Genomic DNA, 57,671 nt, shown 5'->3' with positions numbered 1-57,671 from the left:
GTGTGCTCGCCCACCACGAGCGCGCCGGCGAGATCCTCCGGGGTGTCCACGTCGGTGCGCAGACCGGGCCAGGGCCCGGCATGTGCGACGGCGCCCCCGGCCCGGTGCGCCGCAGCCGAATCGACACCGAACGCCGGGCGCAGCGGCGTGCCCGCGGGCGCGTACAGCGCGGCGGTGCCGGTTCCCGCGTGATCCGGCACGAACGCGCGGCGGCCGTCCGCCGCGGCGAGGAACGCGCCCAGCTCACCGGCGGTGATGCCGGGCAGGTCCGCCTGCAGCGCGAGCACGGCCACGGCACCGTCGTACCGGGCGACCGCGGCGGCCGCCCCCGCGGCGAGTGCGGCGTTGAGCCCGCCCGGCCGCGGCTCGTCGAGGGCGTACGCCCCCGCCTCGGCGGCGGCCGCGCGGACCACGGGATCGGGCGACACGACGTGGACGGCGGCGACCGCGGGCACGGCGCGCGCCGCGGCCAGCGTGTCGCGGAGCATCGCCAGGACGAGCCCGGGAACCGCCTCCCGCCGGCCCCCGCCGGGCGCGGCGAACCGGGTCTTCGCGGTGTCGAGGGACTTCACGGCGGTCACCACCACCACGGCAGGGGGCGCGTCGGCGCCGCGGAGTGCGGTCATGACCACCAATCTAGGCGTGTGGAACCGACGGTGCCGCGCTTGGTCGGGCGATACGCTCTCCTGCGATGCCCACGTCCGCCGGTGTGGGTGCTGGCGCGATGCGAGGAGTTGGGGTGCGATGGTCGACGTTGCGGTGATGGGAGCGGGCTCGTTCGGCACCGCGATGGCGAAGGTGTTCGCGGAGGCGACTCGGCCGGAACCGCACCGGGTCACGATGTGGTGCCGCCGGCAGGAGGTCGCCGACCAGATCAACACCACGCGCATCAACGCCCAGTACCTGCCCGAGGGCGTGCTCCCCGAGAACCTCTCCGCCACCCACGATCCCGCGGAGGCGATGCGCGGCGCGGGGCTCGTGGTGCTGGCCGTGCCGTCGCAGACGCTGCGTGCGAACCTCCAGGACTGGGGTCACCTCATCCCACCGGACATCACCGTGGTCAACCTGGCCAAGGGCATCGAGATCGGCACGCTGGACCGGATGAGCGAGGTGGTCGTCGACGCCGCGGGCATCGACCGCGACCGCCTGGCCGTGCTGACGGGGCCGAACTTCGCCAAGGAGATCGCCAAGCGCCAGCCCACGCTCGCCGTGGTCGCCTCCGACAACGCCGAGCGCGCCTCCCGCACGCAGTACCTGGCACGCACGGACTACTTCCGCCCCTACACCAGCGACGACGTCGTGGGCTGCGAGATCGGCGGCGCCACCAAGAATGTCATCGCTCTGGTCTGCGGCATCGCCTCCGGCATCAACCTGGGCGAGAACTCCCGGGCCGCGATCATCACGCGCGGCCTCGCGGAGACGCTGCGCCTGGGCACGGCCCTCGGGGCGCAGCCGCTGACCCTGGCCGGCCTGGCCGGCGTCGGCGACCTGGTGGCCACGTGCAGTTCGCCCCAGTCGCGCAACTTCAGCTTCGGTGCGCGCCTGGGCCAGGGCATGACCGTCGAGCAGGCGCAGGCCGCCGCGCACGGGCAGGTGGCCGAGGGCGCCAAGTCGTGCATCTCCATCGCCGATCTGGCCCGCCGGGTGGGGGTCGAAATGCCGCTCACGGAGGCCGTGCGGGCCGTCTGCTACGACGGGGTCCCCGTCTCCCGGGCGATGGACGACCTCCTCAACCGCGATGTCGGGGGCGAGTGGCGTCCCCGGGGCGAGGAGTAGCCGTGCCTTCCGGGGCGATCGCGCGAGCCGGTGATCGCGTGGCCCTCGGCACGGCCGCCACGTAAGGTGGGCGACCGTGACGGAGCGAATCAGGGTGGCAGTGGTGTTCGGCGGGCGCAGCAGTGAGCATGCGGTCTCGTGCGTGTCGGCGGGCAGCATCCTCGCGCACCTCGATCCCGAGCGCTACCAGGTGATCCCCGTCGGTATCACCCGTGCCGGCGCGTGGGTGCTCTCCGACGGCGACGCGCAGGCCCTGCGGTTCTCCGATCGCGCGCTCCCGAGCGTGGCGGACGGTCCCACCGACCTGGCGCTGTTGCCCGGCGCGGAGCTCGTCTCGGTGCACGCCGATAGCGCGGGTGAGCTCCTGGGCACCGTCGATGTCGTCTTCCCCGTGCTGCACGGCCCCTACGGCGAGGACGGCACCCTGCAGGGGCTGCTGGAGATGGTCGGCGTGCCCTATGTGGGCGCCGGCGTCCTCGCCTCCGCGGCGGGCATGGACAAGGAGTTCGCGAAGAAGCTGCTCGCGGCCGACGGACTGCCGGTCGGCGACTTCCACGTGCTCCGTCAGCGCGAGACCGAGGTCCCCTCGGACGTGCTGCACCGCCTGGGACTGCCGCTCTTCGTCAAGCCCGCGCGCGGCGGGTCGTCGATCGGCATCACCCGGGTCACCGATCTGACCGAGCTGCCCGCCGCGATTGCCGAGGCCCGGAAGTGGGATCCGAAGGTGATCATCGAGGCCGCGGTGATCGGCCGTGAGGTGGAGATCGGGGTGCTCGAACGGCCGGACGGCAGCGCCGCAGCGTCCGCCATCGCGGAGATCGAAATGGCGGCCGACGCCGAGCACTCGTTCTACGACTTCGAGACCAAGTACCTCGACGACCGCGCGCAGTACACGGTGCCCGCGAACCTCCCGGAGGAGCAGGCGGCGGTGATCCGCGACCTCGCGGTGCGCGCCTTCCACGCCTTCGACTGCCAGGGCCTGTCCCGCGTCGACTTCTTCCAGACCGCCGACGGCCCGGTCATCAACGAGGTCAACACGATGCCGGGCTTCACCTCGACGTCGATGTACCCGCGGATGTGGGCCGAGTCGGGCGTGGACTACGCCGAGCTGCTGACCGTGCTCATCGATACCGCGCTCGCCCGCGGCACGGGCCTGCGCTGAGGCTCACCGGCCGACGGCACGTCCCCCGGTCACTTCCCGAGATCGAGTGACGCCTGCCCCAGGTGCGCGCGGATCGCGTCCGAGGTCGCCTGCACGGCCGAGGTCCCGGCACCGTCGGGCACCCAGAGCGTGACATACGGGCGGTGGTCGACGGCGGTCCAGTAGGCGCCCCCATCGGGGGCGGGCGCGCCCGCGGGGACGGCCTGCAGCCACTGCACACCGTTGATGATCTGCAGTTTCGCCGTCGGGGTCAGCTCTGCGGGCCGGTCCGTGCCGCAGCGCAGCTCGACGGCGCCCGCCGTGTCCTTGGTCCAGCGGGCGAATCCGCTGGGATCCGTGGCGTCGGTGCGCCGGAAGCCGTCGAGATCGGCCGGGAGCGCGCCGAGCAGCGCGCCGCACGCCGCGTCGCCCGACGACGGTGCCGCGATCGACTTCAGGTGCCCGGCCTCCGCGGCGTCGCGGGCGTCGCCCTGCTTGTTCTGCGCCAGGATCAGGAAGGTGATGAAGCAGGCCAGGACCGCCACCGGCAGGGCCACGGCGGTGGCGAGGAAGGCCGGGCTCCTGCGCGTACGTGGGGTCGGGTCCTGCGCGCCCTCGGTGGTCGTGTCGTCTGCATCGCTCACGTCCGATACCGTAGCCGCGATGACATTTCAGGAGCCGGCGAGCCCTGCGCAGTCCCCGGCGCGCACCGCTGCGGCGCTGGGGGAGGACGGCGTGATCGCGCTGGCCGTGGCCGGTGTGCAGCCGGATCCCCGCGTGCTGGTGGGCCCGGGTGACGATGCCGCCGTCGTGACCGCCGCCGACGGCCGGACCGTGGTCTCGTCCGATGCGATCGTCGAGGGACGGCATTTCCGGTTCGAACTGACCACACCGGAGCACGTGGGGCGGCGCGCGATGGCGCAGAACGCCGCGGACATCGCGGCGATGGGCGCGGTGTGCACCGCGTTCACCGTGACCCTGGGGTGCCCGCCCGACACCGGCGCGGACGTGATCGCGGGCATCGCGCGCGGCACCACGCGCGGGGCGGCGGACGCCGGCGGCGCCGTCGCCGGGGGAGACGTGGTGCGCACCGATCAGGTGCTGCTCGCCGTGACCGTGCTCGGCGATCTGCAGGGCCGCGCGCCCGTACTGCTCTCGGGCGCCCGCCCGGGCGATCTGGTCGCGGTGTGCGGCACGCTCGGCCACTCCGCCGCGGGACTCGAGGTGCTGCTGGCGGGCATCGGCGGCCACGAGGGCCTCGCGGAGACCTACCGCTGCCCGGCGCCGCCGCTCGCCGCCGGTCCGCAGGCGGCCGCGGCCGGGGCCACCGCCCTCACGGACGTCTCCGACGGCCTGCTGCGCGACGCGCGGGCCCTCGCCACGGCCTCGGGCGTCGCGATCGAGCTCGACGGTGCGCGCCTGGCCCCCGATCCGGAGCTGCTGGCGTGCGCCCGCGCGCTGGACGCCGACGCGGATCGGTGGGTTCGCACCGGCGGCGAGGACCACGCCCTGCTCGCGACCTTCCCCGCGGGGACGGCCCTGCCGGACGGCTGGCGCGCGATCGGTACCGCGCTCGCGCCCGGGGCGCTGCCCGCGGGCACCGTCACCGTCGACGGCGACGCTGGACCCGTCGTGGGCGGCTGGAACACCTTCACCGAGAGCAGCGAGGAGAACGGGCGATGACGGCGCGACCCCTGACGGACACCGTCGAGGCCGGATGGGCGCAGGCCCTGGCCCCGGTCACGGAGGAGATCGCCGCGATGGGCGAGTTCCTGCGGGCGGAGAACGCGGAGGGGCACGGCTACCTGCCCGCCGGCGCGAACGTGCTGCGAGCCTTCCGGCAGCCCTTCGCGGACGTCCGGGTGCTCATCGTCGGCCAGGACCCGTACCCCACTCCGGGGCACGCGGTCGGGCTGTCCTTCTCGGTGGATCCGTCGGTGCGGCCGATCCCCCGGAGCCTGCAGAACATCTACCGCGAGTACTGCGAGGACCTGGATCTGCCGATGCCCGCGAACGGCGACCTCTCACCGTGGTCGCGGCAGGGCGTGCTGCTGCTGAACCGGGTGCTGACGGTGCGCCCGGGCGAGGCCGCCTCGCACCGCGGCAAGGGCTGGGAGAAGGTCACCGAGTGCGCGATCGACGCGCTGGTCGCGCGGGACGCACCGCTGGTCGTGATCCTCTGGGGCCGCGACGCGGCATCGCTCGGGCCGCGGCTGGGCGATGTGCCGCGGATCGAGTCGGCGCATCCGTCTCCGCTGTCCGCCTCGCGCGGCTTCTTCGGCTCGCGCCCCTTCTCGCGGGCGAACGAGGCGTTGGCCGGACTGGGTGCCGAGCCGATCGATTGGCGGCTGCCGCACCTCGCCGCGGCGCTCTGATCGGAGACGCCGAAGGCCCGCCACCTGCGACGGTGACGGGCCTCGGACGGAAAAAGCGCTACTCGCGTACTACCCGCGAACGACCTTGCCGGCCTTGATGCACGAGGTGCACACGTTCAGGCGACGGGTCTGGCCGGGCGCGACCTGGGCGCGCACGGTCTGGATGTTCGGGTTCCACCGGCGGTTGGTACGCCGATGCGAGTGCGAGACCGACTTACCGAAGCCGGGGCCCTTGTCGCAGACGTCGCAGACGGCAGCCATAGTCGTGTACTCCTCGCAATAGTTGAAAACCTGTGCTTCGCCCCGCCGGCCCTGAACATGTGGAACACACGCCCGGACGCGAGGCAACCCTGCAAGCATAGCCGAGGGCGTCGACGGAGCCAAACCGCTCTGCGGGCCCGTACCGGTCGGGCCCGCCCACTAGGCTTGCGGTCGTGACGGGACCGATGGTGGCGGACGGGCGCGTGGTGGTCGCGTGGCTCCAGCGCGCGGTCCTCGGCCTGGAACGCGCCGTGGACGAGATCAATGCGCTGAACGTGTTCCCCGTCGCCGATGCCGACACGGGGACGAACATGCTGGTCACCCTCCGTGCCGCGGCGCGCGCGGCGGAGGAGGCGGACCGCACGGAGGGGCCGCACGCGGTGGCCCGGGCCACGGTGGCCGGCGCGGTCGCCGGCGCCCGCGGCAACTCGGGCGTCATCGTCTCCCAGATCATGCGCGGGCTGGCGGGGCAGCTCGGCCCCGACGCGGACCTCACGGCGGAGGGGTTCGCGACCGGCCTGCGCCGGGGCACCGACCTCGTGACGACGGCCGTCGCCGACCCGATCGAGGGCACCATCCTCTCCGTCCTGCGGGCGGGGGCCGACGGTGCCGGGGCCGCCCTGGCGGGCGGGGCGGACCTGGCCGGCTGCGCGCGGGGCGCCGCGGACGCCGCGTTCGACGCGCTGCTGCGCACCCGCGATCAGCTGGCCGACAACGCCGCCGCGGGGGTCGTCGACGCCGGCGGCCGGGGGCTACTGGTGCTGCTCGACGCGCTCGTCGAGGTGACGGCCGGCGCCGCGCCCGAGCGCCCGCGGTTCAACCGGCGGACCGCACCGCACGTGCACGTCGGCGAGGGCGACGGGCACGCGCATCACCACGGCGAGGATCCGCCGCGCGGCCCGCACGCGGACTACGAGGTGATGTACCTGCTGCCCGACGCGACCGAGGCCACGGCGAATCGATTGCGGGCGGAACTGCAGGCCTTCGGCGACTCCGTCGTCGTGGTCGCGGCGGCGGATCCGGATCCGGTGGCCACCTGGTCGGTCCACACGCACACCACCGAGCCCGGCGCCGCGATCCAGACCGGCCTGCGGCACGGCAAGCTGCGCAGCATCGCCGTCAACGTCCTCCAGGAGGCGGGACAGGCCGAGACGCCGCTGCAGGCGCTGTTGGACGCGCCCCGGGCCATCGTCGCCCTCGTCTCCGGCGACGGTGCGGCGGAGCTGTTCGCGGGCGCGGGGGCCGAGGTGATCCGCTGCGATCAGGGCATGACGCACGCGGAGTTGCTCGCCGCGCTGCACCGCTTCGAGGGCCGCGAGGTCCTGCTCATGCCCAACGGCGCCCTGCCGACGCCGGAACTGCTGGCGGTCGCCGCCCGGTCCCGCGAGTCGGGGGTGCTCGTCACGCTGCTGCCCACCTCGTCGATGGTGCAGGCGATCGCGGCGCTCGCGGTGCACGAGCCCGCGGGACACGCCGCCGATGACACCTACTCGATGGCGGAGGCGGCGGCCGGGGCGCGCTGCGGCGCCGTCGTGGCGGTCACCGAGGACGCCCTGACGATCCTCGGTCCCTGCGGTCCCGGCGACTACCTGGGCATGGTCGGCGGCGAGGTGGTGGTGCTCGAGGAGGATCAGTACTCCGCCGGAGAGGCGCTCGCGGAGCTGCTGCTCGCAACGGGCGGCGACATGGTCACGGTGCTGCTCGGCGATGCGGGCGACGGCGACTTCCCCGATCGGGTGAGCGCGGCGCTGCGTCCGGACCGGCCCGAGGTCGAGGTGGTGGGCTACCGCGGCGGGCAGACCGCCAGCGTGATGGAGATCGGCGTCGAATGACCGCTGCGCGCGACCTGACCCTGCAGACGCCGCTGGCGCAGGCGCTCGATCCCGAGATCGCCGAGCTGGTCACCGCGGAGCTCGGCTTGGACACGGTCGGGGATCTGCTGCGGCACTTCCCGTTCCGGTACGAGGGCGGGGCCGTCGAGGACGACGGTACGCGGCGCTCCGAGCCCCGGATCGGCGACGACGTGGTGGTCATCGGCACCGTCACCGCCATCACGCCGCCCCGGGCGCATCACCGCGGCAAGAAGATGTTCAAGGTGCAGGTGGTCAACAAGGTCCGCGCCTACGACGTGACCTTCTTCAACTACCTGCCCAAGCCGATCCAGCCCGACCGCCAGCTGCTGCTGATCGGCAGGCTCGGCGAGTTCAACGGCAAGCTGCAGCTGACGCACCCGGAGTGGCTCGTGCTGCCGGACACGACGATCACCTCGGCGGAGGCGCTCGCCGCCAACGAGGCGGGCTCGACCAAGGCCGGTTCCAAGCGGCTCAAGTTCGCGGACCTGAGCCTGTTGATGCAGCCGACCGTGCCGATCTACCACGGCACCAAGAACATGCCCACGTGGCTGATCCTCTCGCTCGTCGACGCGGTGCTCAAGAGGCTCGCACCCGTGCCGGAGTCGCTGCCGACGGCGTTCCTCGCGCAGCACGGTCTGATGAGCCTGGACGACGCGGTGCGCGCGGCGCACAAGCCCGACGGGCGCGCGCAGTCGGAGGAGGCGAAGCGCCGGCTCGCGTTCGACGAGGCCGTCGCGATCGAGACGGCCCTGGCCCGCCGGGCGCACGACGTGGGCACCGTCGCCTCCCCGCCGCTGCACGCGCCCGACGGTCCGCTCCAGGTCGGGCTGCGCGAGCGACTGCCCTTCTCGCTCACCGACGGTCAGGAGGAGGTGCTCGCCGAGATCCTCGCGGACCTGGCGCGTGACCATCCGATGACCCGACTGCTGCAGGGCGAGGTGGGCTCGGGCAAGACGCTCGTGGCGTTGTTGGCGATGCTCGCCGCCGTCGACGCGGGGTATCAGGCGGTGCTGCTGGCGCCGACGGAGGTGCTCGCCACGCAGCACCTGCTCTCGATCTCGAAGATGCTGGGCGACCTCGCCGAGGCGGGACAGCTGGGCGCGGCCGACGCCGCCACCACGGTGACGCTCCTGACGGGATCCATGACGGTCAAGCAGCGGCGGGCGGCGCTGCTGCGCATCGTGACCGGCGAGGCGGGGATCGTCATCGGCACCCACGCGCTGTTGGAGGACACGGTCGAGTTCTTCCGGCTCGGCCTGGTGGTGGTCGACGAGCAGCACCGGTTCGGCGTGGAGCAGCGGGACCGGTTGCGGCGCAGGGGCACCGGAACCTCCGACGCGGACACGCCCGACGAGACGATGCCGCACCTGCTGGTGATGACGGCGACGCCGATCCCGCGCACCGTCGCGCTGGCGCAGTTCGGCGACATGGCCACCTCCGTGCTGCGCGAGCTGCCGCGCGGGCGGCAGCCGATCCAGACCTCCGTGGTCCCGGCGGACCGGGAGGCGTGGGTCGCTCGGGCGTGGGCCCGCGTCGACGAGGAGGTCCGCGCCGGGCGTCAGGTCTACGTGGTGTGTCCCCGCATCGGCGACGACGCGACAGGGGAACAGGCCAAGGCCGGTTTCACCGACGAGGACTACGATTTCGACCGCGTCGCCGAACCCGCCCCGAAGTCCGGCGGTCGGGGCGCCTCCCGCGCCGAGCCCGCCGAGGACGAGGACGCGAAGCAGAAGACCGTGTCGGCGATCGAGATGTACGACGAATTGGCCGCCGGGCCGCTCGGCGAGCACCGGATCGCGCTGCTGCACGGACGGTTGCCCGCCGAGGAGAAGGCCGAGATCATGGCCGCCTTCGCCGTGGGCGAGATCGACATCCTGGTGGCAACCACCGTGATCGAGGTCGGCGTCGATGTGGCGAACGCGACCACGATGGTGGTCCGCGACGCCGATCGGTTCGGCATCAGCCAGCTGCACCAGCTGCGCGGCCGGGTGGGCCGCGGCGGCCTGCCCGGGCTGTGCCTGCTCATCACCGCCAGCGGATCCGAGCGCACGCTGGGGCGGCTGAACGCGGTGGCCGACACCGTCGACGGCTTCGCCCTCGCCCAGCTCGACCTGGAGTACCGCGGCTTCGGCGACATCCTCGGCGTCGACCAGTCCGGGCTCGCGCGGCGCCTGAGCTTCCTGGACCTCGCGACCGACGGGGACGTGCTCGCCGCGGCGCGGGACCTCGCCTACGAGATCGTGGGCGAGGATCCGGAACTGGAGCGCCATCCCGCGCTGCGGGCGATGAACGAGGTGGTCCTCGGCGGCGAGCGCGGCGACTACCTCGACAAGGCCTAGCCGCCGCGCCGCCCGGGTCAGCGGGACGCGACGATCGAGGTGAGCTGCCGGCCCCAGAAGTCGATGACCTGTTCGCGCCGCTCGGCGTCGTCGGAGAGCAGGTCGGCGAGACCGAGTCCGCGGGCCAGATCGAGCGTCGCCTGCACCGCCCGGCGGGCCTCGTCGTCGTCGCGGTCCACCTCGAGCAGGCGCATGGCGAGGGCGAACACCTCGCGGGAGTGCCGGTTCTCGAAGGGCAGCATCCGTTCGCGCAGCGCCTCGTCGCTGGCCGCCGCGGTCCACACGTGCAGCGCCGCCTTGAACAGGTCATCGGTGTAGTACTCGACGATCAGGCGCGCCACGGCGTACGGCCGCTCGGGGCCCTCCGGGACCGCCGCGCCCGCCGCCGCGACGTGCGCGAGGCGCTGCTCGCCCATGTACTCGAGGGCGGCGCTGATCAGGTCCTCCCTGGTGGGGAAGTGGTGCTGCGCCGCGCCGCGCGACACGCCCGCCCGCCGGGCGACGCTACCGACGGTGGTCGCGACCCAGCCGCGGGTGGCCAGGGACGCGATCGTGGTCTCCAACAGCCGCTGCCGGGTCTCCCGGCTGCGGGACTGTTGGGGTGCCCGGATGGGCGGACGAAGGGGTGCCATTGGGGATAAGCCTATGCCGACGGTGCCGGTTCGGCCCAGCTCGGCGCGCGCTTCTGCAGGAACGCGGTGATCCCCTCGACCGATTCCGCCGACCCGAACAGCCGCGCCGACTGCTCGCCGAGCGACTCGGCCCGCTCGTCGAACGAGCGCAGGACGTCGTGCCACAGGATCTGCTTCGTCTCCCGCAGGCCCTGCGGGCTGCACAACTGCAGCTCGGCCAGCTGGTCCGCGACGGCCGCCGCGGGATCGTCGACGGCGGCGGTGATCAGCCCGTACTCGGCGGCCTGCGCACCGTCGAAGCTCCGGCCCGTGAGCAGGAGGGCGGACGCGACCCGGGAGGGCAGATGCGGCAGCAGCACCAGCGAGACCATCGCCGGCGCCACCCCGATGCGGGTCTCCGTCACGGCGAACGAGGCCGCCGGGCCGGCGAACACGAAATCACAGGACCCGATGAGGCCGAAGCCGCCGGCGCGCACGTGCCCGTCGACCTGGGCGATCACCGGCTTCGGGCACTCGACGATGCCGCGCATGGCGCCGATCATCGCCAGCGTGCGCGACCTCGGATCCGTCCCGGCCCCGTTCGCCGCCGCCTCCTTGAGATCCGCACCGGCGCAGAAGGTCGTGCCGGTGTGGGTGAGCACCACCGCGCGCGCGGCGTCGTCGGCGGCCGCCCGCTGGAGCCCCGCACGCAGATCGGCGAGCAGGCGCTGCGAGATCGCGTTGCGGTTGTGCGGGCTGTCGATCGTGAGATACGCGGCGCCGCCGTGCGTCTCATAGTGGACCAAGGAGTCGGTCACCGGGGCTCCTAGTAGCTCTTGGGCAGGCCGAGGCTGTGCTCGGAGATGAAGTTGAGCACCATCTCGCGGCTGACCGGCGCGATGCGGAACAGCCTCGACGCCACCAGCATCTGCGCCAGGCCGTACTCGGTGGTCAGGCCGTTGCCGCCGAGCGAGTGGATCGCCCGGTCGACGGCCTTCGCGCCCGCCTCGCCGCCCGCGAACTTCGCCATGTTCGCGGCCTCCGCCGCGGCGAACTCCTGCCCGGCGTCGTAGAGCGTCGCGGCCTTCTGCAGCATGAGCTTCGCGAGCTCCGTCTCGACCTTGAGCTCGGCGAGCGGATGGGCGATCGCCTGATGCGCGCCGATCGGGACCTTGAAGACGGTGCGCTGCTTGGCGTAGTCCACCGCGCGGTCGATCGCGTAGCGGGCCGAGCCCACCGAGCCGGCGGCGGCCATGATGCGCTCGGGGTTGAGCCCCGCGAAGAGCTGGGCGATCGCAGCGTCGGGCTCGCCGACGAGCGCCTCGGCGGGCAGCCGCACGTCGTCGAAGAACAGCGTCCACTGGGACTCCGGCAGGCCCACCTCCATGGGGATCTTCGTCCTCTGCAGGCCGGGGGAGTCGGTGGGCATGAGGAACAGCGCGGGGCGCAGTTTGCCGGTCTTGGCGTCCTCGCTGCGCGAGACCACGAGGATCACGTCGGCCAGCTCGATGCCGGAGATGAAGGTCTTCTGGCCCGAGATGATCCAGTCGTCGCCGTCCCGCCGGGCGGTGGTCGTGATCCGGTGGCTGTTGCTGCCCGCATCCGGCTCGGTGATCGCGAAGGCCGCGATGGTCTCGCCCGAGGCGATGCCGGGCAGCCAGCGCTGTTTCTGCTCCTCGGTGCCGAACCGGGAGATGATGGTGCCGTTGATCGCCGGGGACACCACCAGCATGAGCAGTGAGGACCCGACCGCGGCGAGCTCCTCGCCGACGATGCCCAGTTCGTACATGCCGGCGCCGCCGCCGCCGTACTGCTCGGCGATGTTCACGCCGATTAGGCCGAGATCGCCCGCGGCCCTCCACAGTTCGATGGGGCCCTCGCCGGCGGCGATCTTCTCGCGCATGTACTCGGGGCCGAACCGCCGGCCCAGCTCCGAGACGGTCGTGCGGAGCGCCTGGCGCTCCTCGGACTCGATGACGTCCATGGAGATGCTGGTGGTGCTCATTTACGTGTTGTCTCCTGAATCTTCCAGCACGGCGACGACGGCGCCGGCATCGATGTTCTGGCCCACCTCGACGGCGATGGTGGTGATGACGCCATCGGCGGGCGCCGAGATGGCGTGCTCCATCTTCATCGCCTCCATCCACAGCACGGGCTGCCCGACGGTGACGGAATCGCCCTCCTGCGCGCCGATCCGGGTGATCACGCCGGGCATGGGCGCGAGCAGCGAACCCGCCGCCGCGGCGGCGTCCGCCGAGGGCAGGGGGTCGACGAGCGTCAGCGTCGCCGCGCCGCGCGCGGTCTCCACCTCGACGACGGTGCGGTCCCCCGGATACGCCGTCACGGCGACGGTGCGCCGGATCCCGTCGCGCTCGACCGCGACCCGCGCGCGGTCACCGTCGTCGGTGACGGTCGCGACCTGCCCGCCGTCGGCGCGGAACTCCCGCTCGTCCGTGGTGCGGAACTCCGGCACGAGACTGCGCGCACCGACATTGCGCCACCCCGGCGCGACGTGCGGCAGCGGGCCGGCGGCGGCGCCCCGTCGGTCCAGGACGGCGCCGGCCGCGCTCGCGGCCTGCGCCAGCTCCGTCTCGTCCAGCAGCGGCGCCGCGAGGCGCTCGAGCCGCTCCCCGGTGAGGAAGTCGGCGGCGAAGTCGCCGGCCTTGAAGTCCGCGTCCGCGAGGATCCGGACCAGCAGGTCGCGGTTCGTGGTGAGGCCGTGGATCGTCGCCTTCCGCAGCGCCGCCTCCGTGATGGCGAGCGCCTGCGCGCGGGTGGGGGCGTAGCCGATCACCTTGGCGAGCATCGGGTCGTAGAAGACCTCGACGACGCTGCCCGTGGGCGCGAGCGCGCTGTCGAGGCGGATGCCGGGCCGGTCCGGGCCGGAGAACTCGCTGATCGTGCCGGGCACCTCGAAGCGGTGCACGACGCCCGCGGCGGGGCGCCAGTCGTTGGCGGGGTCCTCGGCGTAGAGCCGTGCCTCGATCGCCCACCCGCGGGTCGCGGGCGGCTCGGCGGACGGCAGTGGCAGGCCCGCGGCCACGTCGAACTGCAGTCCCACGAGGTCGAGGCCGGTGGTGGCCTCGGTGACCGGATGCTCCACCTGCAGGCGGGTGTTCACCTCGAGGAAGAAGAACTCGCCGGCATCGGTGGCGAGGAACTCGACGGTGCCCGCGCCCGTGTAGCCGATGGCCCTCGCCGCGCTGGTGGCCGCGTCGTACAGGGCGGCGCGCATGGCCGGGTGCCGCTCCACGAGGGGCGACGGGGCCTCCTCGAGCACCTTCTGGTGGCGGCGCTGGATGGAGCACTCGCGCTCGCCCACGGCCCACACGGTGCCCTGGGAGTCCGCCATCACCTGGACCTCGATGTGCCGGCCGCGCTCGAGGTAGCGCTCGCAGAAGACGGTGCCGTCGCCGAAGGCCGATTTCGCCTCGCGCTCCGCGGTCTCCAGGTTCTCCTCCAGCTCGGCGCGGGTGCGGACCACGCGCATGCCGCGGCCGCCGCCGCCCGCGGAGGCCTTCACCAGGACCGGGAAGTCGTCGTCGGAGACCTGGTCCGGCGTGAGATTGGTGAGCATCGGGACGCCGGCCGCGGCGAGGCGGGCCTTGGCCGCGACCTTGGAACCCATCGCGGTGATGGCCTCGGGGGAGGGGCCGATCCAGACGATGCCCGCCGCCCGGACCGCGGCGGCGAACTCGGCGTTCTCGGAGAGGAAGCCGTAGCCGGGGTGGATCGCCTGTGCGCCGGTGGCCTTCGCCGCGGCGATGATCTGCTCGCCCTGCAGGTACGTGTCGGCGGGGGACTCGCCGGGCAGGCGCACCGCCTCGTCGGCCTCGGCGACGTGCGGCGCGCTCGCGTCCGGGTCGGAGTAGACGGCCACGGCGCGCAGGCCGCGGGCGTGGGCCGCGGCGATGACGCGGCGGGCGATCTCGCCGCGGTTCGCGACGAGGACGGAATCGAAAACAGTATCGGTCATTTCACTCACATCCGGAAGACGCCGAAGGCGTCGGTGCCGTTGACGGGGCCGTTGTGGATGGCGGAGAGCGCCATGCCGAGCACGGTGCGGGTGTCGCGCGGGTCGATGATGCCGTCGTCGTAGAGCATCCCGGACATGAAGGCCGGCAGCGACTCCTTGTCGATCTGCGTCTCGATGGCGGTGCGCATGCCGTCGACGAACGCGGGGTCCATCGCCTGACCACGAGCCGCGGCGGAGGCGGCGGCGACCTCGGTGACCACGTCGGCGAGCTGCTTGGCGCCCATGACGGCCGAGCGGGCGCTGGGCCAGGAGAACAGGAACCGCGGGTCGAACGCGCGGCCGGCCATGCCGTAGTGCCCGGCGCCGTAGGACGCGCCGGCGATCAGCGAGAGGTGCGGCACCTCCGAGTTCGAGACGGCGTTGATCATCATCGAGCCGTGCTTGATCATGCCGCCGCGCTCGTACTCGGCGCCCACCATGTAGCCGGTGGTGTTGTGGATGAACAGCAGTGGCGTGTCGTAGCGGTTCGCCAGCTGGATGAACTGCGTCGCCTTCTGCGCCTCCTCGGAGAACAGGACGCCGCGGGCGTTGGCGAGGATGCCGATGGGGTAGCCGTGCAGGTTCGCCCAGCCGGTGGTGAGCGAGCCGCCGTAGAGCGGCTTGAACTCGTCGTAGTCGGAGTCGTCGACGATGTGGGCGATGATCTCGCGCGGGTCGAAGGGGATCTTCAGATCGCCCGGCACGATGTCGAGCAGGCCCTCGGCGTCGTAGCGCGGCGGCTTGACCAGGCTCGACGGTGCCGGGCCCTGCTTGCGCCAGTTGAGCCGCTTGACGATGGAGCGGGCGATGCGGGCGGCGTCCAGTTCGTCGCTCGCCAGGTAGTCGCCGAGGCCGGAGGTCCGCGAGTGCATCTCGGCGCCGCCGAGGGTCTCGTCGTCGGAGATCTCGCCGGTCGCGGCCTTCACCAGCGGCGGGCCGGCGAGGAAGACCTTGGAGCGCTCCTTGATCATCACGACGTGGTCGCTCATACCGGGGATGTACGCGCCGCCCGCGGTGGAGTTGCCGTAGACCACCGAGATGGTGGGGATGCCGGCCTTGGACAGCTGGGTGAGGTTGCGGAACATCGCGCCGCCGGGGACGAAGACCTCCTTCTGGGTGGGGAGATCGGCGCCGCCGGACTCGACCAGCGACACCACCGGCAGGCGGTTCTCGCGGGCGATGTCGTTGAGGCGCAGCGACTTGCGCAGGGTCCAGGGGTTGGAGGTGCCGCCCTTGACGGTGGGATCGTTGGCCACGACCATCACCTCGACACCCTCGACGACGCCGATGCCGCCGACCAGGGAAGCGCCGACCTGGAAGTCGCTGCCCCAGGCCGCGAGCGGCATGAGCTCGAGGAAGGGCGAGGCCGGATCGAGCACGCTGTCGATGCGCTCGCGGGCGGTGAGCTTGCCGCGCGCCCGGTGTCGCTCGACGTACTTCTCGCCGCCTCCGGCGAGGGCCTTGTCGAACTCAGCGGTGAGGTCGGCCAGCTTGCCGAGCATGACCTCGCGATACGCACCGGAGTCTGGTGCTGGTGTGCTGCGGAGCACCGTCATGGGTGTGTTCCTCTGCTTTCGTGGGTGCGTGGCGGACGACCCGATGGGGGGATCACTTGTAGCCGAGTCGATTGGCTGCGAGCGTGGTCAGGATCTGGGTGGTGCCGCCGCCGATGCCGAGGATGCGGACGTCGCGGTAGTGCCGCGAGACCTCGTACTCGGCCATGTAGCCGTGGCCGCCGAACAGCTGCACGGCCTCGTTCGCGACCCACTCGGCCGTCTCGACGGCGGTGTTCTTCGCGAAACACGCCTGGGGGACGAGCTCGGCCGCCGCGGCCGGACCGCCGGATTCGAGTGCGTCGGTGTAGAGATCGGCGACATGCCGGCTGTAGACCCGGGCGACCTCGGTGCGCCTGCGCATCTCGGTGACGGTGTTCTGCACCGCCTGCCGCGTGATCAGCGGCTGCCCGAAGGTCTCGCGAGTGCGCACCCAGTCGAGGGTGAGGTCGAGGCAGCGCTGCGCGTGCGAATAGGCCTGCACCGCGAGGGCGAGCCGCTCGGTGACGAAGGCGGCGCCGATCATGAGGAAGCCGCTGTTCTCGGGGCCGATGAGGTTCTCGGCGGGCACGCGGACGTCGGTGAAGGACAGCTCGGCGGTGTCGGAGGCGAGCCAGCCCATCTTCTTCAGGGGCGCGCTGACCTCGAATCCGTCCAGGCCCTTGGGGATGACGAGGAGGCTGATTCCGCTCGCGCCCTCGCCGCCGGTGCGGACCGCGGTCACGACCCAGTCGGCGCGCACGCCCGAGGTGATGAAGGTCTTGGCGCCGTTGACGAGGTAGTAGGACCCGTCCCCGTCGTCGAAGCGCCGGGCGGTGGTCGTCAGGTGCCCGAGGTCGGAGCCGCCGCCGGGCTCGGTGAGCGCCAGCGAGCTGATCTTCTCGCCCGCCAGGACCGGCGCGACCCATCTCCGCTTCTGCTCCTCGGTGCCGGCGAGGATGATGTGCGGCACCGAGATCCCGCAGGTGAACAGCGAGGCGAACAGGCCGCCGGAGCCGCCGGCCTCGTGCATCGCCTCGCACACGATGAGCGCGTCGCGGGGATCGCCCCCGCCGCCGCCCACCGACTCGGGGAAGGACACGCCGAGCAGGCCCAACGCGCCGGCCTTCTCGTGGAGCTCCCGGGGGAGCAGGCCGCTGGCCTCCCATTCGTCGAGGTGGGGCAGGATCTCGCGCTGCGTGAACGCGGTCACCGTGTCGCGGAGCGCGATCCGCTCCTCGGACTCCCAGAGGCCGGTCATGCGTTGATCTCCTCGGTGTGGGCGGTCGCGGGCAGCAGGGTGACGGGCAGGTCGACGTAGCGGCCACGGAGCCACTCGCCGACGCCTTTGGCCTGCGGGTCGAAGCGGAAGCCGTGCGCGACGCCCTTGCCGAGGAGGTCCTCGACGACGAAGTTCACGGCCCGCAGATTGGGGAGCTCGTAGCGCCGGACGGGCAGGTCCGCCGCCTCCGGGAGCAGTTCGCGCAGTGCGGCTTCCGTCAGGTGCGTGCGGAGCCAGTCGTAGGCGTCGTCGGACTCCGCCCAGACGCCCACGTTCGCGCTGCCGCCCTTGTCGCCGCTGCGGGCGCCGAACACGGTGCCCAGCGGTACGCGGACGGTGGCGGCACCGTCGGGCGACGGTGCCGTGCCCGGCTGCGAGGGGTCCGCGGGCAGGACCTGCGTCGCCCCCGGCGGCGCGATGTCGACGACGGTGCCGTCGGGGCGGTGGGAGCGGTGCGGCACATCGCCGTTCGGGACGTATACCGCCTGGTACACGCCGTAGGGGCCGCCGCTCGACGGCGGGGCCATCGGAGAGGCGCCGGGGTAGGTGGCGAGCGCGAGCTCGACGGCGGCGGAGCTGAAGGCGCGGCCCACGCGGTTCGGGTCGGCGTCCCAGGCGATCGCGGTGAGCGTGGCCGACGCCGCGGCCTCCGTCGACGCGTCCGGGTGGTCGGTGCGGGCGAGGCGGAACTGCAGCTCGGACGGCGCGGGCTGGAGCGAGGCGCGCAGCTGCGCCTCGAGGAGGGCGGCTTTGCGTTCGATGTCGAGTCCGGTGAGCAGGAAGGCGATCTCGTTGCGGAACCCGCCCAGGGTGGTGGTGGCCACCTTGGTCGTGGCCGACGGTGCCTCGCCTCGGACGCCGGAGACGGTGACCCGGTCTGCGCCGTCCTGGGCCAGGGTCATCGAGTCCAGGCGCAGCGTCACATCGGGATTGGCGTAGCGCTGCCCCGTGACCTCGTAGAGCAGCTGTGCGGTGACGGTGCCCACCTCGACCACGCCGCCGGTGCCGGGCTGTTTGGTGATGGCGAAGGAGCCGTCCGCCTCGATCTCGGCGACGGGGAAGCCGGGGTGCAGCAACCGCTCGATCGGGTGCCGGTCGAAGAAGGCGTAGTTGCCACCGGTGGCCTGGGTGCCGCATTCGATGATGTGGCCCGCGGCGACCGCGCCGGCGAGGGCGTCGAAGTCCGTGCGCTGCCAGCCGAATTCGGCGATCGCCGGGCCGAGGATCACGGAGGCGTCCGTGACGCGGCCGGTGATCACGATGTCGGCGCCGGCGGCCAGGCAGTCGGCGATGCCGAAGGCGCCGAGGTAGGCGTTGGCTGTGACCGCGTTCGGCACGCCGAGCTCGGCGGACCGGGCGATCAGGTCGTCACCGTCGACCCACCCGACCTTGAGATGGCGGACCGACTCCTCAGCGCTCTCCATCGCCTTCTCGACGGCGGCGGCGAGGCCGCCCGGGTTGAGCCCGCCGGCGTTGACGACGACCTTGGTGCCGCGTTCGGCGAGGGTACGCAGGTGTGGGGTCAGTTGACGCAGGAAGGTCTTGGCGTAGCCGAGGTCGGCGTCCCTGAGGCGGTCGCGCCCGAGGATCAGCATGGTGAGCTCGGCCAGGTAGTCGCCGGTGATGTAGTCGACCCGGGGGCCGGCGAGCATCTCGCCGAGTGCGGTGGCGCGGTCGCCGTAGAACCCGGAGACGTTGGCGATGCGGACGGAACGGGTCATGCGCGTCCCTCCTGCGGCGCGCGGCCGGTGCCGGGCGCACCGGCGAAGCACTGCGCGATGGTGAGCCAGTGGGCGGCGTCCGCACCGGTGGCGACGAGGTCGGTGTCGGCGACGTTGATGCGCTGGGTCGCGAGGCGACAGAAGTCCTCCAGCGACCCGGTCACGCGCTGCTGCGCGTCGCCGGGACCGAAGCAGGCCTCCGAGCCGTCGGCCGCGACGAGGAAGACGTCGAAGGGCTCGGCGGGCGGGGTCTCGCCGTTGACCGTGTACGCGAAATCGCGGGTCTTGTAGGCGATCTTGGCCACGTGCGGCAGCGCCTCGGGCGTGTTCAGGTCGACGCCCGCGGCGTCGGCGATATCGAGTCCGTGCGCCCAGGTCTCCATGAGGCGGGCGTTCGCCATGGTGGCGGGCCGCATGGGCGGGCCGAACCAGGGGAGCGGGGTACCCGGGTCCGCCGCCCGGAGCGCGACCGCGAGCGCGGCGCGGGCCCGGTCCCAGCGGGCGCGCAGCTCCGGATCGGCGGCGAGCTCGGCGGCGCCGGCATCGACGAAGCCCATCGGGTCCTTCAGGGCCTCCTGCAGGAGTGCGGTGAAGGCCTCCGGGTCGGTGGCGGCGACCAGGGAGACCTCGTCGGTCCAGGCCAGGTGAGCGACCTGATGGGCGACCGTCCAGCTCTCCGCGGGGGTGGGGATCGACCAGTCGGGGAGCGAATCCGCGATGGCGGCGACGGCGGCCGAGGTGGTCTCGAGCGCGTCGAACACAGGGACTGAAGTGGGCACGCCCACACTCTGTCAGCCCCGAGGCAAAAAAACAAGCAGCAATGCTTGTTTAAGGTTCGCAGCTCGCGACGGCCCGCTCGACGACGGCGGCGGAGGCGCGATCCACGGACAGGCCGTACTCGCGCGCGACGAAGGCGAACTGGCGGGCGTACTGGCAGTGGAAGCGCGCGTTCGCCGGCATCCAGCGACCCGGGGGAGAGTCGCGCTTGTTCTCGTTGGCCGGCCCGTCCACCGCGACGAGGTTGCGCGGGTCGTTGGCGAACGCGGTGCGCTTGCCGTCGTCCCACGACCAGGCGCCCATGTCCCACGCGTAGGCGAGCGCGACGATGTGGTCGATCTGCACCTTGGCGGAGGTCTTCGAGCCGCGCGTGAAACGCATCGTCGTGCCGCTGTACGGGTCGACGAGGGTGCCGGTGGCCACGGCGTTCGGGCAGGCCGACGTGCGCACGAAGGTCTTGTCGGCGAGGTCTCGGTTGAGCACGTCGTTGCGGGTGTCGCAGCCGTTGTGTCCGAGCGGCGCGGACTGCTCATCGGTCCACGCCTCGCCGAAGGCGGCCCGACGGTACGCCTGCGGCGCCCGCTCGCGTGCGGCGACGATCCGGACGCCCGCCAGCGGCGCACCGTCGGACATCTGGACGGACGGCGCCGCCGGACCGGGTGCGGGCTCGGCTCCGGACCGGTCCCGATACACCCCGACCGCCACGAACACGGCGGTGGCCGTGACGAGGACCAGCCCGATCCAGGACTGCCTGGACAGGCGACGGGTGGCTCTCCGGCGGGACACGAGCGGAACCTAGCACCCCGCACCGACACCCGAGCGGGGTCGCGTCGACCCGTCCTCCGACCGGATGAATTCCGGCCGAGCGGTGCACCGCTGAGCTCCCGGCGATCGAGGATGGTCGCGGCCCCGTCGCGGTGCGGCGAGTGGGGCGGGAACGGGCGAGCGACAAGGGGGATGGTGGCGTGGAGGTACGCGCGCGGCTCGGCGCGGTAGGGGCCGCAGTGGTCATCGGGGCGGCGGCACTCGCGGGCTGCGCGGCACCCGGGGCGGGCACGGCGGCGGGCGGCTCGTCGTCGGCGCGCCCCGCAGGAGCAGCCGCGATCACGCTGTCCTTCATCGGGGACAACATCCTGGGGACCGACGACCGGTTCGATGCGGGCACGAGCCTGCCCGCGCGGTGGGCGGCGGCCGGTCACGACCCCGCGTACTTCTTCCGGAACGTCGCGCCGATTCTGCGGGCGGACGACCTCACCGTGGCCAATGTCGAGGTCGTGCTGAGCGAGCGCGGCCAGAAGGTCGACAAGGGGACCGGCGAGTTCTACCACTTCCGGGGCTCCCCGGCGCTCGCCGAATCGCTGCGGGCGGGCGGGATCGAGGCTGCGACGGTGGCCAACAATCACACGGGCGACTACGGGCCCGATGCGTACGGCGACACGCTGGCGGCCCTGCGTGGCGTCGGCACCGCCCCGTTCGGCGACGCGTTCGGTGCGGAGAACGACCACATCGCCGAGGTCAAGGGCGTGAAGGTCGGCCTGTTCGGCATGATGACCTGGCTCGACAGCCCGGAGAACAGGTCCTCGATCGAGGGCCACGTCCGCCGGCTGCGCGAGCGCGGGGCACAGATCGTCATCCCGTTCATGCACTGGGGAATCGAATCCCAACACGTGCCCTACGCGGTCCAGACCGCCCTCGCGCAGCACGCGATCGACGCGGGCGCGGACATCGTCATCGGCAGTCATCCCCATGTCCTGCAATCGATGGCGCAGTACAAGGGCAGGCTGATCGTCTACTCCTTGGGCAACTTCAGCTTCGGGGGCAACAACAACCCGGCCGACAAGCGCTCGATGATCGTGCAGACGAGGGTCACCGTCGCCGGCCCGACGGTGACGGGCGTGGACTACCGGATCGTGCCGACCCGCGTCTCCAGCACCGCCGACTACAACGACTTCGTGCCGACACCGTACGGGCCTGCGGAAACGAGCGAGGTGCTGGCGTTCATGAACTCGATCTCGCCCACGCTGCACGGGACGATCGGCGCTGCGTTCGTCCCGGTTCCCGCGTCGTGACGGCGAGCACGGAGGTGTCGGCGCGGCCACGTATTCTCGACTCATGAGCACGCCCACCGCCTCCGATGCCGCCACCGACGCCGAGCTGCAGTCCGCGACCGCCGCGGTGGAGGCGGTGGCGCGAGCGGCCCGCGCCGCGTCGAAGCAGCTGATCACGCTGACCACCGAGCAGAAGAACGCCGCGCTGCATGCGGCGGCCGATGCCCTGCTGGCGAACAAGGACCGGATCCTCGCCGCGAACGCGGAGGACGTCGATCGCGCCCGCGCCGCCGGTACGGAGGAGTCCCTCATCGACCGGCTCGCCCTGAACGAGGCCCGGATCGACGGCATCGCGTCCGGCCTGCGGCAGGTCGCAGGGCTGCCGGACCCGATCGGGAACGTGCTGCGCGGCTCCACGCTGCCCAACGGCCTGGAGCTGCGCCAGGTCGCCGTGCCCCTCGGCGTGGTGGGCATCGTCTACGAGGCGCGGCCGAATGTCACCGTCGACGCCTTCGGGCTCACGCTCAAGTCCGGGAACGCGGTGCTGCTGCGCGGCTCGAGCTCGGCGGCCTCGTCGAACGCGGCCCTGGTCGAGGTCCTGCGCGAGTCGCTGGCGGCGTCGGGCATCACCCCGGATGCCGTCGCGCTGCTCTCGGCCGACTCCCGCGCCAGCGTCACCGCGCTGATCCGCGCTCGCGGCCTCGTCGACGTGGTGATCCCGCGCGGCGGCGCCGGGCTGATCGCGGCGGTGGTGCGCGATGCGACCGTGCCCACCATCGAGACGGGCACGGGCAACTGCCACGTGTACGTGCACGCCGACGCGGACCTGGACATGGCGGAGCGGATCGTCGTCAACGCCAAGACCCGCCGGCCCAGCGTCTGCAACACGGCCGAGACCGTCCTGGTGGACGCGGCGCTGAAGGACTCGTTCCTGCCCCGCCTGCTCGGCACCTTCCAGGCGGAGGGGGTGATCGTGCACGGCGACGAGACGGGGATGATCCCCGCGACCGAGACCGACTGGGCGGACGAGTACCTCAGCCTCGACATCGCGGTGAAGGTCGTGGACGGGCTGGATCAGGCGATCGAGCACATCGACCGTTACGGCACGGGGCACACCGAGGCCATCGTCACCGACGACCTGTCCGCGGCCCGCGCGTTCACCACGCGCGTCGACGCCGCGGCGGTGATGGTCAACGCCTCCACGGCGTTCACCGACGGCGAGCAGTTCGGCTTCGGCGCCGAGATCGGCATCTCCACCCAGAAGCTGCACGCCCGCGGCCCGATGGGCCTGCCGGAGCTCACCTCCACCAAGTGGATCGCCTGGGGCGACGGGCACGTCCGGCCTCGGTGACCGAAGCCGCCGGAATCGGGCACGCGCGGGGGTAGGTTGTCGCCATGGCAATCAACGAATCCCTCGAATTCGACATCGATGCACCGGTCACGCTGGTGCTCGACACCCTGGCTGACGTCGACGCGTTGCCGGACTGGTCCTCCGCGCACAGCAATGTCAAGATCGTCGAGCGCGACGCGAACGGCCGCCCCAGCGTGGTGGACGCGTCCGTCGGCCTGCTGATGTTCAGCGACAACCTCACCTTCGACTACGTCTTCACCGACGTGAGCTGCAAGTGGGACACCCGCAACGAGGGCACCGCCGTGCGCAGCCAGGGCGGCCTCTACGAGCTCTCGCCCAAGGGCGACGACCAGACGCACGTCAAGGTCACCATGTACCTCGACCCCAAGGTCAAGGCGCCCGGCTTCGTGGTCAAGAAGGGCATCAAGCTGGCCATGGACATCATCAAGAACGGCCTGACCAAAGAGGTCCTCAAGCGCAAGGCCGCCGCCTGACCGTTCGACCGGGCCACGGCCCCGTCGGGCGCGGCCCGACGCTACATTGTTGCAATGGCAATCAATGAACAGGTCGAGTTCGAGATCGACGCGCCGGCGGCGCTCGCCTACGCGACGCTGCTGGACGTCGAGTCCCTGCCCGAGTGGTCCAGCTCCCACAAGAGCGTGACGGTCACCGAGCGCGATGCGGCCGGCAACCCCAGCCGCGTCGAGGTCGAGGCGGCCATGGTGGGCGTGAGCGACCGCATGCGCTTCCGGTACGAGTTCACGCCGGAGACCACGGTCGCGTGGCAGTCCGAGGGCGAGGGCATGGCGGTCCGCTCCCAGGGCGGGTACTACCAGCTCACGCCCCTCGGCGAGGACAGGGTGCACGTCCTCTGCGACATGAACATCGACCTCAAGATCAAGCTGCCCGGCTTCGTCGTGCGCAAGGGTGTGAAGATGAGTGCAGAGATCGCGTCGAAGGGCTTCACGAAGGAGGTCCTCAAACGGAAGGCTGCACGCTGAGCACCAACACCACGATCACGGCCCCGACGGCGCTGTTCACCGGCGTCGACGACGTCGCCGCGGCACTGCGCGAGACCGGCTACATCCCGTCCGTCGCCACCGCGACGGCCGTGTTCCTCGCCGACAAGCTCGGCAAGCCGCTCCTCGTCGAGGGGCCGGCCGGCGTCGGCAAGACCGAGCTGGCCCGCGCCTGCGCCCAGGCCCGCGAGGCGCGGTTCGTGCGCCTGCAGTGCTACGAGGGCATCGACGAGGCGCGCGCCCTCTACGAGTGGAACCACGCCAAGCAGATCCTGCGCATCCAGTCGGGCGGCACCGACGGCGACTGGGACGACACCAAGCAGGACGTCTTCTCCGAGGAGTTCCTCCTCCCGCGCCCCCTCCTGCAGGCCGTGCGGGAGAGCGGACCGTCGGTCCTGCTGATCGACGAGGCCGACAAGGCCGACCTCGAGTTCGAGGGCCTGTTGCTGGAGGTCCTCTCCGACTACGCGGTGACGGTGCCCGAGCTCGGCACCATCACGGCGGTGCGCAAGCCGCTGGTCTTCCTGACCTCCAACGCCACCCGCGAGCTGTCGGAGGCGCTCAAACGGCGCTGCCTGTACCTGCACATCGACTTCCCGGACGCCGAGCTCGAGCTGTCGATCATCCGCAGCCGCGTCCCGGACCTCTCGGTCGAGGTCGCGCAGCAGCTGCTGCGCGTGATCTCGACCCTGCGCGGGCTGGACCTGAAGAAGAAGCCCTCGGTCTCCGAGACCCTGGACTGGTGCCGCACCCTGCTCGCCCTCGGCGTCACCGGCACCGCGAACGGCTCGATCGACAAGGCGGCACTCCGCTCGACGCTCGGCGTGGTGCTCAAGCACCAGGTGGACATCGAGACCGCCGCCGCGGCGCTGGGCCTGTAGATGACCACCGCGCAGGCCGGCACCCCGCTCGACAAGCATCTGCACGCCTTCGTGCGGACGCTGCGCGAGCGCGGGATGTCCATCGGCCCGGGCGAGGCGATCACCGCCGCCGAGGTGTTGACGGTGCTCGACCTCACCGACCGCGGGCAGCTCCGCGAGGGCCTCGCCGCCGTGCTGCTGCGCGAGCAGATGCACCGCAAGACCTTCGACGTCATCTTCGACCTGTACTTCCCGGTGCGCGGCGGCTTCGGGGCCGCGTCCGACGGTGCCGCGGGCGCGTCCGGCACGGGCGGGCAGGGCTGCTCCGGCGTGCCGGGGGAGTCCGACCCGCTGACGATGCCGGCCGCCGATACCCCGCCCGATCCGGACGCGGTGCGCGAGGCGCTGCGCCAGGAGGCGATCGCCGCGCTCGTCGCGGGCGGCGACCACGACGGCATCGCCAGCCAGATCGTCGAGCAGCTCGGCGAGTACAACTCAGCGACCGGCACCGCCTTCTCCTCCTACCAGGCGCTCAAGGCCCTGAACCCGCAGACGCTCATCGCCGCCATCGCGAACGGCCTCCTCGCCGCCGCCGGCGAGGAGGGCGCCGCGCCCGGCAGCTTCGAGTACGAGTCCGCCCGCCGCGTCGCGCGCTCGCGCGTGGCGGGCCTGACGGAACGCGTGCAGGAGCTCACGTCCGTCGCGATGGCCGCCCGACGGGGCCCCGAGGCCGTCGCGCAGTACGCCGCGCCGCAGCTGCCGGAGAACGTCGCCTTCTTCGCCGCCACCCGCACCGAGTTGCACCGCATGGAGCAGACCGTCCGGCCGCTCGCCCGGCAACTGTCCACGCGGCTGCTGGTGCGCCGGCGCCGGGCGCGGCGCGGCCCCATCGACCTGCGCCGCACCCTGCGCAAGTCGATGTCGACGGGCGGCGTGCCGATCGATCTGGCGCACCGTCGACCCCGCCCGACCAAACCCGAGCTCGTGCTGCTGTGCGACCTGTCCGGCTCCGTCGCGGGCTTCTCCAACTTCACCCTGCTGCTCACGCACGCGCTGCGCGCAGAGTTCTCCAAGATCCGGGTGTTCGGCTTCGTCGACTCGGTGGACGAGATCACCGACTACATCGACCCGTCGCGCACGCTGACGGTCGACACCGTGGTCGACATGTTCGACCGCGTGATCCGCGAGACCAAGGTCGCGCGGTTCGGCGGCTCCGACTACGGCAACGTCCTGCGCACCTTCGTCCGCGACTTCCCCGACGCGGTGACGCACCGCGGGACGCTGCTGATCCTCGGCGACGCCCGCTCCAATCACACCGATCCCGCGCTCGCGGAGCTTGACGAGCTCGTCGCGAAGGCGCGGCACGCGTTCTGGCTCAACCCCGAGCGGAGGGCGGCGTGGGGCACGGGCGACTCGGTCGCGGACAAGTACGGCCGCCTGATCGACATGTACGAGTGCCGCACCGCAGGGCAGTTGGCCGAGGTCGTCGGGCGCCTGTTGCCCGTGTGAGTACGCGGGCACGAGCGGTGGCCGCATAGGATGGTCCGTTATGCGTGAGTCCAGCACCGCCGCACGCCGCCGCGTGGGCGTCATGGGTGGCACCTTCGATCCGATCCACCACGGCCACCTCGTGGCCGCCAGCGAGGTGGCCGATCGGTTCGATCTCGACGAGGTGGTGTTCGTGCCCACCGGCCGGCCGTGGCAGAAGAACGAGGTCACGCCCGCGGAGGATCGCTACCTGATGACGGTGATCGCGACCGCGTCGAACCCGCGGTTCTCCGTGAGCCGCGTGGACATCGACCGCGGCGGCGACACCTACACCGTGGACACCCTGCGCGATCTGCAGGGCCGGAACCCGGACGCCGATCTGTACTTCATCACCGGCGCCGACGCCCTCGCCTCGATCCTCAGCTGGCAGGACTGGGAGGAACTGTTCGGCCTCGCGACCTTCATCGGGGTCTCCCGGCCCGGCTACCAGCTGGCGGCGGATCACCTGTCGGACGTGCCGAAGGATAGATTGTTCCTCGTGGAGGTGCCCGCGCTGGCCATCTCGTCCACCGAGTGCCGCGCGCGGGCCGACGCCGGGCGCCCCGTCTGGTACCTCGTGCCCGACGGCGTGGTCCAGTACATCGCCAAGCGCGCCCTCTACCAGAGCCGCCCGGCGCAGGAGAAGACCGTGAACCCAGGAGGATCATGACCGCATCCGATCAAGCCCGCACCCTCGCCGCCATCGCGGCCCGTGCGGCCGACGACAAGCTCGCGAGCGACATCGTCGTCCTCGACGTGTCCGAACAGCTCGTGCTGACCGAGGCCTTCGTCATCGCGTCGGCGAGCAACGAGCGCCAGGTCAGCGCGATCGTCGAGGAGATCGAGGATCAGCTGCGCGAGGCGGGCGTGAAGCCGGCCCGCCGCGAGGGCGCCCGCGAGGGTCGCTGGGCGCTGCTGGACTTCCTCGACATCGTGGTGCACGTCTTCCACCAGGAGGAGCGCGAGTACTACGCGCTCGAGAAGCTGTGGAAGGACTGCCCGCACATCGAGGTCGAGGGCCTCGGGCAGCACGCCGACGAGTCTGCGGCCCAGAGCGGCACCAGGGCCGACGAGGACGCCTGATGCACGTCGAGGACGGGCTCGACTCGTCCGTCGAGCGCCTCACTCCGACGGTGCGCCGCCTGCTCCTGCTCCGCCACGGCCAGACCGCGTTCAACGCGGAGGGGCGCATGCAGGGCCACCTGGACACCGACCTCACCGACCTGGGGCGGCGACAGGCCCGCGCGGCGGCCGCGGCCCTCGCGGACCGGGACCCGATCGCGATCATCAGCTCGGACCTGCGCCGCGCCCGCGACACCGCGGACGCCGTGGCGGCGGCGACGGGCGGCACCGTCGAATCCGATGTCCGGCTGCGGGAGACCATGCTGGGGGAGTGGCAGGGCCTGACGCACCACGAGGTGGACACGTACATGCCCGGAGCGCGCCGACGGTGGCGCGACGCCCCCGAGTGGGCGCCGCCCGGCGGCGAGGCCCGGGTGGACGTGGCGGCGCGGTCGTATCCGCTGGTGACGGAGCTGATCGAGCGGCTCCCGGAGTGGGGCTCGAACGAACGTCCGGTGATCCTGGTCGCGCACGGCGGCCTGATCGCGGCCCTCACGGCCCGGCTGCTGGACCTGCCCGTCGATCACTGGCCGGTCCTCGGCGGCCTCGGTAATTGCAGCTGGGTGCAGCTCTCGGCGCACGGCGACGCCACCCGGTGGCGGCTCGACGTGTGGAACGCCTCGTCGGACGTCGACGCGGCGCCCCAGTTGGTTCCCGAGGTCCAGTGAGCGATCCATCGACCGGCACGCTCCTGGTGCTCAGCGATTCGCTGGGCTTCTACGGACCCGAGGGAGCCCTGCCGACCTCCGACCCGCGGATCTGGCCCAATCTGGTCGCCGCGGAGCTGGGGCTGCGCTGCGAGCTGTTCGCCCGCGTCGGCTGGACCACGCGCGACGGCTGGTGGTGCGTGACCCAGGATCCGCGCGTGTGGGCCGCGGTGCCGACCGTCGAGGCCGCGGTCCTGGCGCTCGGCGGCATGGACTCGCTGCCCTCGCCGCTCCCGACCGCGGTCCGCGAGCAGATCCGCTACCTGCGGCCGGCGTCGCTGCGCGCCCGCGCGCGCGAGGGCTACGCGACGATCCAGAAGGTGTTCTCGCCGGTCGGCTGGCCGATGGCGCTGCCGCCGAAGGTCACCGTCGACTACCTGGACAAGACCTACCGGTCCCTGCACGCCCTGCGGCCCGACGCGCCGATGGCGGTGCTCGCGCCGCCCACGCACCGGGCGCTCGCCTACTCCTTCGCGCATCCCGGGTGGTCGCGCACGGAGGGTGCCGTGCGCGCGTGGTCCGACGGTGCCGGCGTGCCGATGGTCCCCTTGCGTGACCTGTGCGAGTGGTCGTTCGACCTGGGGATCAATAACATCGACGGGATCCACTGGTCGTTCGAGATGCACGAGCAGGTGGCGCGGCGCGTGCTGCGTTCGCTGGGCGGTGCGGAAGGGGGTGCGCAATGAGTGTCGTCGTGGTGACCGATGCATCGGCGGCGATCGTCCCCGACCGCGCCGACGAGCTGGGGATCCGCATCCTGCCGCTGCACGTTCTGTCCGGCGAGAGCGAGTACCTCGACCGCGGCACCGGCTACCAGGCCGAACGGTTCGTCAAGGAGGGCGTGACCACCTCCGGGCCCTCGGTGGGAGAGGTCCGTGAGGTGCTCGCCGAGGCCGCCGCCGAGGCCGGCGGCGACGGCGTCGTGGTGATCACCATGAGCTCGCACCTGAGCTCCACGTACTCGACCTCGGTCGCGCAGGCCGCGCTGATGGACGCCGATGTCACCGTGATCGACTCCCGCAGCATCGATATGGCGATGGGCTTCGGGGTGCTGGAGGCCGCGCGGCTGGCCCGCGCCGGGGCGTCCGCCGACGAGGTCGCCGAGGCCGCGCGCCAGGTGCTCGACGGTGCCGAGGGCTTCTTCTGCGTCGCGACCCTCGACCACCTGCGGGCCGGAGGGCGGGTGAGCGCGCTCGCCAAGCTGCTGGGTGGGGCGCTGCAGATCGTTCCCGTGCTGCGGCTGCAGGACGGCCGGATCGTCTCCGAACGCAAGACCCGCACCGTCTCCCGCGCCCGCGACCAGCTGGCGGCGCTGGCCTCGCAGCACCTGGGGAACCGGCCGGCGCGGGTCGCGGTGCACCACGTCGAGGCGCCCGAGGCCGCGGAGCACGTGGCGGAGCTCGTCCGCGGTGAGTTCCCGCAGCTGAAGGAGCTGGTGATCGGCCGGTTCGGCGGCACCATCGCGGCGCACCTCGGCCCGGGCGCGGTGGGCGTCGCGGTCGCTCCGGCGCTGGTCGACGGCGAGGCCGAGGCAGAGGCCGAGGCCTAGCACACCGGGCCGACCGCGCAGCGCCGCTGGAGCGGGTCATCCACAGGTTCGGGGTTATCCACAGGCGGGCCGATTCTCGGGGTTCCGACGGGCTTTCCGACGGTGCCTCCGGCCTACCTTCGTCGCATGAACGGCGAACGAGAGGCGGCGCCCGAGGCCGGCGCGGCCGAGGAGCAGATCTTCGCGCGACCGGCGTGGTTGGAGGAGTTCGCGGGCGGCGCCGCGCGGGCGCCCGCCGAGCCTGCCGACCCGGCCCCACGGGGTCGGGATGCCCGCCTGGAGGACGACGATTTCTGGGACCCGGAGCCGACGGGGTGGCGCGCGACGGTCGACCGGGTGCGGACGACGCCGCGCGCGGCGATCGCGCTGATCGTGGTCGGCGTGGTCGCCGCAGTGGTGGCCGCGGTCGCGGTGGTCGGGTCGTCCGACTCGGGCGGCTCCGGTCCGTATCCGGTGGTGAACTTCGCCGGGGCGTCGGCGAGTGCACCCGCGGGCGGTGCGGATGCCGGTGCGTCCGTTGCGGTTCGCCCCTCCAGCGCGGCGCCGTCGGAGCTGGTGGTCGCGGTCGTCGGGCTGGTCCGGGCCCCGGGCCTGTACCGCCTGCGGCCGGGCGCGCGGGTGGCGGACGCCCTGACCGCCGCGCGGGGCGCCCTCGGCGGGGCGGACACCGCCAGCCTGAATCTGGCGCAGCCGCTGCGGGACGGCGATCAGGTGGTGGTCGGTGTGGTGGACCCGAGTTCCGGTGTGAAGCTTCGCAGTTCGGTGGTGTCGGGCGCGGCGCCCGGGGCCGCGGGACCCGTGTCCGCGGGGGCTCCGACGGGGGCTCCGGCCGCCGCGGCCGGCACCGTGAACATCAATACGGCGGGCGCCGCCGAGCTCGACAAGCTGCCCGGCGTGGGCGCCGCGACGGCCGCGGCGATCGTCGCGTACCGGGACCGCAACGGGCCCTTCCGCTCGGTCGACGACCTGGCGAAGGTCAGCGGGATCGGGACCGCGAAGCTCGCGAAGATCAAGTCGATGGCCACGGTGTGAGGGATGCGCGAGCAGCTGGACCTGCGGCTCCTTCCGGCGGCGATGGTGTGCTGGGCCGCGGCGATCATCGCGCTGGTGTCGGCCGTGGCCGCGTGGTGGGTGGCGGGGGTCCTCGTGGCCGCCGCCGGGCTGGCGGCGCTCGTGCGGGGGCGCGCCCGCCGGCCCGCGGTGCAGTCCCTCGCCCTCGTGGTCGTCGCGGCGGCGGGCCTCGGCGCCGGGGTGGCCGTGTCGGTCGCCTTCCGGGTGCACGACCGGGAGCGGGCGTCCATCGCGGACTTCGACGGCGCGGGCCCCGTGCAGGTCCTGCTCGAGGTCGAGGAGTGGCCGCGGCAGAGATCGGGCGATCCGGGCGGGCATCTCGACGCCTCGCGCGTACTGGTGCCGGGCACCGTCCGGGCGGTGCGGACCTCTCATGGTGCGGTCGCCGCGCGGGGCGGGATCCTGCTACTGGGAGCGGGTTTCGATCTCGGCGCACTGGTTCCGGGGGAGCGGATCGCGATCCGGGCGACGGTGCTGCGCAGTGCCCGGCCGGGCCTCGTCGCGGCCGTGCTGATCGGGTCGGGGCAGCCGGCGGTGCTCGATCACGCGCCGCCCCACTTCCGCGCGGCCGCGGCGGTGCGGCGGGCGCTGTCGGATGTCGCGGCGGCATCCTTGCAGACGGACGCCGCGGGCCTGTTGCCGGCGCTGGTCCTGGGCGATGAGTCGGCCACCCTACCGACGGTGCGCGGCGACTTCCAGGACTCCGGGCTCACCCACTTGACGGCCGTGAGCGGCGCCAACTTCGCGATTCTGGCGCTCTGCGTCCTGGGCGCGTGCGCCGCCGCGGGGCTTCCGTTGCCGGCGCGTGCCGGGCTGACCGCGGCCGCCATGATCGGCTTCGTGGGATTGGTGGGCCCGACGGGGTCGGTGGTCCGGGCCGCGGTGATGGGGCTGGTCGGCGTGGCGGCCCTGGCGCTGCGGCGCGGGCGGCAGCCGTTGGTCGCGTTGTTCGCGGCGGTCGTCGTGCTCATGGTGGTCCGGCCCGTACTGGCCAGGGACATCGGCTTCGCCCTGTCGGTGGCCGCGACTGCCGGGCTGGTCCTGTGGTCGCCGGTGCTGCGTGATCGGCTGGTGGCGGCGCGCGTGCCGGACACCCTCGCGGGCCTGCTCGCGGTGACTGTCGTGGCCCAGGTGGTGACGCTGCCGCTGCTGGTCGCGTTCTCCGGCCGGGTTCCGTTGGGCGGGCTGGTCGCGAATCTGTTGGCGGGCCCCGTGATCCCGGTGATCACGGTGGTGGGGACGCTGGCGGCGGTGGTGTCCCCGGTGGTCCCGCCGATCGCGGGGGTGGCGGTGCGGGCGACGGGGCCGGAGCTGTGGTGGGTGATCACGGTGGCGCGGTGGTGCGCGCGGATCGGGGTGATCGAGGTGCCCGGAGGCACGGCCGCCGGCGTTCTGCTCGCCGCGGCGTGCGTGATCGTCGGTGGGGTCTGGAAGTATGGGAGTCGTGGTGGACAGCGCGCGGGTGCACGTGGTGGTGGGGACCGAGGGCCTCCTGGTGGAGCGGGCGGTCGCCGCGATCGTCGACGCGGCGCGCGCGAGTGCGGGTGACGGCGGCATGGGGCTGCCGGGTGGCGCCGGTGACGCGGTCCCGGTCACGCGCATCCGGGCCGGCGATGTCGACCAGTCCGAGCTGGTGGAGCTGCTGAGCCCGTCGTTGTTCGCGGAGGAGCGCATCGTCGTCCTCGAGGCCGCCGCCGAGGCGGGCAAGGCTCCCGTCGATCTCATCGTGGAGGCGGCTCGGAACCCGCCGGACGGCATCACCCTGGTGATCGAGCACAGCGGAGGTGGCCGCGCGAAGTCGATGGTGGCGGCCCTGAAGAAGGCCGGGGCCGTGATGGTCGAGGTTCCGACGATCACTTCCGCCCGTGATCGGGCGGACTTCGCCAAGTCGGAGTTCCGCGCGCAGAAGGTCCGGGTCTCCGACGAGCTGGTGGACCTGCTCGTCGATTCCGTGGGCAAGGACCTGCGGGAGCTGGCGGCGGCCATCGCCCAGCTGGTGGCGGACACGGGCGGCCGCGTGGACCTCGCGGCGGTGCATCGCTACTACGCGGGGCGCGCCGAGGTCACCGGCTTCGAGATCGCCGACAAGGCGGTCGCCGGACAGGTCGCGGCCGCGCTCGAGGCGCTGCGCTGGGCGCAGCACCGCGGCACCCCGCACGTGCTCATCGCCGACGCGCTGGCGGACGCGGTGCATTCGGTGGCGCGCATCCGCGGCCTCGGCCGCACGCCGGACCAGTACCGGGACGCGGGGGAGCTGGGCATGGCGCCGTGGAAGGTGAAGAAGATGACGCAGGTGGCGCGCCGGTGGCGCGCGGAGAACGTGGCGAGCGCGCTGCAGGCCGTGGCGGCCGCGAACGCGGATGTGAAGGGCCAGGCGGCCGACCCGGACTACGCGCTGGAGATCGCGGTTCGCAAGGTCGCCACCCTCGCGGGCTGAACCCGGGAGGCCGAGCGGCGGGGCGGGCGGGACCGTCGAACGCCGTCACCCGTACCCGGATACGCGAAAACCGCGCCGTACCCTCTCCGGCCCGCGTGGTGCCGGTGGTGGTGCGGCGCGGTGATACGCGCGTCTAGCGGAAGATCAGAGCTTGTTCAGAGCCAGCGACAGCGCCGACTTCTTGTTGGCGGCCTGGTTGGCGTGGATGACGCCGGCGCTGGCGGCCTTGTCGAGCTGACGGCTGGTGCTGACGAGGAGCTCGCCGGCCTTGGCCTTGTCCCCGGCCTCGACGGCCTCGCGGAAGTGGCGGATGGCGGTACGCAGCGACGACTTCGCCGACTGGTTGCGCAGACGGTTGCGCTCGTTGGTCTTGATCCGCTTGATCTGGGACTTGATGTTGGCCACGCGTTCAAACTCTCTTGTCTCGAATAGGACAGCCGGTGATGACTGCCGACGTACCAGGTTACCAGCGGCTCGGATACAACCCAAATCGCGGCACCGGCCGGTGGAACGGCGTCCGACGCCCAGCTTGCCACGCTGTGAACGATGCGCTGCCGAAACGGCGCGGGTGCGGCACGATGACCGAGTGACCCCGCAGAAACAGGCCAAGGCCGGCACCACGGGACGCACATCGGCGTCCGCGACCCGGAAGCCGTCCGCCGTCCCACGACTGTCCGACGACGCGCCGCTGTTCGCGCGCTACGACGAGGCACCGTCGTTCGGGCGGGCCTTCGACGAGATGTTCGCCGACGACGGCACCGTGCGCGCGCCCTACAAGCGGATCTTCGGCGCGCTCGCGTCGGCGGACGAGTCGGACCTGGCGGCCCGCGTGGACGCGCTCGGCACCGCGTTCATCGACCAGGGCATCACCTTCTCCCTCGAGGGCCGCGAGCGGCCCTTCCCGCTGGACCTGGTGCCGCGCGTGATCGCCGCCGCCGAGTGGAACCGGCTGGAGAAGGGGATCAAGCAGCGGGTGCAGGCGCTGGAGATGTTCCTCGACGACATCTACTCCGAGCAGGAGATCCTGCGCGACGGCGTCGTCCCGAAACGTCTGGTCACCTCGTGTGCGCACTTCCATCGCCAGGCCGCCGGCATCCGCCCGCCCAACGGGGTGCGCATCCACGTCGCCGGGATCGACCTGATCCGCGACGCCGAAGGAACCTTCCGCGTGCTCGAGGACAACCTGCGGTCCCCGTCGGGCGTGAGCTACGTGATGGAGAACCGCCGGGCCATGGCCCAGGTCTTCCCGGACCTGTTCCAGCGGCACCGCGTGCGCGCCGTCGCCGACTACAGCTCGCACCTGCTGCGGGCCCTCCGGCGCAGCGCCGCGTCGAACGAGGCCGACCCGACGGTGGTGGTCCTCACGCCCGGCATGGCGAACTCCGCCTACTTCGAGCACTCCCTGCTCGCCCGGCAGATGGGGGTCGAGCTGGTCGAGGGCCGCGACCTCTTCTGCCGCGACAACGTGGTCTACATGCGCACCACCAGCGGCGAGCAGCAGGTGGACGTGATCTACCGCCGCATCGACGACGAGTACCTCGATCCGATGCAGTTCCTGCCCAACTCGGTGCTGGGCGTGGCGGGACTGCTCAACGCGGCCCGCGCCGGCAACGTGGTGATCAGCTCCGCCGTGGGCAACGGCGTCGCCGACGACAAGCTGACCTACACCTACGTCCCCGACATCATCGACTACTACCTCGGCGAGAAGCCGCTCCTGCAGAACGTGGACACGCTGCGCTGCTGGCTCGACGACGAGCGCGAAGAGGTGCTCGACCGCATCGACGAACTCGTCATCAAGCCGGTCGAGGGGTCGGGCGGCTACGGCATCGTCTTCGGGCCCGACGCGAGCGAGAAGGAGCTCGCGACGATCCGCCGGAAGGTCATCGCGGACCCGCGCGGCTGGATCGCCCAGCCGGTCATGCAACTGTCGACGGTGCCGACGAAGATCGGCGAGCAGGCCCGGCCCCGGCACGTGGACCTGCGTCCGTTCGCGGTCAACGACGGCGACGACGTGTGGGTGCTGCCCGGTGGCCTCACCCGCGTCGCGCTCCCCGAGGGCTCCCTCGTGGTGAACTCGAGCCAGGGCGGCGGCTCCAAGGACACCTGGGTGCTCGCGGCCCGGTCCTCGGCCGCGGAGGCGGAACTCGAAGGCGTGGAGGTGGTTCCGAGCCGCGACCTCGCCGAGCAACAGCAGGTGGAGATCGGTCCCGAGCTCAGCTCGCAGGATCAGCAGCAACAGCAGGCACGCCAGCGCCCGCAGGCACGAGAGGAGGAGCGTCATGCTCGCCCGTAACGCTGAGGCGCTGTACTGGATCGGCCGGTACGCCGAACGCGCCGACGACACCGCCCGCATGCTGGACGTCACGGTGCACCAGTTCCTCGAGGACGCCACCGTCGACGAGGACCGGGTCTCCCGGCAGCTCGTCCGCGTCCTCGGCATCCCGGAGCCGCCGGCGGACCAGCCGCTCGACCTGCGGTCCGTCACGGAGGTGGTCGCGTACAACCGCGACCCGGGCAGCGGCTCGATCGCCGCCACCATCGCCGCGGCCCGCGAGAACGCCCGCGGCGCACGGGAGGTCACCAGCTCCGAGATGTGGGAGTGCCTCAACGCCACCTACAACGGCATCGCCGAGCGCGAGCGCGCTGCCCGGCGGCTCGGCCCGCACGAGTTCCTCAACTACATCAAGAACCGCGCGGCGATGTTCTCCGGCCTCACCGACTCGACGCTCTCGCGCGACGAGGGCTACCGCTTCCTGCTCCTCGGGCGCTCCATCGAACGGATGGACATGGCGGTGCGCCTGCTCCTCTCGCGCGCCGGCGACCGCGCGAACGCCCCCACCTGGGTCACGGTGCTCCGCGCGACGGGCGCCCACGACACCTACCTGCGCACGCACCGCGGCGTGCTGGACGCCACGCGCGTCGTCGAGTTCATCCTCGTCGACCGGCTGTTCCCGCGGTCGGTGATCCACGCGCTCACCACGGCGGAGGACTGCCTGAGTGCGATCGAGGGCGGCCGCGAGGGGCGGCTCGGCACCCACACGGAGGCACAGCGACTGCTCGGCCGGGCGCGCGGCGAGCTCGAATTCCTCGCGCCGGGAGAGCTTCTCGACGATCTGCAGCGCCGCCTGATCGCGCTGCAGGAGCTCGGGCAGGCCGCGAGCGAGGCCGTCACCGCCCGCTACTTCCACGTGACGCCGTACGTCGCCTGGACCGACGCCCGCGCCCGCGGAGACATCGACACCATCCTGGAGGGGGAGCTGTGAGCTGGCGTCTACGAGTCGTGCACTCCACCGGTTTCGGCTACAACGCACCGGTCACCTCGTCGTACAACGAGGCCCGGCTGACACCGCGCAGCGACCAGCGGCAGAACGTGATCCTCAACCGTGTGGAGACGGTGCCCGCCACCCGCGTCTACCGGTACACCGACTACTGGGGCACCGCGGTCACGGCGTTCGACCTGCACGCCCCGCACACGGCGCTCGAGGTCACCGGCGCCTCCGTCGTGGAGACCGAGGCCGCCGACGACGCCGGCGAGGTGATCGGCTGGGACGAGCTCGCGGCGGATCGCGTCCGCGACCGGTTCGACGAGCTGCTCAGCTACACCGACTACGTGCCCAAGCAGCGCAAGCTCGCCGCGCAGGCCAAGAAGCTGGTCAAGGACCTCGAGCCCGACGAGGCCGTGCTCGAGGTGTGTCGCTGGGTGCACGAGGAGCTGGACTACGTGCCCGGCACCACCGGCGTGCATTCGTCGGCGACCGACGCCTGGGAGGAACGCAAGGGCGTGTGCCAGGACTACGCGCACCTCACGCTCCTGCTGCTGCGCAGCATCGGCATCCCGGGCCGGTACGTCTCCGGCTACCTGCACCCGCAGCACGACGCGGAGGTCGGGTCGACGGTGGCGGGGGAGTCCCATGCGTGGATCGAGGCGTGGACGGGGCAGTGGCGCGGCTACGACCCGACGAACGACGTCCCGATCAGCGAGCGGCACGTCTCTGTCGGCGTGGGCCGCGACTACGCGGACGTCCCGCCGCTGCGCGGCGTGATCGCGGGCGGCGGCGCATCGGATCTCGATGTGGTCGTGGAGATCACCCGCCTCGCATGACCGACGACACCCCGCTGTGGATCGCCGTCCGCGGCGCCCGGGTGCACAACCTGCGGTCCCTGGACGTCGACGTGCCGCTGCGCCGGCTGGTCGCCATCGCCGGTGTGTCCGGCAGCGGCAAGTCGTCGTTGGCGATGGGCGTCCTGTACGCCGAGGGCTCGCGCCGCTACCTCGAGGCGCTGTCCACGTACACGCGACGCCGCATGTCGCAGGCGCCGCGGGCCGCCGTCGACGCCGTCGAGCACGTCCCCGCGGCACTCGCACTGCGGCAGCGGCCCGGCGTCCCCGGCGTGCGCAGCACCTTCGGAACCAGTACTGAGCTGCTGAACGTGCTGCGGCTCATGTTCTCCCGGCTCGCCGCGCACCGCTGCCCGAACGGGCACTACCTCGAGCCCACGATCGACGTCGCCGCCGGACTCGACCTCACCTGTCCGGTCTGCGGTGCGGTCTTCACCCCGCCCGGAGCGGAGTCCCTGGCCTTCAACTCCGACGGTGCCTGCCCCACCTGCGCCGGGACGGGTACCGTCCGCGAGATCGACGGGGCCGCACTGGTGCCCGACCCCACGAGGACAATCGCCGACGGTGCCGTCGCGCCCTGGTCGATGTTCGGCTTCTCCTTCATGCCCCAGGTCGTCGCGGATCTCGGCGTCCGGATCGACGTGCCCTACGACGACCTCACCGATGCCGAGCGGGAGATCGTGCTGCACGGCCCCGGCGAGAAGCGGAAGGTGGCGGTCTCCAGCAAGAGCGGCAAGCTGTTCGAGGTCAACTTCACCTATCGGAGCGCGAACGCCGCCGTGCAGGAGGCGCTCGACAAGGCGACCACCGAGGCGGGCCTCGGGCGGGTCAACCGGTTCGTGCACGCGGGCCCGTGTGGCGACTGCGGCGGCACCCGACTGAGTCCGGAGGCCCGTGCGCCGCGCATCGGCGATCTCGGTCTCGCCGACGTCACCGCGATGACCCTCGACGAGGTGGTGGCGTGGGCACCGGGCACCGTCGGACCGCTCCCGGCCGACATGCGCGAGATGGCCGGAATCCTTGTCGACACCCTGGAATCGATCGCGCGCCGCCTGGTGGAACTGGGGCTCGGGTACCTCGGCCTGGACCGCGGTGCGGCCACCCTCTCCACCGGTGAGCGGCAGCGGGTGCAGCTGGCGCGGGCGGTCCGCAACCGCACCACCGGGGTGCTGTACGTGCTCGACGAGCCCTCGGTGGGCCTGCATCCGGCCAATGTCGAGGGCCTGCTCGGCGTGGTGCGGGACCTGTTGCGGGACGGCAACTCCGTGGTCGTCGTCGATCACGACCTGGACGTCGTGCGCGAGGCGGAGCACCTCGTCGAGATCGGCCCCGGTTCCGGCGCGGAGGGCGGCCTCCTGATCGCGCAGGGCACCGTCGCCGAGATCGAACGGGACCCGGACTCCGTGCTGGGCGACTACCTCGCGGGCCGCGTGCCGGTTCGGACCCGGCCCCGCACCGCCGACGACGAGGTCTTCGCGCGGGGCCGCATCCACCTCGAGACCGAGCCGATCCACACCGTGCACGCTCTGTCCGTCGACCTGCCGATCGGCCGGATCACCACGGTGACGGGCGTTTCCGGCTCGGGCAAGTCCACGCTGGTGCTCGAGGCCCTGGTTCCTGCGCTGACGGCCGCGGCGGAGGGCGAACCCCCGCGTGCACCGGTGACTGCCCTCGATGCGCCGAGCCTCGGCCGGGTGAACCTGGTGGACGCCACGCCGATCGGCGTCAACGTGCGCTCGACGATCGCGACCTACAGCGGCGTCCTCGACGACCTGCGTCGGGAGTACGCCAAGACCGCGGCCGCGAAGGAATGAGCCTGAAAGCCGGTGCCTTCTCCTACAACACGGGATCGCTGCGCTGCCCGCGGTGCGAGGGCACGGGGCAGGTCTCGCTCGACGTCCAGTTCCTCCCCGACGTCGACATCGAGTGCCCGGTGTGCCTGGGCCGACGGTACGCCCCCGAGGCCTCGGCGGTCCGCTGGCCCGAGGGCGGCGACGGTGCCGGCCTCGCCCTCCCGGATCTGCTGGCGCGCAGCGTCCGCGAGGCCGCCGAGCTCGTGCCGGTGCCGCGGATCGCCACGAAGTTGCGCACCCTCGTCGATCTCGGCCTGGGCTACCTCACGCTCGGCGAGGCCACCCCCGCGCTGTCGGGCGGCGAGGCGCAGCGGCTCAAGCTCGCGGGTGAGCTGGGGCGCGATCAGTCCGACGCGGTCTTCGTGCTCGACGAGCCCTCAGTGGGCCTGCACCCGAAGGACGTCCGGGTCCTGCTGGACGTGCTGCAGCGACTCGTCGACCGCGGCGCGACGGTCATCGTCGTCGAACACGACCTGGACATGATCGCCAACGCCGACCACGTCATCGACCTGGGCCCGGGCGGCGGGGCCGCGGGCGGCACCGTCGTCGCCCAGGGGACGCCCGAGCGGATCGCGGCGACCCCGGACAGCGTGACCGGCCGGTTCCTGCGGGCGCACCTCGCGCGGTCCGGTCGCGCGCGATGAATCCGGCTCAGGACCAGCCGTAGTCGTTGCGCAGGCGCTGGGCGACGGATTCGAAGCGGCGCCGGTCCAGGACGGCGCCCTCGCGCCGGATCCCGTCCTCCGGCACGTCGAGGACCCGGTCGAGGCGCACCCACGAGGGGCGACGGTCCTCGTCCCACGGGCCGGAACCGATGCCGACCCAGTCCGGATCGCCCATGTGCTTGTCCTGACTGGAGAGCATCAGGCCGAGCAGGACGACCCCGGAGCGGCCCACGACGAGCACGGGCCGGTCCTTGCCCTGACCGGCGTTGGGCCCCGTCGTCTCCTCGAACTCGACCCAGGTCCAGACGACCTCGCCCGGATCGGCGCGCCCGTCCAGTTGGGGTGCGTACACCACCGACCGGGCCATCAGTTCGGTCCGGGTCGAGGTGCGGGTCACGGGGCGTCCGGGGGTGAACTCCTTGGGCTCCGACGGTGCCTCGAGGCCGAGCGCCTGGTTCACCGTCTGGGTGACCACCTGGGTGATCGCCTCCCGGCCCGCCCGCACGGGAGGGCTGTTCACGACCTGCGCCGCGAGCCGTGGGCCGTGCTCGCGCGCGAGCTTGGCCGCCACGGCCGCGAAGCGGGTGAAGTCGTTCGCCATGCTGCAAGGATAGATCGCCTCTCTCCGCATGGGCGTTGGGAATATCCCAATACGCGCGTAGGCTCTGGTCATGGACCACGAAATGCGAGAACTCGGTGAACGTATTCGTTCCCGCATGTCGTCGATGAGCCAACGGCAGCTGGCGGAGCGGGTCGGGATGAAGCCCGATGCCCTCTCGCGTGCCCTCAACGGACAGCGTGGGATCTCGTCCCTGGAGGTCGCAGCGATCGCCGAGGCGATCGGGGCGGACACGCACTGGATCATCACCGGTCGCGAAGCCCCGAACCGGATGACCATCGCTGCGCGACATGACTGGGACCCGGAGTCGAGGGAGCGTTCCAATGTCGGGCGCGAGGCGGATGTCGTGGTCCTCGACAAGATCGCGAGCGCGTACCGGCAGGCGTTTCCCGAGGGTGCGTTGGTATCGGCCACGCTTCCGGGCGACCCCGCTCACACGCGAGAGGTGCTCGGGCGCGGTTTCGTCGCGTCGTTCGCGGAGCGGCTGGAAAGCCGATTGGGTGTTGACGTGATCAGGATTCCCGGACTCAGCACGGACTATTCGCTGCGGATAGGTGGGCGGGCGGTCATCGTTCTCGTGAGTACGCCGAACTGGTTCCGGAACAACTGGTCGGCGGCCCACGAGTTGGCGCACCTCGCGTTGGGGCACCACGATGAGGGCACCGGCGTGCGGCAGAACGAGAACTCCGCGGACCTGTTCGCCGCGGAACTCCTTCTCCCGGAGGAGGAGATGCGTGGGATCGATTGGCGCGTTTCGACTCTCGCGGACGTCGCCGCCGAGTTATGGAACCGGGGCGTATCCGCCCGTGCTCTCGCCACGCGGCTGAAATGGCTCGAACTCGCGGATCGGGAGTTGGTGGACGCGCTCACGGCCGAATCGACTCAGCAGATTCTGCGAAAGCACTTGCCGGCGATGATGAACGACCGGTTCCTGATCCGCCGTCGAGGCGAGGGGTCGATCGGGAGGCTGTTCCCGGAGAGCCTCGTCGCGATTCTCGAGGAGCGGGTTTCCGCGGGTGAGGTCGATCCTGAATTGCTCGCCTGGGTGCAGGACGTGGACGTCGAGGAGATCGACTACCCGGAACCGGACCTGGATGAGGAGAGAGCCGCTGAACGCTACGCGTCTGCGGTGGCTCACGGACCGACGTCGGCCGAACTGCAGTCCTATCTCGCAGCGGCGCGGCACGCTCGGTGACGGGGCGAACGTGGCGGTTGATCGCGGTCAAGGCCGAGTGTAGGGCGCTGCAACGCTTCACGTGCACGGTCGATTGGCCGCGTCTTGCAGGCGGCCGCCGGACCGCTTCGCATCCACGGGCATGGGAGTGGGAGGCCCAAGCGATGGTCCGTACCCTGCGTGAGAGGTTCCGCGCGGGGGACATCGTGGTCGTCGTCGAGTCCGCCGACGGCGAGCCGGTCGCCGTCGCACATCTGTCGTTCGAGCTCGATGCTGAGGTCCGGAGCGCGCACCTGAATGTGATCGCGGTCCGAGTGGAGGACAGGCAGGCCGGGGGATCGCGCATCGCCGACGAGGTGATTGAGCGTGTCCGTGCCGAATGTCGCAGGCCCGAGCGGTCGGTTGAGGCGATCACCGCGGTGATTCACGTGAACAACCGTGCCAGCATCCGGATGGCGCAGCGCAACGGCTTTGAGCCGCTCGGCGCGGTACGCGGCTCATATCAGACATGGGTCCTCGATCTTCAGGGCTGATCATCCGCCGCCCGGTCTGGTGACAGCCGCGGTCAGCGACCTGCCGCGACGAGTTCCGCGCAGCGCTCGCCGACCAGCATCACGGTGATGTTCGGGTTGACCGTCGTGTGTTCGGGGAAGACCGACGCGTCGGCGACGCGCAGCCCGGAAACGCCCTTGACCCGCAGTTCCGGGTCGAGCGGAGACATCGGGTCGTCGACGGCGCCCATCCGCACGGTGCCCGCCGGGTGGTAGACCGTGTTGTGCGTGCGCCGGATGTAATCGGCCAACTCGGCGTCCGTCCGGGCACCCGGGCCCGGGTACAGCTCCCGCTCGATCCACTCCCTGAGCGGCCCCGCCTCGGCGATCTCCCGGGCCTTGCGGATCCCGGCGATCATCACCTTCAGGTCGTGCCCCTCGCTGTCGGTGAAGTACCGCGGGTCGACCCTGGGCTTGTCCCGGAAGTCGCGGGACCGCAGCCGCACGGTGCCGCGCGAGCGCGCGTGCGTCACGTTCGGCGTGAGGCAGAAGGTGTCCTCGGCGGTCGGATAGCCCTGCCGCAGCGTGTGCATGTCGAAGGGGACGCTGCCGTAGTGCATCATCAGGTCCGGTCGGTCCAGGCCGTACTCGGTGGGCGTGAAGATCCCGATCTCCCACCACTGGGTGGACTCGCGGACCATCGGCCGCGAGGTTTCGAAGCCGATCACGCCCTCCGGGTGGTCCTGCAGGTGCGCGCCCACGCCGGGGGAGTCGACGAGCACGTCGACGCCGGTCTCCCGCAGGTGATCAGCGGGGCCGATCCCCGAGAGCATCAACAACTTCGGCGAGTCGATGGCGCCCGCGCTGACGATCACCTCGCGCCGGGCCTCGACGAACGTGGTGCGTCCGAACGCGCCCACCGTGATGTCCACGCCGGTGGCGCGCGGTCGGTCGCCGGACGGGTCGAACACGACGCGCTTGGCCCACGCGCCGGTCCTGATGGTCAGGTTCTCGCGATCGAGCACGGGGTGCAGGTAGCTCACCGACGAGGACGATCGCGTCCCGTCGGCGCGCCGGTTGATCTGGAAGAAGTTCGCGCCGTTGGTCACCGTGGTCCCGGAGTTGAACTCGGCGCGGGGGATGCCCACCTCCTCGCACGCGTCGAGCAGCGCGACGCCGCACGGGTCGTTCGGGGGCACCGTCATGATGTGCACCGGGCCGGAGCGCCCGTGGTGCTCGCCGGGCGCGTCGTTGGTCTCGATCCGGGGGTAGAGCCGGTAGACCGAGTCGGCACCCCAGCCCGCCGCGCCGTGGTCGCGTTCCCACGAGTCCAGGTCCTCCCGCGGCGCCCAGAAGGCGATGCAGCTGTTGTGCGAGCTGCAGCCGCCCAACACCTTCGCGCGGGCGTGCCGCATGAACGAGTTGCCGTTCTCCTGGGGCTCGATCGGATAGTCCCAGTCGTAGCCCGACTCGAGCAGCTCCATCCAGCGGTCCAGTCGCAGGATCGCCTCATCGCCCACGTCGGAGGGCCCGGCCTCCAGGAGGCAGACGCTCACCGTCGGGTCCTCGGACAGGCGGGCGGCGATGGCGGCCCCCGCCGAACCCGCTCCCACGACGACGTAATCGAAGGTCTCGTTATCGGAATCGTTCGTGCTCACTGATCGTCCTTCCGCTCGGCGAACCATCCGGTGACGGACGGTCGCAGGTTCTCGTAGACGTGCTTGGCCTCGAGGTACTCGCCGAGGCCGGTGGGGCCCAGCTCGCGCCCGATGCCGGAGGCGCCGAAGCCGCCCCACTCGGCCTGGGGGAGGTAGGGCCCGAAGTCGTTGATCCAGACGGTGCCGTGCCGCAGGCGCCGCGCGACCCGCTTGGCGCGGCCCCCGTCGGCCGACCAGACCGCGCCCGCGAGGCCGTACTCCGTGTCATTGGCGATCGCCACCGCCTCGTCCTCCGTCTCGAAGGTCTCGACGGTGACCGTCGGCCCGAAGGCCTCGTCGTGCACGCAGGCCATCGACGGATCGCAGTGATCGAGCACCGTCGGGAGGTAGAAGAAGCCGCCGTCCAGCGTCCCCGAGCCCTGGTCCCCGGTGGCGAACGCGCCGCCCGTGCGGACGACCGCGCCGTCGGCGCGCGCCCGCTCGACGTACGCGTGGACCTTGTCGCGATGGGCGGCGGAGATCAGCGGCCCGGTCTCGGTGCCGTCGGCGTAGGGCAGGCCCTGACGGATGCCCTCCGCGCGCCGGACAAGTTCGTCGACGAGGACGTCGTGCACGGACGCCTCGACCACGAGCCGGGCGCCCGCGGAGCAGACCTGACCGGAGTGGAGGAACGCCCCGTTGAGCGCGTTGTCCACCGCCGCGGCGAGGCCTTCCGGCGTCGCACAGGCGTCGGCGAAGATCACGTTCGGGTTCTTGCCGCCGAGCTCCAGCGCCACCTTCTTGACGGTGCCGGCGGCGTTCGCCGCGATGAGCCGGCCGGTCACGAGCCCGCCGGTGAAGGAGACCAGGTCGACGTCCGGGTGGGTGGAGAGGGGAGCGCCCGCCCGCGCCCCCGCGCCGAGGACCAGGTTCGCCACGCCGTCCGGCAGGCCCACCTCCTGGAGCACCCGCATCAGCAGGATCGACGTGTGCGGGGTGAGCTCGGAGGGCTTGAGCACGAAGGTGTCCCCGGCCGCCAGCGCGGGCGCGACCTTCCACGCCGCCTGCAGCAGGGGGTAGTTCCAGGGGGTGATCATCGCGCACACGCCCACGGGCTCGTACACGATCTGCGAGGCGACATCCGCGGATCCGGCGTCCACGATCCGGCCGGAGTCCTGGCCGGCGAGCTTGCCGAAGTAGCGGAAGCAGGCCGCGATGTCGGCCATGTCCAGCTCGGACTCGTACAGGCGCTTGCCGGTGTCCAGGGTCTCCGCGCGGGCGAACTCGTCGCGCCGGCGATCGATCGCGTCCGCTACTCGCAGCAGCAGGTCGCCCCGCTCGGCCGCCGGCACGTGCGGCCAGGGGCCGGTGTCGAACGCGCGGCGGGCGGCGGCGATCGCGGCCTCGGTGTCGGCGGCGGTCGCCTCGTCGACCACGCCGGCCTCGGTGCCGTCGGCGGGGCAGATGATGACGCGTGTGCCGCCGTCTGCGCTGTGGCGCCACGTGCCGTCGATGAACAGGGTGGGGTCGGTCATGCGGGTGTCCCTTCGGGTTCGGTGGACGCTTCCGGGTCGGGATCGGTCCGGGTGCCGGCGGACTCGTCGTGGGGGTCGTGATGGTCGGTCGCCGCGCGGCGCAGATGCAGGTAGCCGAGATGGCGTTCGTACTGGTCGAGGATGTCGCCGATGATCTGCTCGCGGGTGTATCCGTTGAGCGTGTATCCCTGCGAGCCCTCCGCGAGGTAGACCTCGCATCGGAAGTACCGGTCGGCCGAGCGGTGCGCGAGGACGGCGTAGCTCGGTGCCGGGGCGGAGACGGGCCACACGCAGTATTCGAAGTGCGGCTCGCCCGCCAGGTCGACGGTGAGCGTCGGGGAGGGCAGCGACTCGCTGCGGCCCGATTCGTCGATCGTCGCCGACACGCCCTCGGCGGTGAACTCCGCTGCCACGTCCCGCATGGCGGGTGCGACGGCGTTCTCCAGGAACCGTAGGGTGGCGCCGCGGCCCGGGTAGTGCACGGTCGCGAGGAGGCGCCGTCGCCAGCTGCCGGACTCGCCGCCGCCCCGCCCCGCGGCGAGCGCCTTGGGCAGCGCTGTGCGGTAGCTGTCCTGCTTGTACGACTCGGAGTGCAATGCCCGCAGCAGCGAGAGGCCGACCAGCGCCAGTACGAAGGAGAAGGGCAGTCCCATGATGATGGTGGCCTTCTGCAGCGTGACGATCGAGCCGTCGTTGCCGGCGAACAGCATCGCGAGGGTCAGCAGGCCGATCGCGAAGGACCAGAAGATCCGCGTGCCGCGGGCGCAGTCCGCCATCGGATCGGCCAGCCTGCTGGTGAAGTTGCCCATCACGAGTGAGCCGGAGTCGGCGCTCGTGACGTAGAACAGCAGGCCGGTGATGGTCGCGACGGCCAGGAGAAGCGGTGCGCCGGGGTACTTCTCGAGGAGCGAGTAGAACCCGACCTCGGGCGTCGACGCGGTCGCCTCGGCGAAGGTCCGGTCGCCCCGGGCCACCTCGAGCGCGCTGTTGCCGAAGATCGAGATCCACACCAGGATGAAGCTGAAGGGCACGACGAGGACGCCGAAGACGAACTGGCGCAACGTGCGTCCGCGCGATATGCGGGCCAGGAACAGTCCGACGAAGGGGGCCCACGCCACCCACCACGCCCAGAAGAACAGCGTCCACGAGTCCAGCCAGCCCGACGGGTCGCCCGCCGACTCGGGATTGATCTGGCCCCACGCGAAGGTGTCCATCGTGCGGTCGAGGAAGGTCGACAGGTAGTCGCCCGTGTTCTGCACGAGGCCGTTGAGGAGGAAGTCGGAGCGTCCCGCGACCAGGATGTAGACCAGCATGAGCATCGCCAGGATCACGTTGAGCTCGCTCAGTCGCCGGATGCCCTTGTCGACGCCGGAGGTCGCGGAGATCGTCGCGACGATGACCGACAGCACGATGAGGCCGATCTGCGCGGCTCTGCCCTGGGGGATGCCGAAGAGCTCGTGCAGCCCGTAGTTGAGCTGGACGATGCCGATCCCCAGGGAGGTGGCGATGCCGAAGATCGTGCCGAGGACGGCGGCCACGTCCACGGCGTCACCGAGCCGTCCGTGTACGCGCTTGCCGAGGATCGGATAGAGGGCGGCGCGGATGGTGAGCGGCAGGTTGTGCCGGAAGGCGAAGTAGGCGAGGGCGCCGCCCATCAGCGCGTACATCGCCCAGCCGGTGATGCCGTAGTGGAAGACGGTCCAGGTGACCGCCTCCCGCGCCGCGTGGTTGTTCTCGCCCGCGCCGACCGGAGGGGCGAGGTAGTGGCTCACCGGCTCGGCCACGGAGAAGAACATGAGGTCGATGCCGATGCCCGCGGCGAACAGCATCGAGGTCCAGGTGAAGAGGCTGTACTCGGGGCGGGACTCCTCCGGTCCCAAGCGGTAGCGCCCGTAGCGGCTCAGGCCGATGAACACGACCACGCCGACGATCGCCGTCGCGAGGAGGAAGTACCACCAGCCGAACCAGGTGGTGATGAAGGAGACGACGCCGCTGATCACACTCTCCGCGGTCTCGGGAGAGGCGAGTGCCCAGAGGGCGAAGGCCAGGACCGAGCCTGCGGCGGCGATGAAGACTCGGCGGTTGAGGGAGCTCGTCGGTGTCGATGTCGTGTCTGCTGGTTTCGATGTTCGTGAGGATTCAGAATCACTCATGCCGTTCGACGCTACCGCGACGGGGGTGAACCGGGGCGAAGTCCCAGGTACTGGGTCACCGCGGTGCGAGCACTCGCGGCGGCATGAGAAACTGGAGGGTGACGTGTGCCGGGGACCCGGCCAGCCGCCCGAGGAGTGAGACCGATTCCCAGCTTCGCCGACGAGACCTTCACCGAGCCCTCGCGTATTCGCAACTTCTCGATCATCGCGCACATCGACCATGGCAAGTCCACCCTGGCCGACCGGATGCTGCAGATCACCGGGGTCGTCGAGGCGCGTGCAATGCGGGCGCAGTACCTCGATCGGATGGACATCGAGCGCGAGCGCGGCATCACGATCAAGGCGCAGAACGTGCGCCTGCCGTGGACCGTGACGGCCGAGGACGGCACGGAGGCCGAGTACGTCCTGCACATGATCGACACGCCCGGCCACGTGGACTTCACGTACGAGGTCTCCCGCGCGCTGGAGGCGTGCGAGGGCGCGATCCTGCTGGTCGATGCCGCACAGGGCATCGAGGCCCAGACCCTGGCCAACCTGTACCTGGCGATGGACAAGAACCTCGAGATCATCCCGGTCCTCAACAAGATCGACCTGCCCGCGGCGGACCCCGACCGCTACGCCGAGGAGATCGCGCACATCATCGGCTGCGAGCCCGACGACGTGCTGCGGGTATCCGGCAAGACCGGTGCGGGCGTGGACGCCCTGCTCGATCGCGTCGTCGAGAGGGTGCCGCCGCCCGTCGGCGATGCCGATGCGCCGGCCCGCGCGATGATCTTCGATTCGGTCTACGACACCTACCGCGGCGTGGTCACCTACATCCGCGTGGTGGACGGCAAGATCGTGCCGCGCGAGAAGATCCAGATGATGTCGACGGGCGCCACCCACGAGCTGCTCGAGGTGGGCATCGTCTCGCCCGAACCGAAGGCCACCAAGGGGCTCGGCGTGGGCGAGGTCGGCTACCTCATCACCGGCGTGAAGGACGTGCGGCAGTCGAAGGTGGGCGACACCGTGACGACCGCGCGCAAGGGTGCCGAGACGCCGCTCACGGGCTATCAGGAGCCGCGGCCGATGGTCTACTCGGGCCTGTACCCCGTGGACGGCTCCGACTACCCGGCCCTGCGCGAGGCGCTGGACAAGCTGCAGCTCAACGATGCTGCGCTCACCTACGAGCCGGAGACCTCCGTGGCCCTCGGGTTCGGCTTCCGGTGCGGTTTCCTGGGGCTGCTGCACATGGAGATCACCCGCGAGCGGCTGCAGCGCGAGTTCGGCCTCGACCTGATCTCGACCGCGCCGAACGTGGTCTACCGCGTGGTCGGCGAGGACGGCAAGGAGCTCGTCGTCACCAACCCGTCGGACTGGCCCGACGGCAAGCTGCGTGAGACCTACGAGCCGATCACCAAGACCACGATCATCGCGCCCAGCGAGTTCGTCGGCACGATCATGGAGCTGTGCCAGTCGCGGCGCGGCGAGCTCGGCGGCATGGACTACCTCTCGGAGAGCCGCGTGGAGCTGCGGTACACGCTGCCGATGGCGGAGATCATCTTCGACTTCTTCGACTCGCTGAAGTCGCGGACCCGCGGCTACGCCTCCCTCGACTACGAGGAGGCCGGCGAGCAGCAGTCCGACCTGGTGAAGGTCGACATCCTGCTGCAGGGCGAGGCCGTCGACGCGTTCAGCGCGATCGTGCACCGCGACGGCGCCCAGGCCTACGGCAACAAGATGACGGTCAAGCTCAAGGAGCTCATCCCGCGCCAGCAGTTCGAGGTGCCGGTGCAGGCCGCGATCGGCTCGAAGATCATCGCCCGCGAGAACATCCGCGCCATCCGCAAGGACGTGCTCGCCAAGTGCTACGGCGGCGACATCAGCCGTAAGCGCAAGCTGCTCGAGAAGCAGAAGGAGGGCAAGAAGCGCATGAAGACGATCGGCCGGGTCGACGTCCCGCAGGAGGCCTTCGTCGCCGCGCTCTCGTCGGACGCCTCGGCGGACAAGCCGAAGGGCAAGTAATGTCCCGACGGTGACCGCACCGTCGAGCCCGGCAGCCCCGGGCGCGGGTCCCCGCGTCCGGCAGGACCTCTCGCGCTTCGCCCTGCTCTCGATCGTGACCTCGCTGGTCGTGATCGCACTGAAGATCCTCGCGTGGCGGCTGACCGGGTCGGTGGGCCTCCTGTCGGACGCCGCCGAGTCCTCGGTGAACGTGGTCGCGGCGATCACGGCGTTCGTCGCGCTCAAGGTGGTGGCCAAGCCGGCGGACCACGACCACAACTTCGGGCACACCAAGGCCGAGTACTTCTCGGCGGTGCTCGAGGGCGTGATGATCGTGGTGGCCGCGGTGGTCATCATCGTCTCCGCGGTGGACCGGTTGCTGAATCCGCGGGAACTCGAGCAGGTGGGCCTCGGTCTCGGGATCTCCGTGGCGGCGACGGTGCTCAACGGGCTCGTCGGGCTCTACCTGATCCGGGTGGGCCGACGGCACCGCTCGCACGCGCTGCAGGCCGACGGCAAGCACCTGATCACGGACGTGTGGACCACGGCCGGGGTGATCGTGGGTGTGGTGCTCGTCGCGCTCACCGGATGGTTGCCGCTGGACCCGCTCATCGCCATCGCCGTGGCGGTGAACATCCTGGTGGTCGGGGCGCGCCTGGTGTGGCAGTCGGGCGCCGGCCTCATGGACGCCGCGCTGCCGACCGAGGATCGGGCGCAGATCGACGAGGTGCTCGACCGCCACCGCGCCGCGGGCATCGACTTCCACGACATCCGGACCCGCGAGTCCGGGCACGAGCGCTTCCTGCAGATGCACATGCTCGTGCCCGGCGACTGGACGGTGCAGCGCGCCCACGACGTCACCGAGGAGGTCGAGGCGGACCTCGACGCCCTCTTCGACGACCTGCGGATCACCGTGCACATCGAACCGATCGACGATCCGCGGGCGTACGAGGACTGGCGGCTGGACTGAGTCGACCGGCCCGCCGCACGCTCAGCCGTTGCGGCCGTCGGCCTCGAGGCCGTAGATCATCGCCGTGTGGGGATGGTCAGGGGTCGGTTCTCAAGCGGCGACGGGGTCCGGCGCCGCCACGGTGGACCGGTCGAACTCGCCGCCGCGGACGCGGGCCGCGATGAGGTACGCGACCAGGCCGGCGAGGGTGATGCCCGCGCCCACCCAGAGCGGCGAGACGTAGCCGAGTCCGGCGGCGAGCGTGAGCCCGCCGGCCCAGGCGCCGAAGGCGTTGCCCAGGTTGAAGGCGGCGATGTTGGCGCCGGAGGCCAGCGTGGGGGCGTCGTCGGCGTGGTTCATGATGCGCATCTGCAGGCCGGGCACGGTGGCGAAGCCGAAGGCGCCCATGAGGACCAGGGCGACGACGGTCGCGACCTGCGAGGTGGCGGTCAGCGCGAACACGCCGAGGACCACGGTCAGCGCGGCGAGCAGCGCGATGAGCGTGAGCGGCAGGTTGCGGTCCGCCGCGCGCCCGCCGAGCAGGTTGCCGACGAACAGGCCGGCGCCGAACAGCACGAGCAGCCACGGCACGGACGAGGACGCGAAGCCGCCGACCTCGGTGAGGGTGAACGCGATGTAGGTGAAGGCGCCGAACATGCCGCCGTAGCCGAGCACCGTGACGAGCATCGAGAGCCACACCTGTCGGCTGCGGAAGATCCGGAACTCGGCGAACGGGTTGCCGCCTGTCGCCGCGGCCGGGGTGTTCTGCACGAGTGCGGCGATGCCGATCAGGGCGAGGACGCCGATGATCGTGATGGCCCAGAAGGTCGAGCGCCAGCCCGCGGCCTGGCCGAGGAAGGTGCCGAGCGGCACGCCGAGGACGTTCGAGACGGTCAGGCCGGCGAACATGATGGAGATCGCTGCGGCGCGACGGTTCTCGGCCACGAGGTCCGCCGCCACGACGGCGCCGATGCCGAAGAACGCGCCGTGGCACAGCGCTGCGACGATGCGGCCCGCCAGCATGAGCTCGTAGGTGCCGGCGAGTGCCGACATCATGTTGCCCACGATGAACAGGACGAGGAGTCCGAGGAGGGCGTGCTTGCGGTTGACCCGGCCGAGTGCCGCGGTGAGGATGATGCCGCCGACGGCCACGGACAGGGCGTAGCCGGAGATCAGGTAGCCGGCCACGGTCTCGCTGACGGCGAAGTCGCGCGCGACCTCGGGGAGCAGTCCCATGATGACGAACTCGGTCAGTCCGATGCCGAAGCCCCCGAGGGCGAGCGCGAACAGCGCGATGGGCATGAGGGTTCCTTAGGGAGTCGGGATAATTGGCGCGTCTGCAATCACCAGCGTCTGCAGTAGTTGCACACACAACGAGATAGATAGTTGCACACGCGGCTAATCCTCGCAAGGTGGTATGCTCGTGGTCACGACGAAAGGGGCGCGGGCCATGGGTATCGCCGACGATGCGGTGGAGATCCGCGCACGGGGGTGGCGCACGCTGGTCGCGCTGCACGCGCTGATCGAGAACGATCTCGAGCGCTCCTTGCAGGCCGGGCACGACCTGTCCGTTGTCGAGTTCACCGTGCTCGACGCACTGAGCCGGCAGGACGGCTGGCACATGCGGATGCGTCAGCTCGCGCGGGCCGCGGCGCTGTCCAGCAGTGCCACGACGCGCCTGGTCACCCGGCTCGAGGATCGGGGTCTGTTGACCCGGATCCTGTGCGCGGACGACCGTCGCGGCATCTACACCGAGCTCACCCCCGCCGGGTGGGACCTGCTCACGGCGGCACGTCCGACCCAGGAACGGGTGCTGCGGGATGCGCTGGCCGAAGCGGCGGAGCAACCCGAGCTGCGGCCCCTGGTCGACGCGGTGCAGGTGCAGGTGCAGGCGCCGGTGGCCGGAGCGTCCTCGTGAGTCGTTCCGGCCTACGGCGCTAGCTGCGCCTTGAGCCCGAGGAACCGCCCGTAATCGCGCACCGGCCCGGCGAGTCGTCGCTTCGCGGCAGCGGTGAGCGAGGTGAAGGGCTCCAGCGCGACGGTGACCTTCTTCGCCGTGGCCTTGCGGCTCCAGATGCCCACGATCTCGCCGTCGACGACGATCATCGGCTTGAAGACCCCGTTGCGGCCGGGGATGATCCGCGCCAGATACCGCTCGTCGAGCTGCGGTGCGCGGGAACCGTATCCGATGATGTACTCGTCGAAGCCGGGGAGGAGAAGGGGCTCGGCGAGCGCCTCGTCGACCTCCGCATCGGTGATGTCGACGGTGCCGGGCGCGACCAGGTAAGTGGTGCCCGCCAGCTCGACGGTGCCGACGGCGGGGCCCGCGGCGGCGAGGCCCTCGTCGACGGATCCCATCGGCAGGTAGGCCCACTTGCCGATGTCCTGCCGGGTCACCGGACCGCGGGCGGTGACGAACCGCGAGACCATCTCTCCCAGTGCGTGATCCGGCTCCCGGCGTTCCGCGACCCACTCGTCGGCCAGGGCGAAGGCATCGGTCTTCGAGGCCGGATCGGCGAACACGATCGCCATGAGCTCGGTGAGGTGCCGCAGCACGTGCCCCGCCTGACCGTTGTCGAGGACGACCCCGTTCTGCGCGCACGCCTCCACGAGCTGTGGACGCGTGAGAACTCTTCCGCCCGCCAGCTCCGCGCGGATGGTCCGCTCGGCACCGTCGACCATGGCGTCCGAGAGCCCGAGTGCCGGACGCCGTTTGGCCGCCTCGGCCCGCGAACGCTCGGTGAGCGCGGCACTGAGCCAGTGCACGTCGTCGGGCGCAGTGATCTGGAGGGTCCCGCGAGCCGGGCGGTTCCGGACGAGGCGCCGCTCCGCGAGATCGGCGAGGACGGCGGCGTCGGAGGGACGATCCGCGGCGCGCAGGGAGAGGGCGAACCGGGCCGCCGCGCCGTCCTGCGCCTGGATCGCGAGCATCCCGCGCGCGGCGTCCTGCGCTGTGCGCCAGTCCCGCACACCGGGCACCAGACCCTGCGCGCGGAGCCGGAGGGCGCGGAGACGGCGGATCTCGGGGTCCACAGATACGGCCACGAGTGATGATCCTGCCACGGGCGTAGCCTCGTCGGTGTGTGGAACACCTGGCTGACGCGCACCCTGAACATCGACCTGCCGATCCTCGGTGCCCCCATGGGGGGCCGTGCCGGGGGCGAGCTCGCCGGGCAGGTGACAGCGGCGGGCGGGCTGGGCATGATCGGCGCCGCCCGGTACGCCACCGCCGAGTGGATCGACGAGCAGCTGCGCGTCATTCGCGCGGCCGCCGGCGAAGACGCGCCGCTGGCATTCGGCCTGCAGACCTGGTCGCTGGCGGACAGCCCCGAGCTGCTGGACTCCGTCCTGGCGGCGCGGCCGAAGCTGGTCTCGTTGTCCTTCGGCGATCCCGCGCCGTTCGTCCAGCGCGTCAAGGACGCGGGGGCTGTGGTGATCTCGCAGATCAACTCCCTCGAGGATCTGCGCGAGGTGGAGGCGGCCGGCGTGGACGCGGTCGTCGCCCAGGGTGGTGAGGCCGGCGGGCACACCGGCCGCATCGCCACCCTGCCCCTGCTGCAGGAGGTGCTCCGCGCCACCGATCTCCCCGTGCTGGCGGCCGGCGGCATCGGCAGCGGTGCGGGCCTGGCGGCGGTGCTGGCGGCCGGGGCGCAGGGCGCGCTGATCGGCACGGCGCTGCTCGCCTCGCCCGAGACCGTCGGCCCCGAGTACGCGATCCCCGCGTTGCTCAAGGCCCGCAGCGAGGACACGGTCTACACCGATGTCTTCGACAAGGCCCGGCATCAGCCCTGGCCCGAGAACCGGTGGTTCGGACGCGCGCTCACCAATGACTTCACCGCCCGGTGGCACGACGGCGACGGGGTGGACGCCTCGTCCGGCAGCGAGGAAGCCGTCAGCGCCGCGTACGACGGGGCCATCCCCGAGATCGGTGTCGTCTACGCCGGACAGGCCGCGGGCCTCGTCGACGAGGTGCGCCCCGCCCGCGAGGTGGTGGCGTCGATCGCCGCGGACGCGGAGTCCCGGCTTCGTGCCGTCGCCGAGGTGCTCGGCTGATGGCCGGCCTCGTCGCGCCGAAGGTCGCGCCGCTGCGCCTGCCGGACCTCGAGGACGGCGTCACCGACGATCTCGTCCCGGGCGACGTCCACGACCGGCAGCGCTTCGCCCAGCCGACGGTCAAGGGCCGCGACCTCGGCGGGATCACCTTCAGCGAGTGCGAGCTCGTCGGGTGGGAGGTCCGCGACGCGGTGTTCACCGAGTCCGCGTTCCTCGAGACCCGCATCTCCTCACTGTTCGCGACGGGCTTCCGGGCCTCTCGCTCGACCTTCCGGCAGGTCGAGGTCGACGATGCCCGCATCGGCGCCGTCGAGCTGATGGACTCCACGTTGCGCTCCGTCGTCTTCACCGGCGTCCGTCTCGGCTTCGTGAACCTGCGGGGTGCCGCGCTCACCGATGTCGTGTTCCGGGAGTGCGTGCTCGACGGCATCGACGCCGGCGACGCGACTCTCACCCGGGTGGCGTTCGAGGACTGCCGCGCGGGCGAGCTCGACGCGACCCGAGCGAAGCTGCAGCACGTGGACCTGCGCGGTCTGCAGGTGGAGCGGATCCGCGGGATCGAGGGCATCGCCGGGGCGACGATGTCGCACCTGCAGGTCGTCGGCCTGGCGGAGGTGTTCGCCGCGCACTTCGGGATCAGCGTCACTGACTGAGGTCGACGGAGCCCGCCCGGGTAGGTTCGGGGTGTGACCGTCGATGCCGTTCTCGCCCCCAGCACCCTGCCCTTCGCCCTGCCGGACTTCGCCGCGTTCGCGGACACGGACTTCGAGGCGGCCTTCGCCGAGGGGTTCGCCCGGCATCGTCGGGAGATCGCGGCGATCGCCGGCGCTGCCGAGCCCGCCACGTTCGCCAACACCGTCGAGGCGATGGAGCGCGCGGGGCAGGACCTCGGGCGCGTTGCGGCCGTGTTCTTCTCGCTGACCTCCACCGACCGCACGGATGCGTTGGAAGCCGCGCAGGCCGCGGTCTCGCCGCTGTGGTCGGCGCACTTCGACGCCATCCTCATGGACGCGGCGCTCTTCGGCCGGGTGGACGCGCTGCACTCCCGGCGCGGCGAATTGGGCCTCGACCCCGAGCAGCTTCGGCTGCTCGAGCGCTACCACCTCCGGTTCACCCGCGCGGGGGCCGGGCTCGACGGTGCCGCCCAGGAGCGGCTGCGGGTCATCAACACCGAGCTCGCCGAGCTCACCACCGAGTTCTCGCGCCGTACCCTCGCCGAGACGAACGCCTCCGCAGTGCATTTCGCGACCGAGGCCGAGCTCGACGGGCTGGGCGCCGACGCGATCGCCGGGGCCCGCGCCGCCGCCGAGGCGGCGGGGCAGGACGGGTACCTCCTGGCCCTCGGCTACCCGCTGAACCAGCCGAACCTCGCGCGCCTGACCAGCCGTGCGTCGCGGCGCAGGGTGTACGAGGCGTCGTCGGGCCGCAACGCGCGGGGAGGCGAGAACGACACCCGCGAACTCATCACCCGCATCGCCGGCCTGCGGGCCGAGCGCGCGGCGTTGTTCGGGTACCCGCACCACGCGGCGTACCAGATCGCCGACCAGACCGCCGGCACGGCGGAGGCTGCCCTCGGCATGCTGCGCGACCTGGCCGTGCCCGCCGCGCGCAATGCCACCGCCGAGCGCGCCGAGCTGGAAGAGATTGCGGACCACGGGATCGAGGCCTGGGACTGGCCCTTCTACGCGCGCATCGCCGAGCAGCGGGCCGGGGCCGACGAGGGCGGATCCGGACCCGCGCTGAACGAGTACCTGGCGCTCGACAACGTGATCGAGAAGGGCGTCTTCGAGGCCGCCTCCCGGATGTACGGGTTGGGCTTCGTCGAGCGCACGGATCTCGGGCTGCACCACCCGGACGCGCGCGCGTGGCAGGTCACGGGGCCCGACGGTGCGCCGCTCGGCCTGTTCATCGGGGACTACTTCGCCCGCCCCAGCAAGCGGGGCGGAGCGTGGATGACGAGCTTCGTGGACCAGCCGCGCCTGCTCGATGCGCAGCCGGTGATCATCAACGTCTGCAACGTCGTCCGCCCGCCGGACGGGCGGCCCGCGCTGCTCAGCCGCGACGAGGTGACCACCGTCTTCCACGAGTTCGGGCACGCCCTGCACGGCCTGCTCTCGGAGGTGACCTATCCGTACTTCTCGGGGACGAGCGTGCCGCGCGACTTCGTCGAGTTCCCCTCGCAGTTCAACGAGATGTTCGCCGCGTGGCCTTCGATCCTCGACGGCTACGCCCGGCATCACGCGACGGGGGAGCCGCTGCCCGAGGGGCTTCGCCGCTCGGTGCTCGAGCCCGGGACGCGCGGTGAGGGATTCGGCACCGTCGAGTACCTCGCCGCGGCCGTCATCGACCTGGCGTGGCACACGATCGAGCCGGGCACCGTCGTCGCCGATGTCGAGGCCTTCGAGGCGGCGGCCCTCGCCGACGCCGGGCTCGACGTGCCCGGCGTGCCGCCCCGCTACCGCGGCCCGTTCTTCAACCACATCTTCTCGGGTGGCTACAGCGCCGGGTACTACAGCTACATCTGGTCCGAGGTGCTCGACGCCGATGCCGCCGCCTGGTTCACCGCGCACGACGGCCCGACGCGGGAGAACGGCGAGAAGCTGCGCGCCGCAGTGCTCTCCCGCGGCGGCAGCGTCGACGCCTCGCAGGCCTACCGCGACTTCCGCGGCGGCGATCCCGATATCGCGCCCCTGCTCGAGTGGCGTGGTCTGACTCCATGAGCGGCGTCGCCCCGCAGTACTCCCGATTTCTGCGCCGCATCGGGTTCGAAAACATGGCGCGATCGAACATGTAGGCGTATCATGGTGGCATGGCGCTACCGGAGGTATTACGCAGTCTCCCTGAGGATCTGATCCCTCAGGGGCTGGTCGATGCCCGGGGTGCGGATGGTGCGGTGGCGGAGGTGTTGTTCGAACAGCGCCGGGCGGAGTGTGTCGCGTACTGCCGCACGATGACGGCCGTGTACGCCTTGCATCGCGCCCTCTACGCCGATGATGAGGCGCAGTACCTGGCCCAGCCGGCGAACTACCGGGAGGCGGTGCAGGCGCGGCAGCGGTTGGCCGCGG

51 protein-coding genes and 2 pseudogenes (1 of these 53 running past the window's edge) are annotated in these 57,671 nt (G+C 71.7%); 34 read left to right on the top strand and 19 right to left on the bottom strand.

Translation table 11 applies throughout. The features are described from left to right. A protein-coding gene (gene cofC / locus HF999_RS13005) for a 2-phospho-L-lactate guanylyltransferase (protein WP_168546290.1) crosses the window boundary here: on the bottom strand, window positions 1–626 show its 5' portion. The gene continues 76 nt to the left of window position 1, outside the view; the window shows 626 of its 702 coding nt (coding positions 1–626); the start codon lies at window positions 624–626; its stop codon lies beyond the left edge, outside the window. Between the two features lie 118 nt (window positions 627–744). Between cofC and HF999_RS13000 the strand changes: the two genes are divergently transcribed. Both HF999_RS13000 and HF999_RS12995 read left to right on the top strand, forming a co-directional pair. After that, complete coding sequence (locus HF999_RS13000) at window positions 745–1,776, top strand: NAD(P)H-dependent glycerol-3-phosphate dehydrogenase (RefSeq protein ID WP_168546289.1); 1,032 nt, start codon at window positions 745–747, stop codon at window positions 1,774–1,776. A 76-nt stretch (window positions 1,777–1,852) separates the two neighbouring features. Continuing rightward, window positions 1,853–2,938, top strand: coding sequence for a D-alanine--D-alanine ligase family protein (locus HF999_RS12995; protein WP_168546288.1), 1,086 nt, complete (start codon window positions 1,853–1,855; stop codon window positions 2,936–2,938). A gap of 29 nt (window positions 2,939–2,967) precedes the next feature. Here the strand turns inward: HF999_RS12995 and HF999_RS12990 are convergent, their stop codons facing one another. Then, on the bottom strand, window positions 2,968–3,561 hold the full coding sequence (locus tag HF999_RS12990; RefSeq protein ID WP_168546287.1) for a DUF3515 domain-containing protein: 594 nt from the start codon (window positions 3,559–3,561) through the stop codon (window positions 2,968–2,970). Window positions 3,562–3,580: 19 nt separating this feature from the next. Here HF999_RS12990 and HF999_RS12985 point away from each other — a divergent pair, with 19 nt between their 5' ends. Together HF999_RS12985 and HF999_RS12980 are read left to right on the top strand one after the other, a co-directional pair. After that, the gene (locus tag HF999_RS12985; RefSeq protein WP_168546286.1) at window positions 3,581–4,600 is read left to right on the top strand and encodes a thiamine-phosphate kinase; all 1,020 of its coding nucleotides are present in this window, start codon (window positions 3,581–3,583) and stop codon (window positions 4,598–4,600) included. Next, window positions 4,597–5,292, top strand: a complete 696-nt coding sequence (locus tag HF999_RS12980) for a uracil-DNA glycosylase (RefSeq protein ID WP_168546285.1) — start codon at window positions 4,597–4,599, stop codon at window positions 5,290–5,292. The genes HF999_RS12985 and HF999_RS12980 overlap by 4 nt, the downstream gene beginning before the upstream one ends. A 69-nt stretch (window positions 5,293–5,361) precedes the next feature. Here HF999_RS12980 and rpmB read toward each other — a convergent pair whose 3' ends face one another. Continuing rightward, complete coding sequence (rpmB, locus tag HF999_RS12975; protein WP_068521417.1) at window positions 5,362–5,553, bottom strand: 50S ribosomal protein L28; 192 nt, start codon at window positions 5,551–5,553, stop codon at window positions 5,362–5,364. Window positions 5,554–5,726: 173 nt separating this feature from the next. Here rpmB and HF999_RS12970 point away from each other — a divergent pair, with 173 nt between their 5' ends. Both HF999_RS12970 and HF999_RS12965 read left to right on the top strand, forming a co-directional pair. Beyond that, a complete protein-coding gene (locus HF999_RS12970; protein ID WP_168546284.1) occupies window positions 5,727–7,385 on the top strand; it encodes a fatty acid kinase ATP-binding subunit FakA in 1,659 nt (552 codons plus the stop codon). Then, entirely contained in the window at window positions 7,382–9,745 is a 2,364-nt protein-coding gene (locus HF999_RS12965) for an ATP-dependent DNA helicase RecG (protein WP_168546283.1), read from the top strand. Before HF999_RS12970 ends, HF999_RS12965 begins: the two co-directional genes overlap by 4 nt. A 17-nt stretch (window positions 9,746–9,762) precedes the next feature. Here the strand turns inward: HF999_RS12965 and HF999_RS12960 are convergent, their stop codons facing one another. The 9 genes from HF999_RS12960 to HF999_RS12920 are packed head-to-tail and all read right to left on the bottom strand — an operon-like array spanning window position 9,763 to window position 20,442. Beyond that, window positions 9,763–10,377, bottom strand: coding sequence for a TetR/AcrR family transcriptional regulator (locus HF999_RS12960; protein WP_168546282.1), 615 nt, complete (start codon window positions 10,375–10,377; stop codon window positions 9,763–9,765). Window positions 10,378–10,388: 11 nt separating this feature from the next. Next, window positions 10,389–11,174, bottom strand: a complete 786-nt coding sequence (locus tag HF999_RS12955) for an enoyl-CoA hydratase family protein (protein ID WP_168546281.1) — start codon at window positions 11,172–11,174, stop codon at window positions 10,389–10,391. 8 nt (window positions 11,175–11,182) lie between these two features. Further along, window positions 11,183–12,361, bottom strand: coding sequence for an acyl-CoA dehydrogenase family protein (locus tag HF999_RS12950; protein ID WP_246207744.1), 1,179 nt, complete (start codon window positions 12,359–12,361; stop codon window positions 11,183–11,185). Beyond that, window positions 12,362–14,332 (bottom strand): ATP-binding protein, encoded by a 1,971-nt coding sequence (locus HF999_RS12945; protein WP_168546280.1) that lies wholly within the window; start codon window positions 14,330–14,332, stop codon window positions 12,362–12,364. Between the two features lie 5 nt (window positions 14,333–14,337). Next, the gene (locus HF999_RS12940) at window positions 14,338–15,927 is read right to left on the bottom strand and encodes an acyl-CoA carboxylase subunit beta (RefSeq protein ID WP_168546279.1); all 1,590 of its coding nucleotides are present in this window, start codon (window positions 15,925–15,927) and stop codon (window positions 14,338–14,340) included. A 52-nt stretch (window positions 15,928–15,979) separates the two neighbouring features. Next, window positions 15,980–17,164, bottom strand: coding sequence for an acyl-CoA dehydrogenase family protein (locus HF999_RS12935; protein ID WP_168546278.1), 1,185 nt, complete (start codon window positions 17,162–17,164; stop codon window positions 15,980–15,982). Beyond that, window positions 17,161–18,906 (bottom strand): acyclic terpene utilization AtuA family protein, encoded by a 1,746-nt coding sequence (locus HF999_RS12930; RefSeq protein ID WP_168546277.1) that lies wholly within the window; start codon window positions 18,904–18,906, stop codon window positions 17,161–17,163. Before HF999_RS12930 ends, HF999_RS12935 begins: the two co-directional genes overlap by 4 nt. Then, window positions 18,903–19,685: a TIGR03084 family metal-binding protein gene (locus tag HF999_RS12925; RefSeq protein ID WP_168546276.1), complete on the bottom strand. Its 783-nt coding sequence runs from the start codon at window positions 19,683–19,685 to the stop codon at window positions 18,903–18,905. Before HF999_RS12925 ends, HF999_RS12930 begins: the two co-directional genes overlap by 4 nt. 49 nt (window positions 19,686–19,734) lie before the next feature. Continuing rightward, window positions 19,735–20,442: an HNH endonuclease family protein gene (locus HF999_RS12920; protein ID WP_168546325.1), complete on the bottom strand. Its 708-nt coding sequence runs from the start codon at window positions 20,440–20,442 to the stop codon at window positions 19,735–19,737. Between the two features lie 206 nt (window positions 20,443–20,648). On the opposite strand from HF999_RS12920, the gene HF999_RS12915 reads away from it, so the two are divergent. From HF999_RS12915 to holA, 14 genes are all read left to right on the top strand, one after another. Then, window positions 20,649–21,752, top strand: a complete 1,104-nt coding sequence (locus tag HF999_RS12915; protein WP_168546275.1) for a CapA family protein — start codon at window positions 20,649–20,651, stop codon at window positions 21,750–21,752. A 43-nt stretch (window positions 21,753–21,795) separates the two neighbouring features. Further along, window positions 21,796–23,082: a glutamate-5-semialdehyde dehydrogenase gene (locus tag HF999_RS12910; protein WP_168546274.1), complete on the top strand. Its 1,287-nt coding sequence runs from the start codon at window positions 21,796–21,798 to the stop codon at window positions 23,080–23,082. A gap of 44 nt (window positions 23,083–23,126) precedes the next feature. Then, on the top strand, window positions 23,127–23,576 hold the full coding sequence (locus HF999_RS12905) for an SRPBCC family protein (RefSeq protein ID WP_168546273.1): 450 nt from the start codon (window positions 23,127–23,129) through the stop codon (window positions 23,574–23,576). Between the two features lie 54 nt (window positions 23,577–23,630). After that, complete coding sequence (locus HF999_RS12900; RefSeq protein ID WP_168546272.1) at window positions 23,631–24,083, top strand: SRPBCC family protein; 453 nt, start codon at window positions 23,631–23,633, stop codon at window positions 24,081–24,083. Beyond that, window positions 24,080–24,982, top strand: coding sequence for an AAA family ATPase (locus HF999_RS12895; protein WP_376766492.1), 903 nt, complete (start codon window positions 24,080–24,082; stop codon window positions 24,980–24,982). Before HF999_RS12900 ends, HF999_RS12895 begins: the two co-directional genes overlap by 4 nt. Continuing rightward, window positions 24,983–26,470 (top strand): vWA domain-containing protein, encoded by a 1,488-nt coding sequence (locus tag HF999_RS12890; RefSeq protein ID WP_168546271.1) that lies wholly within the window; start codon window positions 24,983–24,985, stop codon window positions 26,468–26,470. A 40-nt stretch (window positions 26,471–26,510) separates the two neighbouring features. Then, window positions 26,511–27,158, top strand: a complete 648-nt coding sequence (gene nadD / locus HF999_RS12885; RefSeq protein ID WP_168546270.1) for a nicotinate-nucleotide adenylyltransferase — start codon at window positions 26,511–26,513, stop codon at window positions 27,156–27,158. Then, entirely contained in the window at window positions 27,155–27,571 is a 417-nt protein-coding gene (gene rsfS / locus HF999_RS12880) for a ribosome silencing factor (RefSeq protein ID WP_168546269.1), read from the top strand. The genes nadD and rsfS overlap by 4 nt, the downstream gene beginning before the upstream one ends. Beyond that, a complete protein-coding gene (locus tag HF999_RS12875) occupies window positions 27,571–28,278 on the top strand; it encodes a histidine phosphatase family protein (protein ID WP_168546268.1) in 708 nt (235 codons plus the stop codon). The genes rsfS and HF999_RS12875 overlap by 1 nt, the downstream gene beginning before the upstream one ends. After that, window positions 28,275–29,003 (top strand): diglucosylglycerate octanoyltransferase, encoded by a 729-nt coding sequence (gene octT / locus HF999_RS12870; protein ID WP_168546267.1) that lies wholly within the window; start codon window positions 28,275–28,277, stop codon window positions 29,001–29,003. Before HF999_RS12875 ends, octT begins: the two co-directional genes overlap by 4 nt. Further along, window positions 29,000–29,866: a DegV family protein gene (locus HF999_RS12865; protein ID WP_168546266.1), complete on the top strand. Its 867-nt coding sequence runs from the start codon at window positions 29,000–29,002 to the stop codon at window positions 29,864–29,866. The genes octT and HF999_RS12865 overlap by 4 nt, the downstream gene beginning before the upstream one ends. 126 nt (window positions 29,867–29,992) lie before the next feature. Next, window positions 29,993–30,898, top strand: a complete 906-nt coding sequence (locus tag HF999_RS12860) for a ComEA family DNA-binding protein (RefSeq protein ID WP_168546265.1) — start codon at window positions 29,993–29,995, stop codon at window positions 30,896–30,898. 3 nt (window positions 30,899–30,901) lie between these two features. Beyond that, a complete protein-coding gene (locus tag HF999_RS12855; RefSeq protein ID WP_168546264.1) occupies window positions 30,902–32,485 on the top strand; it encodes a ComEC/Rec2 family competence protein in 1,584 nt (527 codons plus the stop codon). Next, a complete protein-coding gene (holA, locus tag HF999_RS12850) occupies window positions 32,385–33,374 on the top strand; it encodes a DNA polymerase III subunit delta (RefSeq protein WP_312854137.1) in 990 nt (329 codons plus the stop codon). The genes HF999_RS12855 and holA overlap by 101 nt, the downstream gene beginning before the upstream one ends. 144 nt (window positions 33,375–33,518) lie before the next feature. Here holA and rpsT read toward each other — a convergent pair whose 3' ends face one another. Further along, complete coding sequence (gene rpsT / locus HF999_RS12845) at window positions 33,519–33,779, bottom strand: 30S ribosomal protein S20 (protein ID WP_068572410.1); 261 nt, start codon at window positions 33,777–33,779, stop codon at window positions 33,519–33,521. Between the two features lie 334 nt (window positions 33,780–34,113). Between rpsT and HF999_RS12840 the strand changes: the two genes are divergently transcribed. The 4 genes and pseudogenes from HF999_RS12840 (at window position 34,114) to HF999_RS12825 (ending at window position 39,991) form a co-directional block, all read left to right on the top strand. Further along, window positions 34,114–35,667, top strand: coding sequence for a circularly permuted type 2 ATP-grasp protein (locus HF999_RS12840; RefSeq protein ID WP_246207758.1), 1,554 nt, complete (start codon window positions 34,114–34,116; stop codon window positions 35,665–35,667). Next, entirely contained in the window at window positions 35,654–36,637 is a 984-nt protein-coding gene (locus HF999_RS12835) for an alpha-E domain-containing protein (protein WP_168546261.1), read from the top strand. Before HF999_RS12840 ends, HF999_RS12835 begins: the two co-directional genes overlap by 14 nt. After that, window positions 36,634–37,476: a transglutaminase family protein gene (locus HF999_RS12830; protein ID WP_168546260.1), complete on the top strand. Its 843-nt coding sequence runs from the start codon at window positions 36,634–36,636 to the stop codon at window positions 37,474–37,476. Before HF999_RS12835 ends, HF999_RS12830 begins: the two co-directional genes overlap by 4 nt. Continuing rightward, window positions 37,473–39,991 (top strand): annotated as a pseudogene (locus tag HF999_RS12825) (excinuclease ABC subunit UvrA). Before HF999_RS12830 ends, HF999_RS12825 begins: the two are co-directional and overlap by 4 nt. A 7-nt stretch (window positions 39,992–39,998) precedes the next feature. Here the strand turns inward: HF999_RS12825 and HF999_RS12820 are convergent. After that, window positions 39,999–40,613 carry a type II toxin-antitoxin system PemK/MazF family toxin gene (locus tag HF999_RS12820; RefSeq protein WP_168546259.1) on the bottom strand — a complete coding sequence of 205 codons (615 nt, stop codon included), beginning with the start codon at window positions 40,611–40,613 and terminating at the stop codon, window positions 39,999–40,001. Between the two features lie 70 nt (window positions 40,614–40,683). Between HF999_RS12820 and HF999_RS23170 the strand changes: the two are divergent. The 3 genes and pseudogenes from HF999_RS23170 to HF999_RS12810 all read left to right on the top strand — a co-directional run. Next, a pseudogene (locus HF999_RS23170) lies at window positions 40,684–40,860 on the top strand (helix-turn-helix domain-containing protein); the annotation flags it as partial. Window positions 40,861–40,902: 42 nt separating this feature from the next. Further along, window positions 40,903–41,826: an ImmA/IrrE family metallo-endopeptidase gene (locus tag HF999_RS12815; protein WP_246207742.1), complete on the top strand. Its 924-nt coding sequence runs from the start codon at window positions 40,903–40,905 to the stop codon at window positions 41,824–41,826. Then, the gene (locus tag HF999_RS12810; protein ID WP_312854135.1) at window positions 41,823–42,338 is read left to right on the top strand and encodes a GNAT family N-acetyltransferase; all 516 of its coding nucleotides are present in this window, start codon (window positions 41,823–41,825) and stop codon (window positions 42,336–42,338) included. Before HF999_RS12815 ends, HF999_RS12810 begins: the two co-directional genes overlap by 4 nt. 32 nt (window positions 42,339–42,370) lie before the next feature. On the opposite strand, the gene HF999_RS12805 is transcribed toward HF999_RS12810, so the two are convergent. Genes HF999_RS12805 through betT form a run of 3 tightly spaced genes read right to left on the bottom strand, consistent with a single transcriptional unit; the run spans window position 42,371 to window position 47,621 of the window. Then, window positions 42,371–43,981: a GMC family oxidoreductase gene (locus HF999_RS12805; protein WP_168546256.1), complete on the bottom strand. Its 1,611-nt coding sequence runs from the start codon at window positions 43,979–43,981 to the stop codon at window positions 42,371–42,373. Further along, on the bottom strand, window positions 43,951–45,468 hold the full coding sequence (locus HF999_RS12800; RefSeq protein WP_168546255.1) for an aldehyde dehydrogenase family protein: 1,518 nt from the start codon (window positions 45,466–45,468) through the stop codon (window positions 43,951–43,953). Before HF999_RS12800 ends, HF999_RS12805 begins: the two co-directional genes overlap by 31 nt. After that, window positions 45,465–47,621 (bottom strand): choline BCCT transporter BetT, encoded by a 2,157-nt coding sequence (betT, locus tag HF999_RS12795; protein WP_168546254.1) that lies wholly within the window; start codon window positions 47,619–47,621, stop codon window positions 45,465–45,467. The genes HF999_RS12800 and betT overlap by 4 nt, the downstream gene beginning before the upstream one ends. A 135-nt stretch (window positions 47,622–47,756) precedes the next feature. Here betT and lepA point away from each other — a divergent pair, with 135 nt between their 5' ends. Together lepA and HF999_RS12785 are read left to right on the top strand one after the other, a co-directional pair. After that, window positions 47,757–49,625, top strand: a complete 1,869-nt coding sequence (gene lepA / locus HF999_RS12790) for a translation elongation factor 4 (protein WP_168546253.1) — start codon at window positions 47,757–47,759, stop codon at window positions 49,623–49,625. A 10-nt stretch (window positions 49,626–49,635) separates the two neighbouring features. After that, entirely contained in the window at window positions 49,636–50,574 is a 939-nt protein-coding gene (locus tag HF999_RS12785) for a cation diffusion facilitator family transporter (RefSeq protein ID WP_168546252.1), read from the top strand. 90 nt (window positions 50,575–50,664) lie between these two features. Here the strand turns inward: HF999_RS12785 and HF999_RS12780 are convergent, their stop codons facing one another. Next, window positions 50,665–51,855 (bottom strand): MFS transporter, encoded by a 1,191-nt coding sequence (locus HF999_RS12780; protein ID WP_168546251.1) that lies wholly within the window; start codon window positions 51,853–51,855, stop codon window positions 50,665–50,667. A 148-nt stretch (window positions 51,856–52,003) separates the two neighbouring features. Between HF999_RS12780 and HF999_RS12775 the strand changes: the two genes are divergently transcribed. Continuing rightward, complete coding sequence (locus HF999_RS12775) at window positions 52,004–52,471, top strand: MarR family winged helix-turn-helix transcriptional regulator (RefSeq protein ID WP_168546323.1); 468 nt, start codon at window positions 52,004–52,006, stop codon at window positions 52,469–52,471. An 11-nt stretch (window positions 52,472–52,482) separates the two neighbouring features. Here HF999_RS12775 and HF999_RS12770 read toward each other — a convergent pair whose 3' ends face one another. After that, window positions 52,483–53,598, bottom strand: coding sequence for a winged helix DNA-binding domain-containing protein (locus HF999_RS12770; RefSeq protein ID WP_312854134.1), 1,116 nt, complete (start codon window positions 53,596–53,598; stop codon window positions 52,483–52,485). 36 nt (window positions 53,599–53,634) lie between these two features. Between HF999_RS12770 and HF999_RS12765 the strand changes: the two genes are divergently transcribed. The 4 genes from HF999_RS12765 to HF999_RS12750 form a co-directional block, all read left to right on the top strand. Beyond that, a complete protein-coding gene (locus tag HF999_RS12765; RefSeq protein WP_168546250.1) occupies window positions 53,635–54,606 on the top strand; it encodes an NAD(P)H-dependent flavin oxidoreductase in 972 nt (323 codons plus the stop codon). Next, window positions 54,606–55,259, top strand: coding sequence for a pentapeptide repeat-containing protein (locus tag HF999_RS12760; protein ID WP_168546249.1), 654 nt, complete (start codon window positions 54,606–54,608; stop codon window positions 55,257–55,259). The genes HF999_RS12765 and HF999_RS12760 overlap by 1 nt, the downstream gene beginning before the upstream one ends. Before the next feature lie 33 nt (window positions 55,260–55,292). After that, window positions 55,293–57,326, top strand: coding sequence for a M3 family metallopeptidase (locus tag HF999_RS12755; RefSeq protein WP_168546248.1), 2,034 nt, complete (start codon window positions 55,293–55,295; stop codon window positions 57,324–57,326). Between the two features lie 89 nt (window positions 57,327–57,415). Next, window positions 57,416–57,671: hypothetical protein (locus HF999_RS12750; RefSeq protein ID WP_168546247.1), on the top strand; the 256-nt coding region annotated here is incomplete at its 3' end.

It is taken from the genome of Tsukamurella spumae (assembly GCF_012396015.1).
GTDB lineage: Bacteria > Actinomycetota > Actinomycetes > Mycobacteriales > Mycobacteriaceae > Tsukamurella > Tsukamurella spumae.
The sequence above is the reverse complement of the archived record's forward strand: the minus strand, read 5'-3'. Positions and strand labels throughout refer to the sequence as shown.

Coding starts and splice junctions, on each gene's coding strand:
- HF999_RS12950 (WP_246207744.1), bottom strand. CDS start 12,361: ATGAGCACCACCAGCATCTCCATGGACGTCATCGAGTCCGAGGAGCGC.
- rpmB (WP_068521417.1), bottom strand. CDS start 5,553: ATGGCTGCCGTCTGCGACGTCTGCGACAAGGGCCCCGGCTTCGGTAAG.
- HF999_RS12910 (WP_168546274.1), top strand. CDS start 21,796: ATGAGCACGCCCACCGCCTCCGATGCCGCCACCGACGCCGAGCTGCAG.
- HF999_RS12945 (WP_168546280.1), bottom strand. CDS start 14,332: ATGACCGATACTGTTTTCGATTCCGTCCTCGTCGCGAACCGCGGCGAG.
- HF999_RS12835 (WP_168546261.1), top strand. CDS start 35,654: ATGCTCGCCCGTAACGCTGAGGCGCTGTACTGGATCGGCCGGTACGCC.
- HF999_RS12985 (WP_168546286.1), top strand. CDS start 3,581: ATGACATTTCAGGAGCCGGCGAGCCCTGCGCAGTCCCCGGCGCGCACC.
- HF999_RS12980 (WP_168546285.1), top strand. CDS start 4,597: ATGACGGCGCGACCCCTGACGGACACCGTCGAGGCCGGATGGGCGCAG.
- HF999_RS12800 (WP_168546255.1), bottom strand. CDS start 45,468: ATGACCGACCCCACCCTGTTCATCGACGGCACGTGGCGCCACAGCGCA.
- HF999_RS12965 (WP_168546283.1), top strand. CDS start 7,382: ATGACCGCTGCGCGCGACCTGACCCTGCAGACGCCGCTGGCGCAGGCG.
- HF999_RS12940 (WP_168546279.1), bottom strand. CDS start 15,927: ATGACGGTGCTCCGCAGCACACCAGCACCAGACTCCGGTGCGTATCGC.
- HF999_RS12865 (WP_168546266.1), top strand. CDS start 29,000: ATGAGTGTCGTCGTGGTGACCGATGCATCGGCGGCGATCGTCCCCGAC.
- HF999_RS12775 (WP_168546323.1), top strand. CDS start 52,004: ATGGGTATCGCCGACGATGCGGTGGAGATCCGCGCACGGGGGTGGCGC.
- HF999_RS12805 (WP_168546256.1), bottom strand. CDS start 43,981: ATGGTTCGCCGAGCGGAAGGACGATCAGTGAGCACGAACGATTCCGAT.
- HF999_RS12875 (WP_168546268.1), top strand. CDS start 27,571: ATGCACGTCGAGGACGGGCTCGACTCGTCCGTCGAGCGCCTCACTCCG.
- betT (WP_168546254.1), bottom strand. CDS start 47,621: ATGAGTGATTCTGAATCCTCACGAACATCGAAACCAGCAGACACGACA.
- nadD (WP_168546270.1), top strand. CDS start 26,511: ATGCGTGAGTCCAGCACCGCCGCACGCCGCCGCGTGGGCGTCATGGGT.
- HF999_RS13000 (WP_168546289.1), top strand. CDS start 745: ATGGTCGACGTTGCGGTGATGGGAGCGGGCTCGTTCGGCACCGCGATG.
- HF999_RS12815 (WP_246207742.1), top strand. CDS start 40,903: ATGACCATCGCTGCGCGACATGACTGGGACCCGGAGTCGAGGGAGCGT.
- HF999_RS12935 (WP_168546278.1), bottom strand. CDS start 17,164: ATGACCGGCCTCTGGGAGTCCGAGGAGCGGATCGCGCTCCGCGACACG.
- HF999_RS12855 (WP_168546264.1), top strand. CDS start 30,902: ATGCGCGAGCAGCTGGACCTGCGGCTCCTTCCGGCGGCGATGGTGTGC.
- HF999_RS12840 (WP_246207758.1), top strand. CDS start 34,114: ATGTTCGCCGACGACGGCACCGTGCGCGCGCCCTACAAGCGGATCTTC.
- HF999_RS12905 (WP_168546273.1), top strand. CDS start 23,127: ATGGCAATCAACGAATCCCTCGAATTCGACATCGATGCACCGGTCACG.
- HF999_RS12960 (WP_168546282.1), bottom strand. CDS start 10,377: ATGGCACCCCTTCGTCCGCCCATCCGGGCACCCCAACAGTCCCGCAGC.
- HF999_RS12780 (WP_168546251.1), bottom strand. CDS start 51,855: ATGCCCATCGCGCTGTTCGCGCTCGCCCTCGGGGGCTTCGGCATCGGA.
- HF999_RS12890 (WP_168546271.1), top strand. CDS start 24,983: ATGACCACCGCGCAGGCCGGCACCCCGCTCGACAAGCATCTGCACGCC.
- HF999_RS12930 (WP_168546277.1), bottom strand. CDS start 18,906: ATGACCCGTTCCGTCCGCATCGCCAACGTCTCCGGGTTCTACGGCGAC.
- HF999_RS12860 (WP_168546265.1), top strand. CDS start 29,993: ATGAACGGCGAACGAGAGGCGGCGCCCGAGGCCGGCGCGGCCGAGGAG.
- HF999_RS12760 (WP_168546249.1), top strand. CDS start 54,606: ATGGCCGGCCTCGTCGCGCCGAAGGTCGCGCCGCTGCGCCTGCCGGAC.
- HF999_RS12820 (WP_168546259.1), bottom strand. CDS start 40,613: ATGGCGAACGACTTCACCCGCTTCGCGGCCGTGGCGGCCAAGCTCGCG.
- HF999_RS12900 (WP_168546272.1), top strand. CDS start 23,631: ATGGCAATCAATGAACAGGTCGAGTTCGAGATCGACGCGCCGGCGGCG.
- rsfS (WP_168546269.1), top strand. CDS start 27,155: ATGACCGCATCCGATCAAGCCCGCACCCTCGCCGCCATCGCGGCCCGT.